General features: G+C 49.5%; 47 protein-coding genes, 1 pseudogene and 1 riboswitch (1 of these 49 running past the window's edge). Of the genes and pseudogenes, 20 read left to right on the top strand and 28 right to left on the bottom strand.

Annotated features, from left to right (window positions below; all coding sequences use genetic code 11):
- Nucleotides 1-245 carry the final stretch of a peptide ABC transporter ATP-binding protein gene (locus tag BZG81_RS12855; RefSeq protein ID WP_077677565.1) on the top strand. It extends 763 nt beyond the left edge of the window, so only the last 245 of its 1,008 coding nucleotides appear in the window; its start codon lies off the left edge, out of view; it ends in the stop codon at nucleotides 243-245.
- 97 nt (nucleotides 246-342) lie between these two features.
- A pseudogene (locus BZG81_RS12850) lies at nucleotides 343-1,044 on the top strand (peptide ABC transporter ATP-binding protein); the annotation flags it as partial.
- A 159-nt stretch (nucleotides 1,045-1,203) separates the two neighbouring features.
- Here the strand turns inward: BZG81_RS12850 and pyrF are convergent.
- From pyrF to gyrA, 9 genes are all read right to left on the bottom strand, one after another.
- A complete protein-coding gene (pyrF, locus tag BZG81_RS12845; protein WP_077460211.1) occupies nucleotides 1,204-1,902 on the bottom strand; it encodes an orotidine-5'-phosphate decarboxylase in 699 nt (232 codons plus the stop codon).
- Nucleotides 1,903-1,989: 87 nt separating this feature from the next.
- On the bottom strand, nucleotides 1,990-3,159 hold the full coding sequence (lapB, locus tag BZG81_RS12840) for a lipopolysaccharide assembly protein LapB (RefSeq protein WP_021022388.1): 1,170 nt from the start codon (nucleotides 3,157-3,159) through the stop codon (nucleotides 1,990-1,992).
- 3 nt (nucleotides 3,160-3,162) lie between these two features.
- The gene (locus tag BZG81_RS12835; protein ID WP_021022389.1) at nucleotides 3,163-3,450 is read right to left on the bottom strand and encodes a LapA family protein; all 288 of its coding nucleotides are present in this window, start codon (nucleotides 3,448-3,450) and stop codon (nucleotides 3,163-3,165) included.
- A 299-nt stretch (nucleotides 3,451-3,749) separates the two neighbouring features.
- The gene (ihfB, locus tag BZG81_RS12830; RefSeq protein ID WP_021022390.1) at nucleotides 3,750-4,034 is read right to left on the bottom strand and encodes an integration host factor subunit beta; all 285 of its coding nucleotides are present in this window, start codon (nucleotides 4,032-4,034) and stop codon (nucleotides 3,750-3,752) included.
- A 72-nt stretch (nucleotides 4,035-4,106) separates the two neighbouring features.
- Nucleotides 4,107-5,777, bottom strand: coding sequence for a 30S ribosomal protein S1 (gene rpsA / locus BZG81_RS12825; protein WP_021022391.1), 1,671 nt, complete (start codon nucleotides 5,775-5,777; stop codon nucleotides 4,107-4,109).
- 103 nt (nucleotides 5,778-5,880) lie between these two features.
- Complete coding sequence (gene cmk, locus BZG81_RS12820; RefSeq protein ID WP_077460208.1) at nucleotides 5,881-6,564, bottom strand: (d)CMP kinase; 684 nt, start codon at nucleotides 6,562-6,564, stop codon at nucleotides 5,881-5,883.
- A 221-nt stretch (nucleotides 6,565-6,785) separates the two neighbouring features.
- Nucleotides 6,786-8,069 (bottom strand): 3-phosphoshikimate 1-carboxyvinyltransferase, encoded by a 1,284-nt coding sequence (gene aroA / locus BZG81_RS12815; RefSeq protein ID WP_077677564.1) that lies wholly within the window; start codon nucleotides 8,067-8,069, stop codon nucleotides 6,786-6,788.
- A 158-nt stretch (nucleotides 8,070-8,227) separates the two neighbouring features.
- Nucleotides 8,228-9,310, bottom strand: a complete 1,083-nt coding sequence (serC, locus tag BZG81_RS12810; protein ID WP_077575840.1) for a 3-phosphoserine/phosphohydroxythreonine transaminase — start codon at nucleotides 9,308-9,310, stop codon at nucleotides 8,228-8,230.
- Nucleotides 9,311-9,574: 264 nt separating this feature from the next.
- Nucleotides 9,575-12,253, bottom strand: a complete 2,679-nt coding sequence (gene gyrA / locus BZG81_RS12805) for a DNA topoisomerase (ATP-hydrolyzing) subunit A (protein WP_077677563.1) — start codon at nucleotides 12,251-12,253, stop codon at nucleotides 9,575-9,577.
- Between the two features lie 310 nt (nucleotides 12,254-12,563).
- On the opposite strand from gyrA, the gene ubiG reads away from it, so the two are divergent.
- The 5 genes from ubiG to yfaE all read left to right on the top strand — a co-directional run bounded on the left by ubiG (nucleotide 12,564) and on the right by yfaE (nucleotide 18,114).
- Entirely contained in the window at nucleotides 12,564-13,274 is a 711-nt protein-coding gene (ubiG, locus tag BZG81_RS12800) for a bifunctional 2-polyprenyl-6-hydroxyphenol methylase/3-demethylubiquinol 3-O-methyltransferase UbiG (protein ID WP_021022396.1), read from the top strand.
- A gap of 25 nt (nucleotides 13,275-13,299) precedes the next feature.
- Entirely contained in the window at nucleotides 13,300-13,956 is a 657-nt protein-coding gene (gph, locus tag BZG81_RS12795) for a phosphoglycolate phosphatase (protein WP_077677562.1), read from the top strand.
- A 395-nt stretch (nucleotides 13,957-14,351) separates the two neighbouring features.
- A complete protein-coding gene (gene nrdA, locus BZG81_RS12790) occupies nucleotides 14,352-16,640 on the top strand; it encodes a class 1a ribonucleoside-diphosphate reductase subunit alpha (RefSeq protein WP_077460203.1) in 2,289 nt (762 codons plus the stop codon).
- Between the two features lie 53 nt (nucleotides 16,641-16,693).
- Nucleotides 16,694-17,827, top strand: a complete 1,134-nt coding sequence (gene nrdB, locus BZG81_RS12785) for a class Ia ribonucleoside-diphosphate reductase subunit beta (protein ID WP_021022399.1) — start codon at nucleotides 16,694-16,696, stop codon at nucleotides 17,825-17,827.
- On the top strand, nucleotides 17,824-18,114 hold the full coding sequence (gene yfaE / locus BZG81_RS12780; protein ID WP_021022400.1) for a class I ribonucleotide reductase maintenance protein YfaE: 291 nt from the start codon (nucleotides 17,824-17,826) through the stop codon (nucleotides 18,112-18,114). The genes nrdB and yfaE overlap by 4 nt, the downstream gene beginning before the upstream one ends.
- A 47-nt stretch (nucleotides 18,115-18,161) precedes the next feature.
- Here yfaE and BZG81_RS12775 read toward each other — a convergent pair whose 3' ends face one another.
- Nucleotides 18,162-19,415 carry a CinA family nicotinamide mononucleotide deamidase-related protein gene (locus BZG81_RS12775; protein WP_236719548.1) on the bottom strand — a complete coding sequence of 418 codons (1,254 nt, stop codon included), beginning with the start codon at nucleotides 19,413-19,415 and terminating at the stop codon, nucleotides 18,162-18,164.
- A gap of 537 nt (nucleotides 19,416-19,952) precedes the next feature.
- Here BZG81_RS12775 and tyrP point away from each other — a divergent pair.
- Nucleotides 19,953-21,125: a tyrosine transporter TyrP gene (tyrP, locus tag BZG81_RS12770; RefSeq protein ID WP_021022402.1), complete on the top strand. Its 1,173-nt coding sequence runs from the start codon at nucleotides 19,953-19,955 to the stop codon at nucleotides 21,123-21,125.
- A gap of 62 nt (nucleotides 21,126-21,187) precedes the next feature.
- Here tyrP and BZG81_RS12765 read toward each other — a convergent pair whose 3' ends face one another.
- The 3 genes from BZG81_RS12765 to cysB all read right to left on the bottom strand — a co-directional run bounded on the left by BZG81_RS12765 (nucleotide 21,188) and on the right by cysB (nucleotide 24,359).
- Nucleotides 21,188-21,913, bottom strand: a complete 726-nt coding sequence (locus BZG81_RS12765; protein WP_077460202.1) for a sulfite exporter TauE/SafE family protein — start codon at nucleotides 21,911-21,913, stop codon at nucleotides 21,188-21,190.
- Nucleotides 21,914-22,037: 124 nt separating this feature from the next.
- The gene (locus BZG81_RS12760) at nucleotides 22,038-23,312 is read right to left on the bottom strand and encodes a methyltransferase (RefSeq protein WP_158011848.1); all 1,275 of its coding nucleotides are present in this window, start codon (nucleotides 23,310-23,312) and stop codon (nucleotides 22,038-22,040) included.
- Between the two features lie 72 nt (nucleotides 23,313-23,384).
- Nucleotides 23,385-24,359: an HTH-type transcriptional regulator CysB gene (gene cysB, locus BZG81_RS12755; protein ID WP_021022404.1), complete on the bottom strand. Its 975-nt coding sequence runs from the start codon at nucleotides 24,357-24,359 to the stop codon at nucleotides 23,385-23,387.
- Between the two features lie 366 nt (nucleotides 24,360-24,725).
- Between cysB and BZG81_RS12750 the strand changes: the two genes are divergently transcribed.
- The gene (locus BZG81_RS12750; RefSeq protein WP_021022405.1) at nucleotides 24,726-25,484 is read left to right on the top strand and encodes a hypothetical protein; all 759 of its coding nucleotides are present in this window, start codon (nucleotides 24,726-24,728) and stop codon (nucleotides 25,482-25,484) included.
- An 89-nt stretch (nucleotides 25,485-25,573) separates the two neighbouring features.
- Here the strand turns inward: BZG81_RS12750 and BZG81_RS12745 are convergent, their stop codons facing one another.
- A complete protein-coding gene (locus tag BZG81_RS12745) occupies nucleotides 25,574-26,062 on the bottom strand; it encodes a low molecular weight protein-tyrosine-phosphatase (protein ID WP_077677560.1) in 489 nt (162 codons plus the stop codon).
- 154 nt (nucleotides 26,063-26,216) lie between these two features.
- On the opposite strand from BZG81_RS12745, the gene cobO reads away from it, so the two are divergent.
- Entirely contained in the window at nucleotides 26,217-26,807 is a 591-nt protein-coding gene (cobO, locus tag BZG81_RS12740; protein ID WP_077677559.1) for a cob(I)yrinic acid a,c-diamide adenosyltransferase, read from the top strand.
- A gap of 57 nt (nucleotides 26,808-26,864) precedes the next feature.
- Here the strand turns inward: cobO and BZG81_RS12735 are convergent, their stop codons facing one another.
- The 5 genes from BZG81_RS12735 to apbC all read right to left on the bottom strand — a co-directional run bounded on the left by BZG81_RS12735 (nucleotide 26,865) and on the right by apbC (nucleotide 32,904).
- Complete coding sequence (locus BZG81_RS12735) at nucleotides 26,865-27,926, bottom strand: metal-dependent hydrolase (protein WP_077460198.1); 1,062 nt, start codon at nucleotides 27,924-27,926, stop codon at nucleotides 26,865-26,867.
- Nucleotides 27,927-27,979: 53 nt separating this feature from the next.
- Complete coding sequence (locus BZG81_RS12730; protein WP_077677558.1) at nucleotides 27,980-30,148, bottom strand: AsmA family protein; 2,169 nt, start codon at nucleotides 30,146-30,148, stop codon at nucleotides 27,980-27,982.
- Between the two features lie 99 nt (nucleotides 30,149-30,247).
- Nucleotides 30,248-30,835, bottom strand: coding sequence for a dCTP deaminase (gene dcd / locus BZG81_RS12725; protein WP_021022410.1), 588 nt, complete (start codon nucleotides 30,833-30,835; stop codon nucleotides 30,248-30,250).
- Nucleotides 30,836-31,005: 170 nt separating this feature from the next.
- Entirely contained in the window at nucleotides 31,006-31,650 is a 645-nt protein-coding gene (gene udk / locus BZG81_RS12720; RefSeq protein WP_077460248.1) for a uridine kinase, read from the bottom strand.
- 141 nt (nucleotides 31,651-31,791) lie between these two features.
- On the bottom strand, nucleotides 31,792-32,904 hold the full coding sequence (gene apbC / locus BZG81_RS12715; protein WP_077668832.1) for an iron-sulfur cluster carrier protein ApbC: 1,113 nt from the start codon (nucleotides 32,902-32,904) through the stop codon (nucleotides 31,792-31,794).
- 158 nt (nucleotides 32,905-33,062) lie between these two features.
- On the opposite strand from apbC, the gene metG reads away from it, so the two are divergent.
- Both metG and BZG81_RS12705 read left to right on the top strand, forming a co-directional pair.
- The gene (gene metG / locus BZG81_RS12710) at nucleotides 33,063-35,099 is read left to right on the top strand and encodes a methionine--tRNA ligase (RefSeq protein WP_077677557.1); all 2,037 of its coding nucleotides are present in this window, start codon (nucleotides 33,063-33,065) and stop codon (nucleotides 35,097-35,099) included.
- Nucleotides 35,100-35,341: 242 nt separating this feature from the next.
- Complete coding sequence (locus tag BZG81_RS12705; protein ID WP_077575853.1) at nucleotides 35,342-36,196, top strand: hypothetical protein; 855 nt, start codon at nucleotides 35,342-35,344, stop codon at nucleotides 36,194-36,196.
- A gap of 97 nt (nucleotides 36,197-36,293) precedes the next feature.
- On the opposite strand, the gene serS is transcribed toward BZG81_RS12705, so the two are convergent.
- The 5 genes from serS to lrp form a co-directional block, all read right to left on the bottom strand.
- Nucleotides 36,294-37,580 carry a serine--tRNA ligase gene (gene serS, locus BZG81_RS12700; RefSeq protein WP_077460193.1) on the bottom strand — a complete coding sequence of 429 codons (1,287 nt, stop codon included), beginning with the start codon at nucleotides 37,578-37,580 and terminating at the stop codon, nucleotides 36,294-36,296.
- A 187-nt stretch (nucleotides 37,581-37,767) separates the two neighbouring features.
- Complete coding sequence (locus BZG81_RS12695; RefSeq protein WP_077677575.1) at nucleotides 37,768-39,030, bottom strand: replication-associated recombination protein A; 1,263 nt, start codon at nucleotides 39,028-39,030, stop codon at nucleotides 37,768-37,770.
- Nucleotides 39,031-39,101: 71 nt separating this feature from the next.
- Complete coding sequence (gene lolA, locus BZG81_RS12690; protein ID WP_021022417.1) at nucleotides 39,102-39,731, bottom strand: outer membrane lipoprotein chaperone LolA; 630 nt, start codon at nucleotides 39,729-39,731, stop codon at nucleotides 39,102-39,104.
- A gap of 16 nt (nucleotides 39,732-39,747) precedes the next feature.
- Entirely contained in the window at nucleotides 39,748-42,606 is a 2,859-nt protein-coding gene (locus BZG81_RS12685; protein WP_077677574.1) for a DNA translocase FtsK, read from the bottom strand.
- A 224-nt stretch (nucleotides 42,607-42,830) separates the two neighbouring features.
- The gene (lrp, locus tag BZG81_RS12680; RefSeq protein ID WP_077460192.1) at nucleotides 42,831-43,325 is read right to left on the bottom strand and encodes a leucine-responsive transcriptional regulator Lrp; all 495 of its coding nucleotides are present in this window, start codon (nucleotides 43,323-43,325) and stop codon (nucleotides 42,831-42,833) included.
- Nucleotides 43,326-43,491: 166 nt separating this feature from the next.
- Here lrp and ald point away from each other — a divergent pair, with 166 nt between their 5' ends.
- The 7 genes from ald to infA all read left to right on the top strand — a co-directional run bounded on the left by ald (nucleotide 43,492) and on the right by infA (nucleotide 51,052).
- A complete protein-coding gene (ald, locus tag BZG81_RS12675; RefSeq protein ID WP_077677556.1) occupies nucleotides 43,492-44,616 on the top strand; it encodes an alanine dehydrogenase in 1,125 nt (374 codons plus the stop codon).
- Nucleotides 44,617-44,735: 119 nt separating this feature from the next.
- Nucleotides 44,736-45,695, top strand: a complete 960-nt coding sequence (gene trxB, locus BZG81_RS12670) for a thioredoxin-disulfide reductase (protein WP_077677555.1) — start codon at nucleotides 44,736-44,738, stop codon at nucleotides 45,693-45,695.
- A gap of 77 nt (nucleotides 45,696-45,772) precedes the next feature.
- Complete coding sequence (cydD, locus tag BZG81_RS12665; RefSeq protein WP_077677554.1) at nucleotides 45,773-47,542, top strand: heme ABC transporter permease/ATP-binding protein CydD; 1,770 nt, start codon at nucleotides 45,773-45,775, stop codon at nucleotides 47,540-47,542.
- Nucleotides 47,535-49,253, top strand: coding sequence for a heme ABC transporter ATP-binding protein/permease CydC (cydC, locus tag BZG81_RS12660; RefSeq protein ID WP_077668834.1), 1,719 nt, complete (start codon nucleotides 47,535-47,537; stop codon nucleotides 49,251-49,253). The genes cydD and cydC overlap by 8 nt, the downstream gene beginning before the upstream one ends.
- A 15-nt stretch (nucleotides 49,254-49,268) precedes the next feature.
- Nucleotides 49,269-49,982, top strand: coding sequence for a leucyl/phenylalanyl-tRNA--protein transferase (aat, locus tag BZG81_RS12655; RefSeq protein WP_077677553.1), 714 nt, complete (start codon nucleotides 49,269-49,271; stop codon nucleotides 49,980-49,982).
- Nucleotides 49,979-50,704: an arginyltransferase gene (locus BZG81_RS12650; protein WP_077575858.1), complete on the top strand. Its 726-nt coding sequence runs from the start codon at nucleotides 49,979-49,981 to the stop codon at nucleotides 50,702-50,704. Before aat ends, BZG81_RS12650 begins: the two co-directional genes overlap by 4 nt.
- A 129-nt stretch (nucleotides 50,705-50,833) precedes the next feature.
- Nucleotides 50,834-51,052, top strand: a complete 219-nt coding sequence (infA, locus tag BZG81_RS12645; RefSeq protein ID WP_021022425.1) for a translation initiation factor IF-1 — start codon at nucleotides 50,834-50,836, stop codon at nucleotides 51,050-51,052.
- A 93-nt stretch (nucleotides 51,053-51,145) separates the two neighbouring features.
- Here the strand turns inward: infA and clpA are convergent, their stop codons facing one another.
- Nucleotides 51,146-53,401 (bottom strand): ATP-dependent Clp protease ATP-binding subunit ClpA, encoded by a 2,256-nt coding sequence (gene clpA, locus BZG81_RS12640; RefSeq protein WP_077575859.1) that lies wholly within the window; start codon nucleotides 53,399-53,401, stop codon nucleotides 51,146-51,148.
- A gap of 45 nt (nucleotides 53,402-53,446) precedes the next feature.
- Nucleotides 53,447-53,767, bottom strand: coding sequence for an ATP-dependent Clp protease adapter ClpS (clpS, locus tag BZG81_RS12635; protein ID WP_021022427.1), 321 nt, complete (start codon nucleotides 53,765-53,767; stop codon nucleotides 53,447-53,449).
- Between the two features lie 826 nt (nucleotides 53,768-54,593).
- Between clpS and cspD the strand changes: the two genes are divergently transcribed.
- Entirely contained in the window at nucleotides 54,594-54,815 is a 222-nt protein-coding gene (gene cspD / locus BZG81_RS12625; RefSeq protein WP_021022429.1) for a cold shock domain-containing protein CspD, read from the top strand.
- A gap of 87 nt (nucleotides 54,816-54,902) precedes the next feature.
- Here the strand turns inward: cspD and BZG81_RS12620 are convergent, their stop codons facing one another.
- Nucleotides 54,903-55,484, bottom strand: coding sequence for a thymidine kinase (locus BZG81_RS12620; RefSeq protein ID WP_077460184.1), 582 nt, complete (start codon nucleotides 55,482-55,484; stop codon nucleotides 54,903-54,905).
- Between the two features lie 110 nt (nucleotides 55,485-55,594).
- A complete protein-coding gene (locus tag BZG81_RS12615) occupies nucleotides 55,595-57,178 on the bottom strand; it encodes a Na+/H+ antiporter NhaC family protein (RefSeq protein ID WP_077677551.1) in 1,584 nt (527 codons plus the stop codon).
- 88 nt (nucleotides 57,179-57,266) lie between these two features.
- Nucleotides 57,267-57,448: riboswitch (Lysine riboswitch) on the bottom strand.
- Nucleotides 57,449-57,671: the final 223 nt, after the last annotated feature.

The following is a 57,671-nucleotide window of genomic DNA, read 5'->3' as shown; positions in this document are numbered from 1 at the left end:
CAGACGCATTATTACGGACCATGCCGGATTTTAGCCGCGAGATCCCGCATAAAAGCAAACTAGAAACTCTGCCTGGCTCAATACCGCCATTACAACATTTACCTATTGGTTGCCGACTTGGCCCGCGCTGCCCTTATGCGCAGCGTAAATGCGTAGAAGTACCGCGAACCGAGAAAGTGAAAAACCATAAATTTGCCTGTCATTTCCCGCTCAACATGGAGAACAAGCATGGCCGCTCTTCTTGAAATTGATGGGCTATCGAAAGACTATCATCACCGGTCTGGTTGGCTAAAAAAGCGCGTCACCCATGCGGTGAAGCCGGTGTCCTTTTCATTGGATGTCGGCGAGACAATTGCATTTGTCGGGGAAAATGGCTCAGGTAAGTCAACCTTAGCACGAATGATTGCTGGCGTGATTGAACCGACCGCGGGACAAATCCGCGTTAATGGCGATCCGCTCCGCTATAAAGATTATCAAACACGCTGCAAGCTCATACGGATGATCTTTCAAGACCCGAATACCTCGCTGAACCCACGCAACCAAATTGGACAAATATTGGAAGGGCCTTTGCGTCGAAATACCAATATGACACCCCAAGAGCGTGGGAAACGGATTAAAGACACCTTATTACGGGTCGGGCTAATCCCGGAACACGCTTATTTTTATCCGCAAATGCTTGCTACCGGTCAAAAGCAACGTGTTTCGCTTGCAAGGGCGTTAATTTTGCAACCCAGTGTGATTGTTGCCGATGAGGCATTAAATGGCTTGGATATGTCAATGCGATCGCAGATCATCAACCTGCTGCTCGAGCTACAAGAAGAAATGGGGTTATCTTATGTTTATGTGTCGCAACACATGGGCGTGATTAAACATGTGACGGATAAGTTGATGGTGATGCAAAAAGGCGAAGTGGTTGAATCGGGCGATACCGCCTCACTGTTTGCTAACCCACAGCATAGCCTCACCCAAAGGCTTATCGATAGCCACTTTACCGCTCCGGTATTAGACAGGCGCTCTCGCAAATCCTCAGGTGCACGACCGTAATACAAGCATGAGCGGCCGGCTCTGTCCGCCGCTCATGCTTTCCTTGCTTGATGCTTCTCTGTTAGTGCTTTCTCTTTGAATGCTTTCTCTGTTGGTGCTTTATCTGTTAGTGCGTTATCTGTTAGTGCCTTCTCTAGTAAGACTTAGATAGCTGGCACATCAAGTGCGTAGGGATTGATTAATCGTATGTAACACAGCGGCTGGATCGGCAGCTTGGGTGACAGGTCGACCAATGACAAGGTAATTCGAACCTGCATTTACCGCTTCTTCTGGCGTCATAATTCGGCGCTGATCGCCTGCGGCACTGCCAGCCGGACGGATCCCTGGAGTCACCAACTTAAAGGTGTCACCACACTGCGCTTTAAGCAAACTGGCTTCTTGTGCTGAACACACCACACCATCCAAACCCGACTGTTGCGTCAGCTTGGCAAGATGCTGCACCTGCGCTTGTGGTGAGCGTTGTACCCCAATTTGGCGTAAATCCGCATCCGTCATGCTGGTCAACACGGTGACACCGATAAGCAATGGGCGGTTGCCTCCATATGGTTCAAGCGCCTCGCGTGCTGCACTCATCATGCGCTCGCCTCCTGATGCATGCACATTGACCATCCACACGCCTAGCTCTGCCGCAGCCGCTACAGCACGGGCACAGGTATTGGGGATATCATGAAACTTGAGGTCGAGAAAGACGTCGTGTCCGCCTGCATGAAGCTGTTTGACAAGCGCTGGGCCAAACAAGGTAAACATTTCCTTGCCCACTTTTAAACGGCATGAACCTGGCTCGATTTTATCCGCAAAGGCTAACGCTTGGTTCATATCTGCATAATCAAGTGCCACGATGACTTTTGGGTCGTGCATGTTGTTTCCTCGTTCCTCGTTGAATGCTTATAAACGGCATAATGCCGCACTAACCGATAAAAAAACGGCGATGCCTAAGCATCGCCATTACTCCCCATCAAGCCCTCGAATTGGCTTGATAGCGCCCCAGCTTTTGCAAGATGGGCATTGCCAATAAAGCGCATGCGTGGAAAAACCACATTTACGACATCGGTAATGAGGCTTCACTTTCATTTGTTCAGCGACCAAGCCTTTTAAGGTGTTCAAGCTTGCTTTTGCTCGCCCTTCCTCGGCTTGCTCAACATGGTATTCCATTAACTTATAAAAGCCGCGCATGGTCGGATTACGCGTAAGTTGGCGCGTAAGAAAACTCTGCGCCATAGCGATATTCTCGTTGCTGCCAATCACTTCAGAGAGCATTAGCTCGGCGCTGACGCCTGCATTCTTTTCAATACATTCTTTTAAAAAACGCACCAACTGCATCTCTCGTCCCAAGGCGCGATAGCTTTCTGCAAGCAAAGGTAGCGCTTCACTGACAAAATCAGCATCCTGCTCTAAGATGTTCTCGAGCTGTTTGAGCGCCCCTTTGTAATCTTCATGCTGAATGTCGAGTCTTGCCAATTTTAAGCTCGCTCGGACACAGCTTTTATCGTAAGACAAAGCACGACGTAACAATTGCCGTGCCTTGTGCTCATCACCCTCAGCGAGTTGCTGCATCGCAAGCTCACAGTGGAAATGTGCGATATCTTTACGCAGCTTATGTTTGCCCATTTTGACCAGCTTCGCTGCGGTATCGATTGCTTGCTCCCATTCTCGCGTTTGTTGCGAAATAGCAAGTAATTGCTGCAGGGCAAATTCGCGATAATCGGGCTCATCAACCAGCTCTGCAAAGATTTTCTCGGCGCGATCAAAAAAGCCGGCAACCATATAATCTTTAGCGAGCTGCTGCATCGCGAGGTTGCGCTGATCTAAGGTGAGATTGGGCCGAGCGATTAGGTTTTGATGAATTCGGATTGCCCGGTCGACTTCACCCCGAGAGCGAAAAAGGTTGCCCAACGCCAGGTGAGTATCAATGGTTTCGTTATCGACCTGCAAAAGCTCGATAAATAAGTCGACCGCTTTATCTGATTGCTCAGACAGCAGCAAATTGAGCCCCGCCACATATTGGCGAGACAAATGATGGGACTGTTCTTGCCGTCGATGACGAGCATTCCTGTTACCCATGTACCAGCCGTAACCGGCGGCAATCGGGAGTAACAGAAACAACAGCTCTAGCATGAATTATTGTTCCTTAAGCGGGTCCGTACGCAACTTATCAAGTTCTTTGCGTTGCTTTTCCACCTGTTTACGTAGTCCTCGAGCCGTCATTCGGGCTTTGAGATATAGTGCGCCGCAAACGAGCCAGCCAATGCCAAACCCGATGACAAAGACAATACCCAAGATGACGGATAAACGAAACTCACCCTGAGCGATTAAATAGTTAAAATTGACCACAGCTTGGTTTTGCGCTCCTAGCGCCAAGGCGATCAAAAAGCATAATACCAGAAACAGAATGCCGAGTATTTTCACAAGTATTCCCTCATTGCGAAAGGCCGAATGCCCGATCAGTTATGGTAGATAGACAAAGTGCGAGGCACCTGCCATTGTGAACATTGACGCTTGATTTCAATACCAAACGTCGTCGTTACCCTTCCCCTAGCTTACGCTTTATTCAGGCTAAGGTTAATCCGAATAACAACGTGTCGTCGTAGGTATAAGATCTTACACAGGAGGTATGATTATGCAGGAAATTCGTCACGCAAGCTATGATCAGCGGACATAAAAAAACGGCATACTTGCAGCATGCCGTTTTTTTCAGCGTCTATCGATTAACCATAAATGTTAACGCGATCACGAAGTTCCTTACCAGGTTTAAAGTGAGGGACGTACTTGCCGTCTAACTCGACCTTTTCGCCTGTTTTAGGATTACGCCCCACACGAGGCGCGCGATAATGTAGTGAGAAACTACCAAAACCACGGATTTCGATACGATCACCGCTTTCTAGTGTGCTTGCCATATGCTCAAGGATTTCCTTGATGGCATCCTCTACCTGCTTCGCAGATAGATGGGTTTGTTGACTACAGAGTCTTTCAATCAACTCAGATTTGGTCATAAACACCCCGCTTTAGTATGTTTCTCAACAGTATAAGTGCAGAGGGGGAAAATTTCCCCCTCAACGTATACATTATTCGCTTTTCGCTGCTTTAAACGCGTCAGCCATAGCGTTGCCGATAGAACCTTCTTCGGTTTTGTTCAGGCTCGCTACTGCTTCTTGCTCGTCAGCTTCGTCTTTCAGACGGACAGACAGGTTAAGAACGCGGTTCTTACGGTCAACACCGGTGAACTTCGCTTCAACACTGTCGCCAACTGAAAGCACTTGCGTCGCGTCTTCAACACGGTCACGCGATGCTTCAGAAGCACGCAGATAACCTTCAACACCTTCTGCTAGCTCAACCGTTGCGCCTTTCGCGTCAACAGCAGTTACCGTACCATTAACGATAGCACCTTTTTTGTTGGCTGCCAGGTAGTTGTTGAATGGGTCTTCTTCCATCTGCTTGATGCCGAGTGAGATGCGCTCACGCTCTGCGTCAACCTGAAGAACCACTGCTGAGATCTCGTCGCCTTTCTTGTATTCGCGAACGGCTTCTTCGCCTGTTGCGTTCCAAGAAATGTCAGACAAGTGAACCAGACCGTCGATGCCGCCGTCTAGACCGATGAAGATACCGAAGTCAGTGATTGACTTGATCTTACCAGTAACGCGGTCGCCTTTGTTCTGAGTTTCAGCGAATTGCTGCCATGGGTTGGCTTTACACTGTTTCAGACCTAGGCTGATACGACGACGCTCTTCGTCGATGTCCAGAACCATAACTTCAACTTCGTCACCCACGTTAACCACTTTAGATGGGTGGATGTTTTTGTTGGTCCAGTCCATTTCAGACACGTGTACCAAACCTTCAACGCCTTCTTCGATTTCAACGAAGCAGCCGTAGTCAGTTAGGTTAGTTACACGACCAGTCAGCTTGTGACCTTCTGGGTAACGGTTAGCAATGGCTACCCATGGATCTTCACCCAGTTGTTTCAGACCAAGTGATACACGAGTACGCTCACGATCAAACTTCAGAACTTTAACGTTGATTTCGTCACCAACATTAACGATTTCTGATGGGTGCTTAACGCGCTTCCACGCCATATCAGTGATGTGAAGCAGGCCATCAACGCCGCCCAGATCAACGAACGCACCGTAGTCAGTCAGGTTCTTAACGATACCTTTAACTTCCATGCCTTCTTGCAGAGAAGCTAGCAGCTCGTCACGCTCAACGCTGTTTTCTGACTCGATAACCGCACGACGAGAAACAACAACGTTGTTGCGCTTCTGGTCAAGCTTGATTACTTTGAACTCGAGCTCTTTGCCTTCCAGGTGAGAAGTGTCACGTACTGGACGAACGTCAACCAGTGAACCCGGTAGGAACGCACGGATGCCGTTCAGTTCTACGGTGAAACCACCTTTCACTTTACCGTTAATAACACCGTTAACGGTTTCAGCTTCTTCGTACGCTTTTTCTAGCTGGATCCAAGCTTCGTGACGCTTAGCTTTCTCACGAGAAAGCTGAGTTTCACCGAAACCATCTTCCACTGCGTCCAGGGCTACATCGACTTCACCGCCTACTTCAATTTCAAGTTCGCCAGCAGCGTTCTTGAATTGGTCAGCCGGAATGGACGATTCAGATTTCAGGCCTGCGTCAACCAGAACGAAACCGTTCTCGATAGCAACAACAGTACCCTTAACAATAGAACCTGGGCGAGTTTCGATTTCTTTTAGAGACTCTTCAAAGAGTTGAGCAAAAGATTCAGTCATTATATTTAAAATCTTCAATTTGATAAACGTCCACGGGTATCCTACCGCATGGGGTTGTAAAATATGTCAGCTATCATCCTTGCAGCTAACGGTTATAGACTGCTTATGCAGCCGATAATTTGCTTTCAATAAACGCTAACGCCTGCTCGATCACCTCGTCAATCGATAACGAGGTAGAATCTAGCTCTAAGGCGTCAGACGCAGGGCGCAATGGTGCCACCGCTCGGTTGCGATCGCGATCATCACGCTCTTGAATTTCACTTAAAAGTTGCTCAAAGGTAACATTAACCCCTTTACCTTGCAACTGGTGCTGACGGCGACGCGCGCGTTCTTCTGCACTGGCATCCAAAAAGATTTTAGCCGCCGCTTTCGGGAACACGACCGTTCCCATATCACGTCCGTCAGCAATCAACCCCGGCTCACCAACAAAGGCGCGCTGGCGGCGTAATAATGCTTCACGAACCCGGGGTAACGCAGCCACTTTTGAGGCTTGGTTGCCTACCTGCTCGGTCCGCAAGGTCCCGGACACATCTTCGCCTTCCAGGATCACTTTCACCAAGTCTCCTTCGGCCAAAAACTGCACGTCTAAGTTGGCGGCCAGTGGCACCAGTGCTTCTTCAGATTCGGTATCAACGTCATGATGAATCGCTGCGAGAGCCAGTACCCGATAGATAGCTCCTGAGTCGAGCAGGTGCCAACCGAGCTTTTCAGCCAGTCGCATACATAGGGTTCCTTTTCCTGCACCGCTTGGTCCATCTACTGTAATGACAGGCGCCTGTATCGGCATAAATCTCTCCACGTTGGTCTCGATCGCTCAACGCGCCCGTTTTGTCGCATCATGCTTGTTAGTCACATGATGCTTGTTAGTCGCATCAGGCTTTGCTTGCATCACGCTTTAACGAAAACGGGCGGTTGTATAATTCGGTGCACATTATAGAAGAAATGGACAAGGAAATCATTGCTGCTGACTCAATATCAGCAGCAATAAAAAACCCTCACGCTTTATCATCAGTCAGCGCTGATCGCCGCTAGCTTGTCGAAGTAATCAGGAAAGGTTTTTGAGGTGCAACCCGGGTCATTGATGGTAACGGGCGTATCACTGAGTGCCACCAGCGAAAAACACATCGCCATGCGATGATCGTCATACGTGTCGATTGCCGCATGCTTAAGTTGCTTAGGTGGCTCAACATACAGATAATCGTCACCTTCTTCGACCACGGCGCCGAGTTTTTTCAACTCCGTTGCCATGGCATAAAGTCGATCGGTTTCTTTGACTCGCCAATTATACACGTTACGAATGCGCGTCGGTCCGTTTGCGAATAACGCCGCAACACCAATGGTCATCGCGGCATCGGGAATATGGTTAAAATCCATATCCACGCCTTGTAGCGTATTGCGGCGCGCTAACACGTAATCGTCGCCCCACTCTATGTCCGCGCCCATTGCGGCTAGCGCATCGGCAAACTGGATATCACCTTGCACACTTTTCCGTCCAATGCCTGTGACCTTAACTTCACCGCCTTTGATTGCCGCGGCCGCAAGAAAATAAGAGGCAGACGATGCATCGCCTTCAACCATAAAATGTCCAGGCGAGCGATAGTGCTGACCAGCCGGCACGACAAAGCGCTGATAGTTGTCGTTTTGCACCTCGACGCCAAATTGCGCCATGATAGCAAGGGTAATATCAATGTAAGGCTTAGAGACCAAATCGCCTTTGATAGTAATACGCGTTTCTTGGCGCGCAAACGGAGCAGCCATCAGCAGCGCGGTCAGAAATTGGCTGGAGATACTGCCATCGATGTTGACATCACCGCCAGCTAACCCTGTGCCTTTGATGCGCAATGGCGGGTAACCTTCGGCCTCGAGATAACGGACATCGGCGCCGATCGCATTGAGCGCGTCGACCAAGTGACCAATCGGGCGTTCTTTCATTCTTGGTTCGCCAGTCAAGGTCACCTCGCCTTTACCCAGGCACAGTGCCGCAGTTAAAGGCCGCATCGCTGTGCCGGCATTGCCCAAAAATAGCTCAAGCGGGGTGTCGACCTGAAAAGCTTGTCCCAGCCCTTCTACCACACATTCGGTGCGATCCGAAGACAGTTGATACGACACACCTAACGCGGTAAATGCATTAAGCATATGCCGAATGTCATCACTATCGAGTAGGTTGGTCAATCGTGTGGTGCCTGACGCTAACGCGGCAAGCAGCAAGGCGCGATTAGWCACGCTTTTCGAGCCAGGTAGGTTAATTTGACCATTAACATGAGAGATGGGGGAAAGTGTCAGTTGCTCCATTCTGGTTTATATCCGTGATGCTTAGTGTCTCCAGAGTAACCAAAATACAAGCGGTCTCACAATTATTATTTTTATCAAAGTGTCGAGAAGGGAAATAAAAAGACCGCTTTCACGACAAAAGCGGTCTTTTTCGATAAATCTTACCTGGACACGGTGAATCAGCCGTGCGTTTTCTCAAACTCATGCATAAAGTCCACGAGGGCTTGCACCCCTTCTAGTGGCATCGCGTTATAAATAGACGCTCGCATCCCACCCACGTCACGGTGGCCTTTGAGTGCATGTAGGCCTTGCGCTGTCGCTTCCGCGAGGAAGGTTTCATCCAGCTCACTATTGGCCAGTTGAAACGGCACATTCATCAATGATCGGTTGTCAGGATGAATCTGGTTCCGGTACAAGCTTGACTGGTCTATGGCATCGTATAGCAACGCCGCTTTTTGTTGGTTACGCGCGTACACCGCTTCAATACCACCTTGTTGTTTTAACCACTTAAACACTTCAGCCGCAAGATACCAGCCAAAGGTCGGTGGTGTGTTAAACATGGAGTCTTTATCGGCCAATACTTTGTAATTGAGCACACTTGGCAATACATCTTTTGCCAAGCCCAGTAAGTCATCACGCACGATAACCAATGTGAGTCCAGCAGGGCCAATATTCTTCTGTGCACCCGCATAAATAACACCATATTGAGACACGTCGATCGGACGTGATAAAATGGTCGATGACATGTCGGCGACAATCGGCTTATGGGTGTCGGGCAGATCGTTAATTTCAATGCCATCAATGGTTTCATTCGGGCAAAAATGCACATACGCAGCGTCACTACTGAGCAACCAATCTTTGGCTGGCGAGATAGCTCGCTTACCGTCACGCTCGCGTCGAACGTTAATCACATTCGGGGTGCAATAGCGCTTTGCTTCTTTGACGGCACTCTCGGCCCAATAACCACCATCAACGTAATCAGCAATGGTATGGTTGCCCATGAGGTTCATGGGTACTGCGGCAAATTGCGCACGTGCGCCACCTTGGCAAAATAGAATGTGATAATTCTCTGGAATAACCAGCAGTTCTCGCAGATCCTGCTCAGACTGGCGAGCTAAAGATAAAAATGCCTCACTGCGATGCGAAACTTCCATTACTGACGTGCCAAGGCCTTGCCAGTTCATGAATTCTTTTTGGGCTTTAAGCATGACCTCACGCGGCAGCATCGCCGGGCCAGCTGAAAAGTTATAGACGTTATCCATGTTGGGGAGGGGCTCCTGCTTTTTGTCATCTCCCGCGTCCGTTGGACGGCAAGACTACTCGTTGTTTTAAAAAGACGTTTTAAGCCGTTCGTTTTAAAAGGCGTGTGATTGATTTAACACGTTTCACGCACATTTTGAAAGCACCAAGGCACATTCCACCCTGATTTCTTGGCACGCCTGGATATTTTTAGCGCTACCCAATCAATAGGCAATAAAAAAGGGCGCAGTTCACTGCACCCTTTTTAATCTTACACCGAGTCACGATTAGGTGTTTGAATCCTCATCCGACGCTGGCGCGTCGTCTTGATCATCATTCACCGTAGGTGAAACATCCTCGTCCGACGTGTCGACACCCTCTGATTTATGGGTCGCAGCAGCTTCATTCGCCAGCGCTTCCATTTCTTCTTCATCAGGCTCTTCAATGCGCTGTAGGCCAACTACTTTCTCGTCATCGCTGACGCGGATCAGACGAACACCTTGGGTATTTCGACCCACTTGGCTCACTTCTTCGGCGCGAGTACGTACTAGTGTGCCCGCATTGGTGATCATCATCAGCTCGTCGCCTTCACACACCTGAATGGCACTAACGACATCACCGTTACGCTCGGAGACTTTGATCGATACCACCCCTTTGGTTGCACGACTCTTGGTCGGATATTCATCCAAAGCAGTGCGTTTACCAAAGCCGTTTTCGGTGACGGTTAGGATCTCAGCGCCGGCTTGCGGGATAATCAGCGAGACAACTTGGTCATTCTCGGCCAATCGAATACCTCGCACCCCTGCAGCGGTACGACCCATTGCACGCACGGTGTCATTTGAGGCGACAAACCGCACGACTTTACCGAATTGCGAGAACAACATGACTTCGCTGCTATCGTCGGTGAGCTGCGCGCCAATCAGACTATCGTTGTCACGTAAGTTCACCGCAATAATACCGGCGCTACGTGGACGACTAAAGTCAGTCAACGGCGTTTTCTTCACCGTGCCGTGTGCGGTTGCCATAAAGACATACTTGTCTTCCTCGTACTCACGCACCGGTAGAATAGCGGTAATTCGCTCACCGTCTTCAAGCGGGAGTAGGTTAACAATCGGCTTACCACGGGCATTACGTGACGCATGCGGCAATTGATACACTTTCAGCCAGTACATGCGGCCACGGGTGGAGAAGCATAAGATGGTGTCGTGGGTGTTTGCCACCAATAGACGCTCGATGAAGTCTTCATCTTTCATGCGCGTCGCCGATTTGCCTTTACCACCACGACGTTGCGCGTCATAGTCACTCAACGCTTGGTACTTGACGTACCCGTCGTGTGACCACGTCACTACCACATCTTCTTGGTTGATCAGATCTTCGATATCAATGTCGGCACTTGCCGCAGTGATCTCAGTTAGACGTTTATCACCATAGCTATCACGCACCGCTTCCAGCTCTTCACGGATGACCTCCATCAAGCGCTCAGTGCTCGCTAAGATGTGTAATAGCTCCGCGATTTGCTCTAGAAGCCCTTTGTACTCGTCTAAGATCTTTTCGTGCTCAAGCCCAGTAAGCTTGTGCAAACGCAGATCCAAGATCGCTTGCGCTTGTTGCTCAGTGAGATAGTAAGACCCATCGTTGCGGGCACCAAATTCTGCCGCGAGCCACTCTGGACGGGCATTTTCGCCCCCAACCGCTTCAAGCATTGCCGATACGCCACCGAGTTTCCAACCTTGGTCTTGTAACTCTTGCTTGGCAACAGCAGGTGTTGGTGCTTGACGAATCAGTTCAATCACTTCATCGATGTTGGCAAGCGCGACCGCGAGCCCTTCCAAGATATGGGCACGATCGCGCGCTTTACGTAATTCGTAAACCGTTCGACGTGTGACCACTTCGCGGCGGTGATTGACAAAGCATTTCAACATTTCTTTCAAGTTGAAAAGCTTCGGCTGGTTGTTGTCCAGCGCCACCATGTTGATACCGAACGATGTCTGCAATTGCGTTTGCGCGTAAAGGTTGTTTAGAACCACTTCCGCAACCGCATCGCGGCGACATTCGATGACAATCCGCATGCCATCTTTATCCGACTCATCACGCAGTGCAGAAATACCATCGATTTTTTTGTCTTTTACCAACTCGGCGATTTTTTCAATCAAACGCGCTTTGTTGACTTGGTAAGGGATCTCGTTAACAACGATGGTCTCTTTACCATTTTTTTCTGTTTCGATATCCGCTTTGGCACGTAAGTAAACTTTACCACGGCCCGTTTTGTAAGCGTCTTCAATCCCTTTACGGCCATTGATCATTGCCGCGGTTGGAAAGTCAGGGCCTGGGATATAGTCCATCAACTCGTCGATGGTAATATCTTCGTTATCGATGTAAGCCAGACAACCATTAACCACTTCGGTTAAGTTGTGAGGTGGGATGTTGGTTGCCATCCCGACCGCAATCCCTGATCCACCGTTGACGAGCAGGTTAGGTACGCGTGTTGGCAACACATCCGGGATTTGTTCAGTGCCATCGTAGTTTGGCACATAATCCACGGTTTCTTTATCAAGATCGGCGAGCAGTTCATGGGCAATTTTTGCCATGCGCACTTCGGTGTAACGCATCGCCGCCGCAGAATCGCCGTCAATAGAACCGAAGTTACCTTGACCATCTACCAACCTGTAGCGTAGCGAGAATGACTGCGCCATTCGCACAATGGTGTCGTAAACCGCACTATCACCGTGTGGGTGATACTTACCGATCACATCACCGACCACACGGGCCGATTTCTTATATGGCTTGTTCCAGTCGTTGCCTAGTACGTTCATCGCGAATAATACGCGGCGGTGTACTGGCTTTAGGCCATCACGCACGTCAGGAAGAGCTCGGCCAACAATGACGGACATTGCATAGTCGAGGTATGAGCTTTTCAGCTCCTCTTCGATATTGACTGGCGTGATCTCTTTAGCAAGATCGCTCATGGAGCCAACATCCCTCAAAATAATGTTTGCGTATTCAAATACGTGACTACGGAGAATAACACAAAGCCTTCTACGAGACACGTGAATATGGCCAAGATGTATCACGGATCTCGTTAGTAGACGCTCTGAATGCGTCTATACGGATAAAAACCCACCACTTCCGTATCTGGCTATGCATTTTTAAGAATATAAGCCCACAAGGTGTCTGAGCGCGCTGGCCTGATGTATCACGTCGCGCTGATAGATAGGCTTCTTTTTATCGTGTTGGATTTCGCTATAATGCAGCAAAACCGATAAGGAAGCTGTAGTTATGACTCAGGTATCAAATGTCGATCCGGCAGAAATTCAAAAGTTTGAAGACATGGCATCACGTTGGTGGGATTTAGAGGGTGAGTTTAAGCCTCTACACCAAATCAATCCTCTGCGTCTTGACTATGTGATGGCCAAAGCCGGTGGACTATTTGGTAAGAAGGTGCTCGATGTCGGCTGCGGTGGCGGGATCCTTGCAGAAAGCATGGCGCAAGAAGGCGCCGACGTCACCGGCTTAGATATGGGTAAAGAGCCACTCACCGTTGCCCGACTCCACGCGCTTGAAGCGGGCGTCGATGTTCAATACATCCAATCAACAGCCGAAGAACACGCCAGTAGCTTTGTCCAGCAATACGATGTAGTGACATGTATGGAGATGCTAGAGCATGTCCCTGAGCCCGCCTCTGTCATTCACGCCTGTGCCCAAATGGTTAAACCGGGTGGCCATGTCTTTTTCTCAACCTTAAATCGCAATACAAAATCCTGGCTATTTGCAATTGTCGGTGCCGAGCACATTCTGAAGTTAGTCCCGAAAGGCACCCACGAGCATCATAAATTTATTCGGCCCTCAGAGCTGATGACAATGATTGATAACACCTCGCTTAATGCCCAAGATATGACTGGGTTGCACTATAATCCGTTTTTCGACACCTATAAGCTGTCGAATACCAATGTCGATGTGAATTATCTCGTTCATACTCAGGCCCCCTAACCGACTGAAAAGGAAGCAAGCTGGCATGACTCCGTCGACCATCCTCTTTGATCTTGATGGCACCCTGCTCGATACTGCGCCCGATATGGGTGAAGCTGCGAATCGTGTTTTAGCCGAATTTGATCTGCCGCCTTTGACCGCGGAGCAAATATACACCCACACCAGTTTTGGGGCGCGAGGGCTGCTCACGGCCGGATTTGGCGAGCAAGCAAAACATCAAGATCCTATCGCCTTACGTGCGCGCTTTCTTTATCATTATCGCCAAGCGATTTGCCAAGGGACGCAGGTGTATCCAGGTATTGATGCACTGCTGGATAAGTTGGCGCATTTAGCGATGCGTTGGGGCATTGTGACCAATAAGCCTGAAGGGCTCACTCATCAGTTACTCGACCACTTTCCGCGTCTGCAAGCGGCACAAGTGATTGTGGGTGCCGATACTTATGCGCACGCTAAGCCGCATCCATTACCTCTTTTAGAAGCGGCCAAAACGCTTGATTGTGCGCCAGAGTGCTGCTTCTACGTCGGAGATATCGAAAATGATACTCGGGCGGCTCATGCAGCGAATATGAAGTCGATTGTTGCTGGCTGGGGATATGTGGGTGATCCGGCGCTAATTAGCAATTGGGAAGCAGATCATATTTTTACCACACCAACACAGCTTAGCGCCTTTCTTGGATCCTAGTCACACCCCACATTTTGTGGGGTTTGCTGACTTTTCAATCAGTTAAAACCGATCACTGATCATGACTAAGATCAACCAAAATAAATTTTTTTTATTGCTAATTTTTGCCTTTCAGTGATTGAAATTTTCATTAATCTTGGCGGCCTTGAGCCAGTAGGTTGGTAGTTACTAACTTTAAGGATAACATCCCCAAGATATCCACACCCTAAGGCCGTCAGATTGGCTTGCAAAAGTGCGCCTATATCACTATCTTGTAACCGACTTACACGCCGACCCCTATATATAGTGTATGAACGACGCAACGTCCGCATAGAGGCCGACCAAAAAATCATCAGCATTTTATAAGAACTTGCAAAAAGAGCAGTTTGGCAAGGAAATATTGGGAAAGCATACAAATGAACCAAGAAATTACCGTATTAAAGCGTGATGGACGCAAAGAAAACTTAAACCTCGACAAAATCCATCGCGTTGTGACTTGGGCTGCCGAAGGCCTCTCAAACGTTTCCGTTTCTCTGGTTGAGATGCGCTCTCACATCCAGTTTTACGATGGCATGCGCACTGAAGATATCCACGAGACAATCATCAAAGCCGCTGCCGACCTTATCTCTGAAGAAAGCCCGGATTATCAATATCTCGCGGCGCGTTTGGCTGTCTTCCATTTACGTAAAAAAGCCTATGGCCAATTCGAGCCACCTAAGCTGGTTGATCATGTAAAAGGCATGGTTGAGAAAGGCAAATACGATAAACACATTTTGGAAGACTACAGCCTCGAAGAGCTCGAGACCCTGGATGGCTATCTCGATCACTGGCGTGATATGAACTTCTCGTATGCGGCCGTCAAACAGCTGGAAGGTAAATACCTGGTACAAAACCGTGTCACCGGTGAGATTTACGAGAGCGCGCAGTTCTTGTACATGATGGTCGCTGCCTGTTTGTTTGCCTCTTATCCCAAAGAAACGCGTCTTGACTATATTCGCCGCTTCTACAATGCCGCGTCGCAGTTTAAAATTTCGCTGCCAACGCCGATTATGTCAGGCGTACGGACACCAACACGCCAGTTTAGCTCTTGCGTGCTGATTGAGTGTGACGACAGCTTGGATTCAATCAATGCGACGTCCAGTGCCATTGTTCGCTACGTGTCACAGCGCGCAGGGATTGGCATTAACGCAGGCCGCATTCGTGCACTGGGTAGCCCTATTCGTGGCGGTGAAGCTTTCCACACCGGCTGTATCCCTTTTTATAAGTATTTCCAAACCGCGGTGAAATGTTGCTCACAAGGTGGCGTACGTGGTGGTGCAGCGACTTTGTTCTACCCGATGTGGCACCGTGAAGTTGAATCGCTGCTGGTATTGAAAAATAACCGAGGCGTCGAAGAGAACCGTGTCCGCCATATGGACTACGGGGTACAAATTAACAAGCTGATGTACACCCGTTTGCTTAAAGGTGGCAACATTTCGTTGTTCTCACCATCAGATGTGCCAGGGCTCTATGACGCATTCTTTGAAAACCAAGAAGAATTTGAGCGTCTGTATACCCAGTACGAAGCAGATGAATCAATCCAGCGTGAAACCGTTAAAGCCGTGGATTTGTTCTCACTGATGATGCAAGAGCGTGCGTCAACAGGCCGTATTTACATTCAAAATGTGGATCATTGCAATACGCATAGCCCGTTTGATCCATCTGTTGCGCCGATTCGTCAGTCGAACCTGTGTCTGGAGATTGCCCTCCCCACTAAGCCACTGAATAATGTTGAAGACGAGAACGGTGAAATTGCACTGTGTACCCTCTCGGCCTTTAACCTGGGTGCGCTTGAATCACTCGATGAGTTGGGTGAGCTGGCTGAATTGACCATTCGTGCACTGGATGCGTTGTTGGATTACCAAGACTATCCATTGCCCGCCGCACGTAAAGCGACTATGAACCGTCGTACGCTCGGTGTGGGTGTCATTAACTTCGCATACCACCTGGCTAAACATGGCGTGCGTTATTCGGATGGCAGTGCGAATGGCCTCACGCATCGTACCTTTGAAGCCATCCAATACCACTTATTGCGTGCATCGGTAGAGCTGGCGAAAGAGAAAGGCGCATGTCCAGCCTTTAATGAAACCACCTATGCACAGGGCATTCTCCCTATTGATACGTATAAAAAAGATTTGGACGCGATTTGCGACGAACCGCTTCATCTGGATTGGGAAACCCTACGTAAGGATATTCAAACCCATGGTTTGCGTAACTCGACCCTGACAGCGCTGATGCCGTCTGAGACGTCTTCGCAAATCTCAAATGCCACCAATGGCATTGAGCCACCGCGTGGTTTTGTCTCGGTCAAAGCATCAAAAGATGGCATCTTGAAGCAGGTGGTACCGGAGTATGATAAATATAAAAATAACTACGAACTGCTCTGGAACATTGGTAGCAATGAGGGTTACTTACAGTTAGTGGGGATCATGCAAAAATTCGTTGACCAAGCGATTTCTGCCAACACCAATTATGATCCGAGCCGACATGCAAGCGGTAAAGTTCCTATGAACCAACTGCTTAAAGATCTGCTCACAGCTTATAAATTAGGGGTAAAAACCCTGTATTATCACAACACCCGTGATGGCGCGACGGACGGTCAATCCGACTCAAGCGCGGCACAAGCTGCCGATGATGATTGTGCCGGCGGCGCATGTAAGATCTAACACAATATGCGAAGGGCCCCACCCGGGCCCTTTTCTAGAGGTTAATAAGATTCATGGCTTACAGTACGTTTTCTAAAATTAACAACGATCCGCTTAAAGAACCGATGTTCTTGGGCCAATCGGTCAACGTTGCCCGTTATGACCAGCAAAAATATGAGATTTTTGAAAAGCTGATCGAAAAGCAGCTGTCTTTCTTTTGGCGCCCAGAAGAAGTCGATGTATCAAGCGACCGTATTGACTACAACAAGCTACCTGAACATGAAAAACATATTTTCATCAGTAACTTGAAGTATCAAACATTATTGGATTCTATCCAAGGTCGTAGCCCAAATGTGGCACTGCTTCCATTGGTGTCCATTCCGGAGCTAGAGACCTGGATTGAAACGTGGAGTTTCTCAGAAACCATTCATTCGCGCTCTTACACACATATCATTCGTAATATTGTCGCTGATCCAGCGGTTGTCTTTGACGACATTGTGATGAATGAACACATTCAAAAGCGCGCCGAAGATATTGCGCAGTATTACGACGATCTTATTCAACTAAGCAACTACTATCATCAGCTTGGTGAAGGCACACACACCATTAACGGTCATACCGTCACCGTGAGCTTGCGTGCCCTAAAACGTCAGTTGTATTTGTGTTTAATGTCAGTGAATGCACTTGAAGCGATTCGTTTCTACGTCAGCTTTGCCTGTTCGTTTGCGTTTGCCGAGCGCGAATTAATGGAAGGTAACGCCAAGATCATTAAATTTATCGCGCGTGACGAAGCGCTGCACCTGACCGGCACACAACATATGCTCAATATTCTGCGGAGCGGTCAGGACGATCCTGAAATGGCTGAGATCGCAAAAGAATGCGAGCAAGAATGCTTTGATCTGTTTAAAAAAGCCGCCGAGCAAGAGAAGGATTGGGCCGAGTATCTATTCCGTGATGGCTCCATGATTGGGTTGAACAAAGACATCTTGTGTCAATACGTGGAATACATTACCAACCTGCGTATGTCCGCTGTTGGCCTCGCTCCCGCGTACGACGATGCAACCCAAAACCCCATTCCTTGGATTAATGCATGGTTGTCATCGGATAACGTGCAAGTTGCCCCACAAGAAGCGGAGATTAGCTCCTACTTGGTTGGACAGATCGACAATGAAGTCAGCGTTGAAGACTTCGGTGATTTTGAACTATGACCCGTATCACTATCGATGTGAATGGCGTGGAGGTGGGTGGCAACACCCACCAAAACTTGCTTGAACAACTCGAAAATGCTGGCATTCAGCCTGAATATCAGTGCCGAAGTGGTCTGTGTGGTGCGTGTCGCTGTAAACTTAATCAAGGTTCGGTCACTCAACACGATGCCATGGCTTTCGTGATGCCCGGGGAAATCCTTGCCTGTCAAAGTGCTCCACAAACTAACGTCTCAATTGTCTTTGACTACCAACCGGCATGCATTAAAAAACAAGTGAACGAGGCGTGACCGACAGTCACTGCCTCGTGGCGTGTTCTTCTTTTCTGTAACTTTCTCTACGCTAGTGTCTGTGCATCGATAAAAATGTCGTCGTGGCGAGTTAAGGATGCATAATCCGCAATAACGGCTTCTCCACTAAGATAACGCCGTAGCATGTCTAATAAGACCGTCGCCATGTAACAACGTGCATCGTCATTTGAAAGGTGTCGCTTAAAACTAAGCCGCTGCCCCCATTCACCTTCTGGGGTAGAAATCGCCACACATATCTGGCCGTGAAGCTCAGGTCCGCAAGCAAGTCCGATTTGACGCTGTCCTGGCGACGTCGTCGCACTTGCCATCGCTAATGACGCGGCTAAGGGATTAGCGACCGCTTGCTCTGGCACATGCGCATTCGACATTACCCACCCCTGCTCAACCAGATGTGCCGCCTGACCGTTTAAAGTGCTCGCCAGCCAACCACCAGTGAATTGTTCCGCAACTTTTAACACCACACCGTGATGATTGATATCCGCAGCTAATGCCGCCGTCATCGGCTCAGAAAAGGACACGACATAGTCCGCAAGACGATGCCGTAACGCGTCCAGAACCGCATCTTTTTCAACATGATCCGCCTCGATGAATAACTTAACTTCAATAAACGGCAAGCTGGAGCGATACCCGAGTGTTGCACTATTGGGAAGCACTAACGATGCCATCACATCGCTTATCCCCGACTCTGACAGCCCAAATGTAAATAAACGGTAACACGATCGCGCTTTGGCTGGGTAATTGTGTAACAACTCAGGAAGAATTTGCTGTTCAACCATTGAGAAAAACTCAGAAGGCACTCCGGGCGTAAAGTAAAAGTGACATCCGTTGAGCTCACAGTGAAAGCCACAAGCAGTGCCTTTGGGGTTATCAATTAACCTTGCGCCTTCTGGCAGCATCGCCTGCTTGAGGTTACTTTGGGCCATCGGCCGGCCTCGACGCTCAAACCGCTGTTTTAACTCGTCTAACCACGCTTCATTGAGGGTTAACTCTACCCCCATCGCAGCAGCCATGGCCGCCGTGGTTAAATCATCCGTGGTCGGTCCTAATCCGCCATTTACGATCACGACCTCTTCCGTTTGTGACAGGCGTACAAGCTCAATCGCCATATCATCAAGTTCATCGCCGATAGTCACACGACGAGACATCGCCAGCCCGTTTTCAAATAATACTCTTGAAAGCCAGGCGGCGTTGGTATCGGTAATATCACCCAGCAATACCTCTTCACCTGTCGAGAGCATTGCGATCCGTGGCAATGGGGTTTCATGTTGTTGTTTGTCCACCTTGCCGCTCCTTGTTGTCGCGATCATCCGACCTTGATTATGACATTAGACGGCACAATGCACTACCCCACCCTTATCGTACACTTTATTTTACAACACCGTACCTGTAACATTACACAAAGCCGTTTTTTTATCTGTCTAGACGATGCACAATACGAATAAATTCAGGTTATCTTTTGTGCGAACACAACAATTAACTATTTATTAACATTGGTTAAACATNGGTATCGGTAATATCACCCAGCAATACCTCTTCACCTGTCGAGGGCATTGCGATCCGTGGCAATGGGGTTTCATGTTGTTGTTTGTCCACCTTGCCGCTCCTTGTTGTCGCGATCATCCGACCTTGATTATGACATTAGACGGCACAATGCACTACCCCACCCTTATCGTACACTTTATTTTACAACACCGTACCTGTAACATTACACAAAGCCGTTTTTTATCTGTCTAGACGATGCACAATACGAATAAATTCAGGTTATCTTTTGTGCGAACACAACAATTAACTATTTATTAACATTGGTTAAACATAATATGAATAAAGTACTCGGAAGTTCGCTCATTATTGCGGGCACAACCATTGGCGCCGGTATGCTGGCGTTGCCTCTTGCCTCTGCCGGCATCGGGTTTGGCGCATCGATGGCACTCATGGGTGCGATGTGGGCCTTAATGACCTATACCGCCTTACTGATGTTAGAAGTGCATCAGTTCGCAGAGGCCGACGCGACATTGCACAGTTTAGCGAAACAGTTTTTGGGGAATAAAGGAAAATGGCTGGCGTCGTTTGCGATGCTCTTTTTATTCTACTCACTTTGTGCCGCATATATTGCAGGTGGGGGCAGCCAATTAAATGAAAAGCTGGCGCAATGGTCGGCCATTGAGCTACCACCTGCGGCAGGCGCCGTTTTATTTACGCTGGTTTTCGGTCTTGTGGTGACATTGGGCACCAGTAAAGTGGATTTAATTAACCGCGGGTTATTCACCATTAAGTTATTATTCTTAATCTTGGCCTTAACCCTACTGACGCCTCATGTCTCTAGCATTAACTTAGTCGAAATGCCCGTTGAACGAGGTTTGCTGGTTGCCGCGTTACCGGTCATTTTCACGTCTTTTGGCTTCCACGGCAGTATTCCTTCTATTGTGCGATACGTCGGGATCGACTTACCCTCGCTAAGAAAGGTCATGATTGTTGGCTCTACCCTTCCGTTGGCCTTGTATATCTTTTGGCAAGTAGCCAGTCTCGGGACGGTGGCACAGTCTACCTTGGTACAAAACGGTGAACTGTCCCAGTTTGTGGCAATTATCCAATCAGTGGTTCAACAAGACTATATCGCTTCAAGCATCTCACTGTTCGCCGATTTAGCACTAGCTACGTCTTTTCTCGGCGTCAGTTTAGGCTTGTTTGACTTTATCTCCGACAGCTTTAACCGCCAAGATAGCGTGCGCGGGCGCTTACAAACAGCGGCTATTACCTACCTCCCACCGTTGGTCTTTGCGCTGTATTATCCGCAGGGTTTTATCACAGCGTTAGGATACGCTGCGATCGCACTCGTCATTCTTGCCGTGGTACTCCCGGTTTTGATGGTGCGCAAGGCACGCCAGACGGTCTCAACTGACGAGCACTATCAAGTCATTGGCGGTAATCTTGGATTGAGCCTGGCAATGGTCGGCGGTATCACGGTTGTCGCGGCGCAATTTATCGGATAACACACCGAGGGCCGACCTTGATTCACACCATCGGTCGCCCCCACGCTAATGGGGTGCGACCTTTAAGCACCGATAAGTCCGCGCGCCAATGTACTTATCCCCGCCAATGTACAGAGTATTAGCATCGCTCGGCGAACAAATTGCGGTTTAACACGTGGCGCAATACGGTAAGCCAACCAGGTCGCCAGCAATACGGCAGGAACGGCAAATGCCGCTTGTTTGACATGCCACCAGGTTAGATAATCGGTCGCGCTCAAGGCGATTAAAGACAAAATGCAGCTCACAACAAAGTAGCCTGCCAAACAGGCGCGCATTTTATTCACCTCTGCATGCTGTAACACAAGCGCCATCGGTGGACCACCGATACTGGTCGTTGTTCCCATGACTCCCGACGTAAACCCAGCGATAAAAAAGTTACGCCGGTTGGGGGCAATATTAAAGCGCATCACACTGGCAAACACAGCGAGCAAGACGGCAGCACCTATAATAATTTCAAGCATTTGTGTTGTGACTACCAACATGATCCCGCCCGCAACCGCGGTGCCTGGCACTCGGCCGAAGTACGCCCAACTCAAATCACGAAAAGACAACTGATGACGATATTGCCAAGCGTTAATACTGGCTAATGTCAGCCCCACCATCGAAATTGTCGTTGGTACCAATTTCGGATCAATCATCAATAAAAGCGGCGCCGCTACGATCGCCATTCCAAAGCCAATCAAACTCTGCACAAAGCACCCTAACCCTAAGATCAGAGCCACCGCAATCGACACACCAATATCTGGCATAATAAAGTTTCTTCACATTAAACTATTTACCGCCAGTGTACCCATTTTCAGTCGCGGCAGCGAGTACCATCCGGCTTTGGCGCGCTAGATATTGTCAACTAGGCGTAACACGTTATACACGTGCTTAATTGTTATTACGTCGTTTCTTTTTTAAGTGAATATGGTCGCCATGAATATGGTCGCCATGAACATGGTCGCCATGAGTACGCTCTGCATGAATAAGGAGGTTTCTTGGCGTGAGTTCGCGTTCACAAAACTGGGTTAGCGTGACACGGTATCCATGTTGTTGAAGATATAAAACACGATCAAGCACTAGCCACAGCTCCATGGCGCGCCGAAATGCACTTTTAATTAGATTGATTTTCTCCAGCACGAGAAACCTTGCTTCGCCTCGAGCCAAGTAGTGAGTCTGATCAAAGTCGCCGGGGAATGTGAGCCCTTTTTGCGCGGCCCCCCAGCGGCAAAAGGCAGCGAACCCTTGGGTAAGCTGTGACTTTTTGAGTGCGGGTAGCGGTAAATAGTGCTCAGATTGTTGATAGTCACGTTGCCATTCATCAAAGCCCAACCGATAAGTGACCTCCTGCTCGCGTTGACGGCGCACCCGCTGCCCGCCAGTGACGGACTCTTGAACCGCGAGCTTTAAATCTGCTTTTGAAAGCGTCAGGGCGGCTTCCTGCGCCTGTGCGGATAAAGGTTGATACCTATCTCCGCGAATTAAATGATAACAACAAGGTGAAACCGTTAGTGCACGCATACCCGTTGCGACCGCCTTTTGAAGAAGCTTTACGTGTAAGTCGCCACACGCGTGCAACGCCAGCCCGTGCTCACAACCGGCAATGACGACTGTTGCCGCCTCACTCATTGCATCTAACGAGTAAAACTGCATCGGGAGCGCCTTTTGATCCGCGAAAGTTTGTCCCTGTTCGCACAGTTCCGATTGCCATTCTACGCTTTCTACTGGTTTACCTGTGATCGCCGCGACACCGCGTCCTAAGTATCCTTTTCCAGCGCACCACTCTAAATAACACGCCGTCTTATCTGTTTGCGGCATCGCGCCTAAATACGCCTGTATTTGCGCCCATTTGCGTCCCGGCACACCAACATTCAAGCGCGAATCAATTTCAATATCAGTATGTTGCGCCATCGGTACTGAGACTAACGCAGGTAACTGGTTTAACGCTGGCCACCAGGTCGCGAGTTTTTTTATCACAGCGTCTGGATCCGCGTTTAACGCCGCGAGTTGCGTATTATCCAACGTGGCGAGCCATTGGCAAAGCGGCCCGCCGTCTTGCCAAGGAAGCTGAGTATGCGCCATCGGCATCGGTCGCCACAGATTTTGGTGCTGTATCAACAGATTGGTTAACTGATTAAATTGGTCGCTGAACGATAAAGATGACATGATTAGCATGAAGGTATTGATGAGTGCGTGATCAAAAAAGGCTGCCTCAGCAGCCTCGTCGTTTTAAACAGTTTATCGAACCGGAAGCGGAATGTCCTTGAACATAGCATCAATTTCTTCATTGGTACGCAGTGCTACCGCTTGGTCAATCACATTTCGGGTCAAATGCGGCGCAAAACGCTCAATAAAGTCATACATATAACTACGAAGAAAGGTTCCTTTACGGAAGCCTATCTTGGTGGTGCTCGCACCGAAAATATGACTCGCATCGATGGCAACCAAATCTGCATCAGCATGACTATCCATGGCCATGCTCGCGATCACGCCCACACCTAGGCCTAACTTCACATAGGTTTTAATCACATCCGCATCAGTTGCTGTGAATACAATTTTCGGTGTGCGGTTAGCGCGATGGAAGGCTTCATCCAGCTCAGATCGCCCTGTAAACCCAAACACATACGTTACGAGCGGATAGGCCGCGAGATCCTCAATACTGAGATCCGTTTTTTGTGCTAAAGGATGATCGGGCGTGACAATGATCGAGCGGTTCCAGTGATAACAAGGCAGCATCACCAAATCTTCGTAGAGATGAAATGCTTCGGTTGCAATGGCAAAGTCAGACGTCCCCTTTGCCACTGAACTGGATATTTGCGTCGGCGTCCCCTGGTGCATATGCAAGGAAACTTTCGGGTACCGCTTGGTAAAGGCTTTGATCACGTCGGGTAATGCATAACGCGCTTGCGTATGGGTGGTCGATATATTGAGGTTCCCCATTTCAGGATGAGTATGCTCACTAGCGACCGCTTTGATGCTTTCTACTCGTGATAAAATGCTTTGTGAGATCTCGACAATCGCCTCACCGGCTGGTGTTACTTGCGTTAAATGCTTACCACTTCGTTCGAATATTTGTACGCCTAGCTCATCTTCCAACAGCCTGACTTGTTTGCTAATCCCAGGTTGAGAGGTATACAAACTTTCCGCCGTCGCAGATACGTTAAGGTTGTGGTTAACGACTTCAACGATATATCTAAGCTGTTGTAATTTCATAGTGCAGACGCGTCAGCCTCGTGGGTTAAGTGGCAGCATGGTTTTATATCACTCATTTATATACCCAAATTCGACTATTTAATAGGCTTTGGTTATATAAACGTTAGCGATTGCACATTCACTAAGCAATTTACCCTGTCATTCTAACCGACTCGATCGCAAATAGTATTTTATTGCAACAACTTTATCGCAGATCGCGAGATCATGGGCCACACTCATAAAGGCGCATTCGACGAGGCCGCAACGCTCAGAGTTAGAGGCGGATCACTCATGCAGCTTTCACCTCTCGATTGATGCTATCTCTGTCAGTCGAGATGGTGTATCTTAACCAGTTGAGTTTATTGCAAGGAACATCGACGCTAAATTATGAATATTGCCTTGATAGCTGGCCTTTGTGTCATATTGCTCGGCCTGATTGTCGGCTACAACATATTGGCTCAACAACGAAAGCAAATCGAGTCTCACAAGCGCCAAGAAATGGCGAAGCACATTGCCGTCATCGATGCGACAGAAGAGCTGATTGGCAATGCGCATAACCTACCCTATAGCGGGACGTTACTGGCGTGCTTGAACAAAAAGATCTTGGATTCCTTGAAAGCCATGTACGAGGTCGATCCATCGGATAAGTCAATTAAGCAACGAATTAGTGCGACCCAGGCTCAAATCGATCAGGTCAAACAAAGCTACTCCAACCGGGACTCGACATCGTTTAAAGTGCCTAATAACGACCGAGAGGCAATATCGATGCTCAAACTCGTCAAGCGCTTGCGCTCAGTGGTTAAAGCCGAGCATTCGAAAGGCCGCTTGGCAACGCAAGCTTTTGTGTCGGAAAACGCGCGACTAGAGCAAATGCAGCTCAAGATAAATATTGAGAACGTGATTAAACGTGCCAACGATGCGAAAAATAAAGGTCAAATGGGCACGGCGCAGCAATTACTGAAAAAAGCGATCGATGTCGTCAGTCCAAAGACCGATGAATACTCGTCAGAGATGAAACAGCATCTTGAAAAAATGCACAGCGACATCACTCATACGCTAAACAGTGGTCATGAGAAATTGCAGTCCGAGCAAGAAGAAGAAAAAAGCGAATTGGACGAGCTGTTTGCCCCCAAGAAAAAATGGTAGCGTCTCTCATCACAAACCCAAAAGGCGCTTGATGACAGCGCCTTTTTTCATGCCCTGCGTGTCTTAACTGGCTGTGGTCTTAACTGCTTCTATTGCGCGTTGGTCTTTGCAACAATATGGTCTAGCACACCGTCTGCTGCTTGCTCCAATAAGTCCAGTACGTGCTCAAATCCATCGTCGCCGCCGTAATAAGGATCAGGGATCGCACCCTCCGTCTGCTCTCCCCAACTGAGAAACAGAGACAGTTTGTTTTGGTAATCAGCCGGACATTGTGCATGCAGGTCGGCCAAGTTATTTTCATCGGCCGCTAAGATCATATCGAAATCCGCAAAATCTTCCTGCCGTACTTGACGGGCTCGAATACCGGCAAACGAGTACCCTCTCGCTTGACCTGCCTGTTGGCTCCGCTTATCTGGCGGATTACCTTGGTGATAACCTGCTGTCCCCGCAGAATCAATGTTCACCATGATCCCTCTCGTCTGGGCACGGGCGCGTAATACCGCTTCTGCCGTCGGTGAACGACAAATATTGCCTAAGCAAACCACCAATAGACTCGGCACATTTTTTTGGGTTGTCATCGATAGAGTCTCCTTATTGGTAAAGTTTTACTCTATCAAGTCGACACTCAGATGCCTAGTCGCTTCAATCTGCTCGCCTTTGCGTTGTTATGGGTAGCATGAAGCATGACGTCGCTTTACTATGGTGTAACGTTTATTTGGGGTTAGAAATCGTATGTCAGAACAAGGACACAAGCATCGTCAGCAAAAGTTAAAAGAAAAAGTTGATGCTCGAATTGAAGCCGCGCAACAAGAAAAAGGGCTCCTCCTGATCATAACAGGCAATGGTAAAGGTAAATCGACGTCCGCGTTTGGCACAGTGGCGCGGGCCGCCGGCCATGGGCTAAAGTGTGGCGTAGCTCAGTACATCAAGGGCACGTGGGCTTGTGGAGAGCGGGATTTACTGAGCCAACATGGTGTCGACTTTCACGTGATGAGTACCGGTTTTACCTGGGATACGCAGGACAAAACCGCAGACACCCAAGCCGCTCAGCAAATATGGGCAGCGTGTCAGGCGATGCTTGCGGATGACCGCTACGATTTAGTGGTACTGGATGAGATCACCTACATGATCACGTACGACTATATCAGCCTCGATGAAGTCATTGATGCCCTGCAACAACGCCCTAGCGAACAATCCGTTATCATCACTGGGCGTGGCGCACACCGCCGCTTAGTTGAGATAGCAGATACCGTCTCGGAAGTCAGAAACGTTAAGCATGCCTTCGACGCCGGCGTGAAAGCGCGCCAAGGCATTGACTGGTAAGCTACCGAGTAAAAACAAAGAAAGCCGTGGCTGACGTTAACCTGAGCGCCGCTTTTCTCAGGGCTTCGCGTTTAACGATATCGACTGCGTCTTGTCCACGGCATCCTCTTGGCAAGACTGGCGACACAAACGCGCATCAATCGATTGATCACCCAGCAATCGCTGCCAGAGGGTTGGCAAGGCGCTGTCTCGTAGCGGCCCTGGCTCAAGCTGCTTAGGCATAACTGGCTGCCACTGCCCTTCGGCGTCTTGCTCGGCAAGCAAAAACTGAAAGGGTTGATAGTTTGCTACGCCAAAACGTAAGTCGGTCACCACCTGCTGCCCATTCCGATTTTCAAAGCGAATAAAATCACGCGAAAACGTGCGAAGTGCCATTAATGTTTCCGAGCCCGCTAGTGGCCATTGTCCGCGAGGACGCGTGATCCATTGAATATGCTTATCTTTGTCTAAGCGTGACGCGAGTCCTTCCCAGTAGTGGTCGTCGCCGATAATCACCACTCGCCACAGCAGCGTGTTAAACGGGGTGGGCATAATAATATGCGGCCGCCCTGCCAAGTCGGTTCCTTGGGTTTGGGTTGCAACACGTACTTCAATCTTTTCAAGCTGATAGACCGAACTGGCCAGGTAGAGCGTAGAGACTGCCAACCCGATACCACATGCTTTGGCGCCCCGATGTCGCCAAATACACGCGGCGATAACACTGACCAATAAGGGCACCGTATAAAGTGGGTCAATAATAAACAGGCTGGCGACTGCTACCGAAGGCACGTCTAACGGCCAAAAAAGCTTGGTACCATAAACCGTCATCGCATCCAACAACGGGTGTGTCACGAGCACCGCGATCACCAGCGTCATGACTTGCCACAGCGGCCATTGACGACGCCATCGCCACCCGCACCATCCGATGATTGCACCAACCCAAGGCAGCACAAATAATGAGTGACTGAATCCACGGTGGTTGACCGTATTCGCCACCGGATCGCCATAATCAATCAGCACATCTAAGTCAGGTAAGGTGCCCAATGCAGCACCGGCCAAAAGCACTTTTGGAGAACAGCGCTTGCCCGAGACTAACCCAGCAACCGCCGCGCCCAGTGCCGCCTGGGTAATAGAATCCATCGCTTATCCTTTAACAAGGTTTTGATTTATTAGCGTAAAAAGTTGTAAACCGATCACTGGAATAAATTAAGCAGTTTATCGGTTGCCTCTTTTACCTTGTCATCATCCGCTTTATCACCCAGTAACTTTTTAATCCCACGCTGTGCTTCTTTGCGTGCCTTTTCTTCCAAGACTTTGTTGCTGCTGAGTAGCTGCTTGATATCTAATTGATAACTCGGCGATTGCCAGGTACCGGCCACCGTCACTGGGATGGTCACATCACGAAGTTCATCAATATCTTTGCCGCCTTGACCCTTGCTGGTTTCAACCACAGACGTGAACACATCAAAATCTAACGTTTCTTTCAGCAAATCAGTTTGCCCCTCACTTCTGACTCGCAGCGCTGGGGCTTCTAGTAGCAAATCGTTGGTACGTGCCATGCCATTTCCGATGGTAAAACTGGCGGTGAGCGCACTAAAGTCGGTTTTGCGCACATCGTTGGCAGCGTTGCTGGTCGCTTCTCCTTTCAACGTCGCTTTTGCTTCTCTCAGCATTTGTGCCAAGTTAATGCCGTTGATCGCGCCATCCTCAAAGAAAATCGCGGCACTGCCCTGAATCGCCTGACGGAGAGCATAAGGCGATAAACCTTGACCTTGGAGGTTAATATCCACATTGCCTTTGCCTTCAAGCAGATCAACCTGTGCGACATCCTCCAATAACGGCAAGATGGCAATGTTGCGTGCTTTTTTACTCACTTGATAGCGCGCGGGGGTTTGAGTGGTATCTAACATCCCTTGCACAACTACCCTGCCTTCATAGGCTTGCGTGATCAGCTCGGACACGTCGACTTTGCCACGGTTGATAGCAACCGTGGCGCGTGTTTGTCCTAAGGTAACGTTACTCACGGTAAGCCCTTTCATCGCCAGTGAGCCGGCAATATCCAGCGTCTTCAACACTCTCAGATCAGGCTCTTCTTGGCTAAGTGACCCAGTTTGCGTACTGGGGCTGGATTCATCATTGGACCCAGACTGACTTTCGTTTGCAGATTGACGAGGCGCTGCATTGTCTGTCGGTAACAAGGTATCGAGATCGATGTGATTGGTATTGAGTGCAAAACGAATTTGCGGGATATCTGCCAGCTTGATGGCCACTTTACCGTCTATGACCACCTCGTCAGTATTAAGACGGCTGGTCATCTCAGTGATATCTAACGTTTGCTGCTTGGCATCGAAGACGATATCTGCCGCCAGCTCTTGAGTCAGCGACTCGCCGGGTAATGCGTCACCCGAGAGCTGAGTGAGCATGTCCAACCCCTGCACTGTGACCTTGTCTTGGCTTTCTGCAACAGTAACTTGTGCGTTTCCAGAGGTTTCAACCTTTAGCTCTGACGTCTGCGCATTGATATTAAAGCCGAGCTGAGCCGCTTGACCCAAGGCGGCACGGTCGAGGGTAATATTGGCTTCATTGATGGTCATCTCGCCTTGTTGTGCCGAAACATTTAGCGCAAGTTCTCGTAACTGACTTTGTTGTGGATCCGCGGCAAGCTTCAGTTCACCCTGCCCTTGCGCGCTGAAGGTCGCACCATCCTGTTCGCCACGCAGTGATACGGTCAGTGGCGTCCATATATCGGTTGCTATATTGCCCACTTGGAGATCAACATCTCGTAAGGCCGTTTGCGTACCCACCTGATCATCTTTAATCACGACACTGGCATTGGTGACGCGTAGACCTTGTAAAGAAACTTGCCACGTCCCACTCACTGTATCTTGCTGGCTAGCCGGCTCTGACGACGTCGAACTTGTCTGTCGCTCTGCCGACGCGCCAACGTTTTTTGGTTGAGTTGGCGTCACTGTTTGAGTTGGCGTCACATTGCTATCGCCGTTCGCCAACGTTTGGATAAATACATGCGGGTCTTGTAAGACAATTTCACCCACTTGTAATGTCTGAGACATCAATGGCAACACATCAACGGATAATTGCGCGCGGGACAAACGGAGTAAATCAGGCTCATCAAAACCAGGTCGGTTTTTGATCGCCACCTCAGCAATGGAAAAGCCCAAACTCGGCCAGAACTGCCACTCGATGTCGCCACCGATAACGACCTCATAGCCCGTTTGCTCTGCGACTTGTTCCACCAGCAAGGGTTTAAATTGATTGGGGTTTACCGTGGCAATTAAAGTCGCGACGGCGCCAATCAACACCACGACAAATGCTGCGAGAATAAGGACGATTTTTTTTATCATTGCAAGATGCTCCTTGTGTGTCAGACGCGTTATCGACCACGATTTAACCGTCGAGTTCCTGGTGAGAAAAAAAATGCGCCCTCAGGCGCATTTCACTCATTAAGCCTTGTCTTGGCTAATACGAGAGGCGACTGCCCCTTGCTGATTTTTGTACTTGGCATTGTCCCGTTTATTATAAGGCTGGTCCGCTGACCCTGACATGGGCTCAAAGCTTAAGGCGCCGATCGGCATGCCGGGACGTAGCGCTAACGGTAGACGCCCATTATTATAAAACTCTAGAACAATTCGCCCTGACCAGCCCGGATCTATTCGGTGTGCCGTGACATGGACCATCAAACCCAACCGCGCCAACGATGAACGGCCATCGAGCCAACCGACAATATTATCGGGTAATGTCACAGCCTCATGCGTGACTGCCAAGGCCAATTGACCCGGATGAAGATAAAAAGGGTCGCCGTCAGCGATTTCTATTTCATCACTCATGACACGCTCAAGTTGGGCGTTCACTTCTTGTTTCGGCCCCGATAAATCAATATAAGCGGCCCCATGATCGTTAAACACACGGAACTGGTTACCCAGAGTCACATCCGCAGTCACGCCCGAAATCGCGTCTGCGGCAGGACGGGGATCAATTTTGATGCGGCCATCATCAAGGTGTTCTTTGATATGCCTGTCGCACAGTCGCATCTAACATTCCTCACGGTTATTTACTCACGCGGTGTCTTGCTTTGTGCACCGCACTCATTCGATATATTCGCGCACACATTCGATATATTCGCGCACACATTGTGGATTAAACCACGACTGATTACCTAGAGAGACAGTCATTGACCCATTATGTGATGGGAGATCATGCCTTACGCTTTAAGTAAACGCGCGATATGCGCTTTTAGTACATCAATCGCAATGCGGTTTTTACCCCCGCGCGGGACAATGATATCGGCATATTGCTTCGACGGCTCAATAAACTGCATAAACATAGGGCGGACCGTCTTTTGATACTGCTCCATCACCGAATCCATGGTACGACCGCGCTCGGCAACGTCACGTTTCATCCGACGCAGTAAACAAATATCAAGTGGCGTGTCCATAAAGACGCTGGCGTGGATCAAATTGCGAAGACGGGGATCGGTGAGAAGCAGAATACCTTCGAGGATGATCACTTTTTTGGGCGTCATCGTCGTGGTTTCTCCCATACGGGTATGCTCGGAGTAACTATAAACCGGCACATCAGCCGGCTGACCGGCGACCAATGCTTCAAGATGCTCACACAAAAGATCGTGATCCAGTGCCTGAGGGTGGTCATAATTGGTTTTTACGCGCTCTTCCATGCTGAGGTGGCTCTGATCACGATAATATCTATCTTCTGTAATCACGCCGATTTGATGATCACCGACTTTTTCCTTTAATTCCTTATAAATGGTGCTGGCGATCAGGCTTTTACCGGAAGCAGAGGCACCTGCAATACCGATAATAACGCAGTGGTGGTTGTTGTCACTCATAATATGAATACCCAGGGGAAGCTTGGCGGAATCAACATAAACCGCCTGATTATAGGGAGTTGAAGCAGCTGGCGCCAGAGAAAATCGCGCTTGTCTGTGCATCCGGCCGCTTTAGCCGATAAATCACGGCCGGTTGCGCAATCAGGGCGACACAGTTTGTACGCTAATCTGTTCAGGACGTGTTTCACCTTGCCAGTAGAGCTGACTGGCGACCGTCGCTGCCATCTGTCGATAAACCGCCGCATGCTCACTGTTAGGGCGCGCGACCATGCTTGGAACACCAGCATCAATATCTTCCCGAATCGCGACATGAAGCGGTACCTGTGCAAGCACTGGCGTCCCCTGCTCTTGCGCCATTTTATCGGCGCCCCCTGAGCCAAAAATGGCTTCATGATGGCCGCATTGCGAGCAAATGTGATAACTCATGTTTTCTACCACGCCCAACACGGGAACGTGAACTTTTTCAAACATCGCCACCCCTTTCACCGCATCGGCCAATGCCAAATCTTGTGGCGTTGTCACCACAATCGCGCCTGTCACCGGAAACTGTTGCGCCAAACTCAGTTGGATGTCACCGGTACCAGGCGGCATATCGACGACTAAATAGTCCAGCTCGGGCCACCGTGTTTCGTTGATCAGCTGTGCAAACGCTTTTGAGGCCATAGGACCTCGCCAAACAGTCGCGTTATCTGCGGGCACCAGATAACCGATCGAATTTGAGGCGATACCATGGCGCGTCACAGGTTCCATTAACTTGCCATCATGGGTTTGTGGCTCACTATCTTTGGCGCCCAACATGATAGGTAAAGACGGCCCATACACATCCGCATCAACAATGCCGACTGCAGCGCCCTCCGCGTGCAACGCAAGCGCTAGGTTTACAGCGGTGGTCGATTTACCGACGCCACCTTTCGCTGAGCTCACAACAATCAGGTTTTTCACCCCTTTCACCGGCGTTTTTTCGCCCGTTTTTAACGGTGCTACCCGTTGCATCAGTTCAAATTGGTTGGCAAGGGCATCAGACTGCGCACTGAGCCAATCTTTAAGCGCTTCAGCGATAGAGTGCGCCGCAAAGGGGAACGTGACCCTAAAGCCATGATCTGCGGTTCTCACCCACCCCGTTTGGCTTGCCCACTGCTCGACCAACTGCGGGTGTGAGAATTGATTAAGTAACGCGATCGCATCATCAAGGTTTGAGAGCGAAGCAGCTGTGTCTTCTTTTTTTGTTTTTTTCTTTTTGGACCCAAAAAACATCCAGCACCATCCCGTTGATTGAAATATGTTAGCCGCTCGTGTGCGTCTTTAACGGATAAACGCGCGAGGACCCGGCCTTACACTAGGCAAGGCATATCGTATCAGGTAAGATTTCCGCAATCATTCCATTCATATCATAAGAGCGAATAAACAAGATTATGGCTGCAAACCCACGGAAAATTCTGGTGACCTGTGCGCTGCCTTATGCGAACGGCTCGATTCATTTGGGCCACATGCTCGAGCATATTCAGGCAGATGTATGGGTTCGCTATCAACGCCTGCGTGGCAACACCACTCACTTTATTTGTGCTGACGATGCTCACGGCACACCTATCATGTTAAAAGCGCAGCAAATGGGTGTCGAGCCAGAAGCCATGATCGCCGGCGTGCAACAAGAGCACCAGGCAGATTTTGATGGCTTTGATATCAGCTTCGATAATTACCACAGCACCCACAGTGATGAAAACCGCGAATTAGCGTCATTCATTTATACGCAACTTCGTGATAAAGGTTATATCACCAGCCGCACGATATCTCAGCTGTTTGATCCGGAAAAAGAAATGTTCTTGCCGGATCGCTTTGTCAAAGGCGAATGTCCGAAGTGTCACGCCGACGATCAATACGGCGATAACTGTGATAACTGTGGTGAAACCTATACGCCGGCTGAATTGATCAATCCTCGTTCCGCAGTCAGCGGTGCCACGCCGGTGATGCGTGATTCAGAGCACTTTTTCTTCGATTTACCACAGTTCGAGCAAATGCTTAACGAGTGGATCAAGTCTGGTTCGCTGCAAAGCGAAATCGCTAACAAGATGAATGAGTGGTTCGAAACCGGTCTTCAGCAGTGGGATATCTCCCGCGATGCGCCCTACTTTGGTTTTGAAATCCCCGACCAACCCGGCAAGTTTTTCTACGTTTGGCTCGATGCACCGATCGGCTATATGGGGTCGTTTAAAAACTATTGTGACAAACGCGGTGATATCGACTTTGATGAATACTGGAAGGCTAATAGCGACACCGAGCTATACCATTTCATCGGCAAAGATATTGTTTATTTCCATAGTCTGTTCTGGCCTGCCATGCTGGACGGTGCTGGCTTCCGTAAGCCTAACAACGTCTTCGTGCACGGCTATGTCACGGTCAATGGCGCGAAAATGTCCAAGTCAAAAGGGACATTTATCAAAGCCAGTACCTATTTGAACCATCTTGATCCAGAATGCCTGCGGTATTATTACGCGGCCAAGCTAAATAGCCGCATTGATGATCTGGATTTAAGCCTGGATGATTTTATTCAACGTGTGAACACGGATGTTGTCAACAAGGTCGTCAACCTGGCATCACGTAACGCTGGCTTTATCACTAAGCGCTTTGATGGTCAGCTCTCTGATACGTGCGCCGAACCCGAGCTTTATCAATCGTTCATCGACAAAGCTGAATACATTGGTGAGCTTTACGAAGCCCGAGAGTTTAACCGCGCCATCCGCGAAATTATTGGCTTGGCCGACAAAGCCAACCAATACGTGGACGAAAAGGCGCCATGGGTGATCGCTAAAGAAGAAGGAAAAGACGCCGAACTACAAGCGATTTGCTCTGTGGGGATTAACCTATTCCGTGTGCTGATGACGTACCTCAAACCTGTGATGCCTAAGCTGGCAGAGCGCACGGAAGGCTTTTTGAATGATACCTTGACGTGGGAAAGCATTGCGACGCCACTGATCGGCCATCGCATTAGCAAGTTCAAGGCACTGTTTAACCGTATCGATCCGAAAGCCGTCGACGCCATGATCGCCGCGAGCAAGGAAGATGCAGCCGCTGAACAAGCAGAAAAGGCCAAAGCACAAGGGCCGTTAGCGGACGAGCCGATTGCCGATGAAATCGAATTTGGTGACTTTGCTAAGGTCGATCTGCGTGTCGCTAAAATTGTTGAGTGTGAGACGGTGCCAAAAGCGGACAAACTGCTGAAGTTTAAGCTCGATATTGGCGGTGAAACGCGTCAGGTGTTCTCTGGGATCAAATCGGCCTACAAGCCGGAAGATCTCGTGGGTAAGCACACCGTCATGGTCGCCAACTTAAAGCCTCGCAAGATGAAATTCGGCATGTCAGAGGGCATGATCCTCGCGGCGGGTCCGGGTGGCAAAGAAATCTGGATTTTAGAGCCGCATGAAGGGGCTCAACCTGGCATGCGCGTCATGTAAAACAGCGCGATAGCTAAAACATCAAAGGGCCCAACAAGGGCTCTTTTTTTTGTCTGCGCCTCTCTTAGTTTACAGCGTTTGATAGTTTGCACCGTTTGAGTGCGCTCAAGCGCTATCATAGTGCGTTTTTATCTGATCTTGATGCCCTTAACGCCGCTTTCATAGGATGTGACCCGCTTCTCATCTTTGGCACAGTTCATGCTGAGTTTGATGACGGAGAGTCGCGATCGCAAGGAGAACATATGGGATGGTTAGTCATGGTAGGCGCACTGGCGCTCGGAATAGCGGTCGTCGTCGCCGTCGTACTTTACCGTCAACGCCCAGATTGGCCGTTACATCAGCTACATGAATTACGTGCGCTGCTGCAGCACGCACGTGAGCTGGCCGCTCAAACACATATTGCTTCCAGTGACTACCAACATTTACTCAGTCAAATTCGTCAATTGCACCACTTAGCGCCTCAGGCACAAAAACCGATGTATCGGCTTTTATTTCATCATTTACATGCGCTACCGCAATACGATGAAGTCACACAAGCACGGATGAAAAACCGCGCGTTACAACATATTATTTATCTTGTTGACGAGGCGGTGCCACCCTTCCTGATAGCCCACAATGACGAAGCCAGCTTGTCGCATTATCAACACGTGTGGTATGCCGTTTTAGAATTATTACAAGCACGTCAGCGATATTCTTACGCCAGTATTCAGTTACACAAAGCGACGCCAAACGCGAGCCAGTCATTAAACCTGCAACAGCAAATTTTAGTGAAACGCTTATGCCAGCTCCAGCACCTTAACCTAGAGGATTCGCTAAACACAGAGATTGATCGCCTTACTTCCCAGCTCAGCACCGACGCTGAGCGGGCCTTAGCGACTGAGGCACCGTTAGCAACTGAGAAATCGTTGGCAACTGAGAAACCGTTAGCTGATAAGACACCACTGGCCAGTCGCCTCGCACTATCTCAGCGCGTCAATGCAGTGATACTCACCGTGCTCGATAATTGTCTTGCCGACCTATTAGCAGGCTTTCCTGCACCACAGGACGATATTTTTAATACCTTATCGCCCTTGCATGAGCCGCGAAATAGCGCTTAACAGATAGCGCTTAACCGATAATCCCCACGTTTATGCAAGCATAAAAAAAGCCGACAATCGTGCCGGCTTCATGGTTATTAAGCACACGGTGAGCCCATTAGCCTATATGCGTTTGTCCACCCATATACGGACGTAATACCTCAGGGATTTCGATACGACCATCCGCTTGCTGATAGTTTTCCAAAATGGCCACCAAGGTACGACCCACAGCTAAGCCAGACCCATTGAGCGTGTGCAACAGCTCAGGCTTCTTCTCACCTTTACGGCGGAAACGCGCCTGCATACGACGCGCTTGGAAGTCCAAGGTATTTGAGCATGATGAAATTTCACGATAGGTATCTTGCGCAGGCAACCAAACTTCTAGGTCATAGGTTTTGGCCGCGCCAAAGCCCATATCACCGGTGCATAACAGTACTTTTCGATAAGGCAGGTTCAGCAACTGCAATACTTTTTCGGCATCGGCGGTAAGTGATTCGAGTGCTGCCATAGAATCTTCAGGCTTCACCACTTTCACCAGCTCGACTTTATCAAACTGATGCATACGAATCAGTCCACGCGTATCACGTCCGTAGGAGCCGGCTTCTGAACGGAAACACGGTGTGTGTGCGGTCATGCACAGCGGCAGATCCGCTTCATCGATGATCTCATCGCGCACCATGTTAGTCAGAGGTACTTCCGCGGTTGGGATTAACGACATGCCGATCCCTTCTTCGGTGGCCGGCTTGGTGTTAAACAAATCGTCACCAAACTTAGGCAATTGGCCGGTGCCATAGAGGCTGTCGGCATTGACTAAGTACGGCACATACATTTCGGTATAGCCGTGTTCGTTGGTATGTAAATCGAGCATAAACTGGGTTAAAGCACGATGCATGCGCGCCATCTGCCCTTTCATCACGATAAAGCGAGAGCCAGATAGTTTTACCGCACTGGCAAAGTCGAGACCACCGGACAGCTCACCTAAATCAACATGATCTTTGACCTCAAAATCAAACTGACGCGGTTCACCCCAGCGCATGATCTCCTGGTTCTCAGACTCATCTTTACCACTTGGGACGTCTTCCGCCGGTAAGTTAGGCACGCTCATCACCACGTCGTTGACTTTTTGCTGCAGCGCCGCGAGCTCTGTTTTCGCTGCGTCCAACTCATCACCAAGGTTTGACACTTCTTCTAGCAATGGCGCAATGTCTTCACCCTTTGCTTTAGCCTGGCCAATGGACTTCGATCGGGAATTACGCTCTGCTTGCAGTTGTTCGGTGCGAATTTGCAGCGCCTTACGTTGTTCCTCGAGTTCACGCATAGCGTCAACGTCAAGCGTAAAGCCACGACGAGCGAGTTGTTGAGCGGTTTCTTCCAGCTCAGTTCGAAGTAATTTGGAATCCAGCATGCTAATCCTGTGCTTTTCGGGTTGATTAGTTGGTTATCACTTGTCATCACGTTTGAAAACAAGCGTCGATACTGCGTATTGTATTACGCGATTGGTAAAGGGTGACGGTGGATGTCACCACGACGAGGAGACTGCGTCTTCATGGCGTCGCTGCACTCTAAACCTTACCCAAAAAGGGTAAACTTGCCTAGCGCTTTTGCGGGCTTTTTGCATCCTGCTCGGCCAGAAAGGCGAGCTTTTCGGCGATTTTAATTTCTAGCCCACGATTAACGGGCTGATAATAGCGAGTATCGCCAAGTTCGGATGGTAGATAGCGCTCTCCTGCCGCATAAGCATTGGGCTCATCATGGGCATATCGATAGCCCTTCCCATGCCCCATATTTTCCATCAATGCGGTCGGCGCATTGCGCAAGTGCATGGGAACAGGCGCGTTGGCGGTTTCTTTAGCGTCTCGCAACGCTTGTTTCCATGCGGTGTAAACAGCATTGCTTTTGGGCGCGCTGGCTAAATATACAGCGGCTTGAGCAATCGCACGCTCGCCTTCTGCCGGCCCTACGCGAGTAAAGCAATCCCACGCATTCAATGCCACCTGCATGGCACGTGGATCCGCATTGCCAATATCCTCCGAGGCGATAGCTAATAAGCGGCGCGCCACATAAAGGGGATCGCCACCGGCACTGACAATGCGTGCGTACCAATACAGGGCGCCATCAGGACTCGAGCCACGGACGGATTTATGAAACGCAGAAATCAAATCGTACCAAGCATCCCCTTGCTTATCGAATTGCGCCACTTTTTCACCGGCAACGTCTTTAAGCATCGACAGCGTCACTTGGCCATCGGCCATATCTGCCAGCATTTCCAGAAGATTCAACGCCATGCGCGCATCGCCACTGCACGCCGCGGTTAACGCCGCTTTAACGCCTTTATCGAAAGTGAGTGCCTGCTCGCCTAACCCGCGTTGCGAGTCGGCAAGTGCTTGATCAATCACGGCTTCAAGATCGCGATCATCCAGGCTTGTCAGTCGGTAGACGCGGGCGCGCGATAGTAAGGCATTGTTAAGCTCAAACGATGGATTTTCCGTCGTGGCGCCAATAAAGGTGACGGTCCCCGACTCGACATGAGGCAGAAAAGCGTCTTGCTGACTTTTGTTAAAGCGATGTACCTCATCAACGAATAAGACAGTGCGTACACCCGCTTGCTTGTTTTGCTCTGCACGTCCAATCGCTTCTCGGATCTCTTTCACACCGGAGGTCACCGCAGAAATTTGCTCCAGCTCGGCATTAGCTTGACGCGCAGCAATATCGGCCAGTGTGGTCTTGCCTGTGCCCGGTGGTCCCCAAAAAATCATGGAATGAAGCGTCCCCGACTCAATGGCACGGCGTAGCGGTTTGCCTTCGCCAAGCAGATGGCGCTGGCCAATATATTGGTCCAAGGTGACGGGCCGCATACGCGCGGCCAGTGGGCGAAAGTCCTCAGCGAAATCGAGCGGCAAGGTAGGCAAGGCATCCTCCGATGCGGTTAACGTGACTGGCGTTGATCGTCGACCATGACCGACTCAGGCGGAGTAAACGAAAACAAGTCCGCGTCTGGCGTTTGTCGGCTAAATTGGCTCAGTGCGAACTGACTCTGTTGCCCATCTTGCTCAACGACTCTAAAGCCAGTCAAGGTACCATCGGGCTTGACCGTGACATCAAACTGACCAATGGTGCCAGTGGTTTTTGGCGTGAGCGTGAAGGTATTGCCTTCCTGGGTGATTTGATAATCCTGCCAATCACTCGGTTGGTTACGGGTCAATAGCACGAAGGGCGTTTGTGCTGTTGCCTCTTCTAACCACATGGCAGTTACTTGTTCAACAAAGGGGCTGTAGTACCACAAGGTTTCACCATCAGAAATCATGATGGTTTCGTCCGGCGACGTGGTGGTCCAGTTAAACAAATTAGGGCGTTGGATAGCCAAGGTCCCTTTCGCTTGATGAATCTCGTCACCCTCTGGGCTTTGGACCTTTTGTTCAAACTGTGCGCTGAACGCATCAACCTTATTCAGTCTTTCGATTAAATGTTGTTGCGCCTCTGTTTGCGCTTGCGCGCTGACAACAACCAAGAGAGATATCACCGCCAACAGGTGGCGGACAGCAGCAAATCGAGTCATTGAACCTTCCATTCGATCAATCTTTCGGTGGCGGCGGTGCGATTACTTCGCGATTACCGTTATGGCCTGGTGAACTTACGACACCGTGTGCTTCGAGTTGTTCCACAATACGCGCCGCACGGTTATAACCAATTTTAAATCGACGCTGGACACCAGACACGGAACCACGACGACTTTCGGTCACAAATTCAACTACTTGATCAAACAACTGGTCCAGCTCTTCGCCATCGCCGCCGGTCGGCGCTTCACCAGGTAATAAGCTATCTGCACCTTGATCGCCTTGGGTGATTTCATCGATATATTGCGGCTTGCCTCGCGCTTTCCAATTATTAACCACCCGATGCACTTCTTCATCACTGACAAAGGCACCATGCACGCGGATCGGATGGTTGGAACCATTCGGCATAAAGAGCATATCCCCCATTCCCAGCAACGACTCAGCGCCGCCTTGGTCAAGGATGGTGCGCGAGTCTGTTTTGGTCGAGACAGTAAACGCCATACGCGTTGGAATATTGGCTTTAATCAGCCCCGTAATCACATCAACAGAAGGACGTTGGGTGGCTAACACAAGGTGAATACCCGCGGCCCGTGCTTTTTGTGCTAATCGTGCGATCAACTCTTCGACTTTTTTACCAACCACCATCATGAGATCGGAAAATTCATCTACCACCACCACGATATAGGGCAGTTTTTCCAGTTTAGGCGCCGATTCATCCATACTATCGCCCGATTTCCATAGTGGGTCAGGGATCGGATTATTCGCGGCTTCTGCCGCTTTCACCTTTTCGTTAAAACCTTTAAGGTTGCGCACGCCAAGGGCTGACATCAGCTTGTAACGTCGTTCCATCTCACCCACACACCAACGCAGCGCATTCCCCGCATCCTTCATATCGGTGACAACTTCTGACAACAAATGCGGAATGCCCTCATAGACCGATAACTCCAGCATTTTAGGGTCAATCATGATAAAGCGCACATCTTCAGGAGACGCCTTATAGAGCATACTAACCAGCATCACGTTCACGCCCACAGATTTACCCGACCCTGTCGTCCCTGCCACCAGCATATGCGGTGCTTTGCCAAGATCGGTAATAATGGCTTCGCCGGCAATGTCATTTCCTAACACTACGGAGATCGGCGATTGGCTGTTTTTAAATCGCTCACTGCCAATCACTTCTGACATAAACACCGTTTCGCGATGCTCGTTCGGCAGTTCAAGGCCAATATAAGGTTTACCTGGGATCACCTCGACTACGCGCACCGCGGTGGTTGATAGCGCACGCGCTAAGTCTTTAGATAAACCTGAAATTCGTGAGACCTTAACGCCCGGCGCCAAATCAAGCTCAAAACGCGTGATCACCGGCCCTGGATACACGCCCACCACGCGTGCTTGCACTTTAAAATCCTCCAAGCGCGCCTCAACCAAGCGCGCAATTTGCTCTAGCTCTTCGCGCGTGGCTTGTTGCGCTGTATGGCGCGCAGGATCCAACAGATCGAGGGTTGGGAAAGGTTCTGCCGGTTTAGGCAAATTGGGCTCATCTTTCACTAGAAAAGGATGGTCGAGCCCGGCCGCTTGCTGTTGGGATTTTTGTGCTTGGCGAATCGTTTCTTGGAAAGGATCCTCGTCATCATCGGCCAACTTGCTTGCCTGCTCCGCGCGCTCTAGCTCCGAGAGTCCATCTTGATTGCCATAGGTGGTATCAGCGTACTCTGAGTGCTTTGTTTCTGAGAGCTTTGTCTCTAAGTGCTCTGGCTCTGAATGCTTTGTCTCTGAGAGCTTTGTCTCTGAATGCTCTGAATCTGTCGACACGTAAGTTGCGACCGACTCACGACCATGCTGAGTCGGTGTTTGGGCTTGCGGGTCTGAGTCGGTGTCTGCGCTGAATACCGACGCAGAGGGCTCATCATCAGCAACAGCGGTTTGCCATTGTCCCAATGCCGGTTCATCCGCACTCTCTGACAGGGAGGATTCGGATTGCGTCGAACCGGCTTGCTCAGCGGTGGCATGTCCACCAAAGATGATCGACCTTTCACTCTCATGCGCGCTGTGCTCAACGGTTTCCTTTTCCGTCGCTGTCGTTTTTTCAGCGACCGATTTTTTCTCAGAAACGGACGCTTTCTCAGGCGATGTCGGCGTCAATCGACGTAAATCACTCAGCTCCATCGGTTCACAAGTCTCACGCGATTGCGTCACGTCTGTGTGCTCGGGGGCCGATGAGCCAGGCGCACCAAGTTGTGTCGGGGTATCGCCACGCACGCGATTAACCAGCCAGGTGATACCATTTAGCGTCACCGCGCCGAGGTGATCCACGATCGTGAGCCATGAAATTCCCGTGAATAAGGTGAAACCGGCCGCCCAGCCAAACAACATGACCAAGGTGGTCCCTAAGACATTAAACAAGGGCAAAGCAAGGCTATTGGTGACATCTCCCATCACGCCACCCGATGAAAAATGCCAAAAGTCATCAAAATTGAGATCAGCCAACGAACAACTGGTCAGGAAAAGGACCAGAAGCCCCAATAGACGTGCGCCAATAATGGTGTAATTAATGGGTTCATTATCACCACGCCGCCGCAAAAAAACCCAACCGCCAAGAATAGCAGCAGGGGGTAATGGATACGCCAAGATCCCAAACGAGAAGAAAAAGCTGTCTGCTATCCATGCACCCATCGCGCCAGCCGCATTATGAACGTCACCATGCCACGCGGTTTGCGACCACGAAGGATCAGCCGGATTAAAAGATAACAATGCCACCATGGTAAACACAGCAGCGGCGAGGACCAAGATGAATCCACACTCTTTTAAACGTTGACCGCCATCTAAACGCGCTTTCGGCTGAGCCGTTTTCGGCTCTCGACGTAAAGAAAACTCCATCATTACCTGTTTAATATTATTCGTTAATCGCATTCCTCACCCTGAATGGAGGCTTGCTCTGATTGCCCTGACTTTATCACATTCATGCCGTGACGGCAGGCATGATGCGTGTTTACGTTCAATCTTTACCGAGATATCACATTCTTTAAATCATGGCGTACAAAAAATAAGCCGAGCGCAATGCCCGGCTTTAGTTATGTTTTGCTTCACCCTATGGCCAACACTTAACGCGTGTGGATCACCAGGTGATTACTTTGTTTTACCTCTTCCATTACCACGTAAGTGCGTGTGTCATTCACGCCGGGCAAACGTAGCAAGGTTTCACCCAATAACTTGCGATAAGCCGACATGTCAGCTACTCGTGTCTTTAGTAGGTAATCAAAATCACCGGACACTAACGAACATTCTTGGATGTCTTCTAGTGTCTGCACCGCTTTATTAAATTGCTCAAACACGTCAGGTGCGCCACGATTTAGTGTGATTTCCACAAAAACGAGCAGTGATGCATCTAAATACTGGGGATTAAGCTGTGCCGTGTAGCCAAGAATATAGCCCTGACGCTCTAAACGTCGCACACGTTCTAGGCAGGGGGTTGGAGAGAGACCGACACGTTTTGATAACTCAACGTTGGAGACTCGCCCATCCTTTTGGAGCTCATTTAGGATGTTGCGGTCAATACGGTCCAATTCCTTGGAGGGCTTGTTTTTGGTATCTACCATTTTTTATTCCACCTTGTTACTTCCTTGCAAAAAGATATACCAAATTAAATAACATCTAAACAATCTTTAGCATCAAATGCTGGTTTATTGCCTTTATACTAGCCTGAAAATTGACAATTTCAATAACAAGCCAGCCGATAACACTAAATAAACAAGAGGTGACAGCATGATCATTGGCGTTCCAAAAGAAATCAAGAACCATGAGTACCGCGTGGGTATGGTTCCAGCAAGTGTCCGTGAGCTTATTTCTCACGGCCACTCGGTCTATGTTGAAACCAATGCAGGTAACGGTATTGGTTTCTCTGACGATGACTATAAAGCCGCTGGGGCATCCATTCTCCCTGCCGCCGCTGACGTATTTGCGAAAGCAGACATGATCGTCAAGGTCAAAGAACCGCAAGCTGTCGAGCGTGCCATGCTGCGCGAAGGACAGATTTTGTTCACCTATTTGCATCTTGCACCAGATTTTCCGCAAACAGAAGACTTAATTAAAAGTAAAGCTATCTGCATTGCCTATGAAACGGTAACAGATTCTAAAGGTCGATTGCCACTATTAGCGCCAATGTCTGAAGTCGCCGGCCGTATGTCTATTCAAGCAGGTGCACAAGCGTTAGAAAAATCACACGGCGGTTCGGGCATGCTGCTCAGTGGTGTTCCTGGTGTCGAACCCGCTAAAATCGTCGTACTTGGCGGTGGCGTGGTTGGCTCAAACGCCGCGCGCATGGCGGTTGGCCTCCGAGCTGACGTCACTATTTTGGATAAAAATGTCGATACATTGCGTCGCTTGGACGAAGAATTCCAAGGCCGCGCCAAAGTCGTCTACTCAACCGAGGAAACATTAGACCAGCACGTACTTAACGCTGATTTGGTTATCGGTGCTGTCCTTATCCCAGGTGCTGCTGCACCGAAACTGGTCAACGAAGACCATATCAAGCGAATGAAACCAGGCGCTGCGGTTGTCGATGTCGCTATCGACCAAGGTGGCTGTTTCGCGACCTCACATGCAACGACCCACGCTGACCCAACCTACATCGTTGATGATGTTGTCCACTACTGTGTGGCAAACATGCCTGGCGCTGTCGCGCGCACCTCGACGGTTGCCTTAAATAACGCAACACTGCCCTACATTGTGAAGCTGGCGAACAAGGGATATCGCGATGCTTTAGTTCAAGATGAGCACTTGCGTAACGGTCTTAACGTGATCAGTGGCCAAGTTACCATCAAAGAAGTGGCCGAAGGCTTTGATCTTCCATACGTTGATGCCCTGGATGCGCTGAAGTCAGCCCATTAATCGGCAATATCAATGATAGAAATAGAGGGCACCATCACGGTGCCCTTTCTTTAGCCTTCCAATTTACCTACAATCACTCCATTCAAAAAAACGAACCTCTTTCCTGCTCGGAGACGTGAATGAGTAACATTAAGCATGCGAACCTATTGATTCTTGGTTCAGGCCCAGCGGGCTACACCGCGGCTGTTTACGCGGCTCGTGCCAATTTAAACCCTGTTATGGTAACAGGCATGCAACAAGGGGGTCAGCTGACCACCACCACGGATGTTGAAAACTGGCCTGGCGATCCGGAAGGACTAACCGGTCCCGCATTAATGGATCGCATGAAAGCCCACGCAGAAAAATTCGATACCGAGATTATTTTTGATCACATCAATGACGTGGATTTATCCTCACGCCCTTTCCGCCTAAAAGGCGACAACGGCGAGTTCACTTGCGATGCCTTGATTATTTCGACGGGGGCATCTGCGCAATACCTTGGCTTACCGTCTGAAGACGCGTTCAAGGGACGTGGTGTATCCGCCTGTGCGACCTGTGATGGCTTTTTCTATCGCAACCAAAAAGTGGCGGTAATTGGTGGCGGTAATACAGCAGTCGAAGAGGCGTTATACCTTTCTAACATCGCCTCTGAAGTGCATGTTGTCCATCGTCGCGATACCTTCCGTGCTGAGAAAATTTTGGTCGATCGTATGATGGACAAAGTGAAGAACGGTAATATTGTCCTGCACACTAACCGGGTATTGGATGAAGTGTTGGGCGATGAAATGGGCGTGACACAAGCGCGCTTAAAAGACACACAAAGCGATGAGACCGAAACCCTTGATGTGATGGGTGTTTTTGTTGCGGTTGGCCATAAACCTAACACAGACATCTTTGCTGACCAGCTGAAAATGGAAAACGGCTATATCCAGGTTGAATCAGGCCTAAGTGGCAATGCAACCCAGACAAGCGTCGAAGGCGTATTTGCGGCTGGTGATGTCATGGACCACGTATACCGTCAAGCGATTACCTCTGCAGGGACCGGCTGTATGGCGGCTCTAGATGCCGAGCGTTATCTCGACGCACTCGCGAATCAGTAATTTCTCGCGCTCATGCAGGCTATCATTCGATGGCCTGCCCAGCCTGTTGGCAGGCTTTGATAGAATAATAAGATGATATGGATAAATCTAAACAGCGGGCGCTAACCCAATGGCTCAAGTCGCAGAGCACGTTAGCCAAACCCTGGTTAGTTGCGACGATTAGCATTGCACTCCTCTCTGGTGTGCTTTTGATTGCCCAAGCAGCACTTCTTGCCCACCTGCTGCATCAACTGATTATTGAGCAAACCGATAAATACGCCTTACTGCCAAGTTTTCTCACATTGGTCGGCGTTGTTTTAGCCCGTGCTGGGTGTAGTTGGGCCAAAGAACAAACTGGCTATCGCTGTGGTGAGGTCATTCGGCAACACATTCGCCAGTTAATACTCAACCGACTTCATGCGCTTGGACCTGTGAGTATTCAAGGGCGACCCGCGGGGAGCTGGGCAAGCCTGATCCTTGAGCAGGTTGAGGAGTTACAGGACTTTTTCGCTCGTTACTTACCCCAAATGGCGATCGCAGTCTTGATCCCCTTAGTGATTTTAGTCGTCGTGTTTCCAATCAATTGGGCATCTGGGCTGATCTTTTTAATCACAGCACCGCTGGTTCCCCTGTTTATGGCACTGGTCGGGATGAAAGCTGCCGATGCTAACCGCAAGAATTTTAAAGCACTGCAGCGTTTATCCGGCTATTTTTACGATCGTTTGCGTGGCCTACCCACACTAAAACTATTTAATCGCGTTGATGCCGAAGCCGATCAGTTACACCTGGCGTCACATACGTTCCGTCAACGAACGATGGAAGTATTACGTCTCGCGTTCCTATCTTCTGCGGTGCTTGAGTTTTTTACGGCGATTTCGATTGCGGTTGTGGCGGTGTATTTTGGTTTTAGTTTTATCGGTGAGCTTGACTTTGGTCATTATGGTGCGCCTATTTCGCTCTTTACCGGCTTGTTTGTGCTGGTGCTGGCACCGGAGTTTTACCAACCGCTTCGCGATCTCGGTACCTTTTATCATGCCAAAGCGCAAGCGATTGGGGCTGCTGAATCGATTGTCACATTTTTAAACGCTGAGCCTGATACAGGCACGCAAGGAGAAGCAACTCCTGACCTGTCCACGGTCACCATCACTGCCGAGGATCTCGAAGTGCTCAGCCCTGATGGCCAGGTACTCGCCGGTCCCATGAATTTTCATATTAAGCCCGGTGAACATATCGCACTGGTTGGCGTGAGTGGCGCCGGAAAATCTAGCTTACTCAATGCGTTACTCGGCTTTCTTCCCTACCGAGGTAGCTTGACCATTAATGGCTGTGAACGCAGTGAGCTGGCACTTTCGCATTGGCGACAAGCCATTAGCTGGGTGGGACAAAATCCACAACTGTTCCATGGCAGTATTCGCGATAATATCGCGCTCGCCAACCCCGATGCGAGTCCAGAAACGATTAACCAGGTGATGACACAAGCCTATGTGGATGAATTCGTGATGCGGTTAAAAAATGGCCTTGCGCACGCCGTCGGTGATCGCAATGGCGGCTTATCCGTCGGCCAAGCGCAGCGTGTCGCTGTCGCACGCGCCTTGTTGCAAGACGGTGCGTTATGGGTGCTAGATGAACCGACTGCGAGCCTGGATGCACACAGTGAAAAGCTGGTCATTGAAAGCTTACATGCTGCCACTCAAGCTAAAACCTGCATCCAGGTCTCTCACCGTCTAGATGCACTGGCTAACAGTGATCAAGTCTGGTTGATGGCCGACGGAAAGCTGGTTCAACAAGGCCAGTATCATCAATTAGCGCACACAGGGCCGCTGGCAGAGATGCTGGCTTCAGCCGATAGGAGAAATCTTGATGCGTGAACTCCTGCCGTATCTACGCTTGTATAAACGTCATTGGTTTGGCTTAAGTTTGGGCATTGTCCTCGCGTTTGCCACTTTATTTGCCGCCATTGGCTTGCTCACTCTCTCTGGCTGGTTCATTGCCGCAGCGGCAGTGGCCGGTATCGCAGGCATCGCCACCTTTAACTATATGTTGCCAGCCGCGGGCGTGCGTGGGTTTTCTATTGGGCGCACCTTTGGTCGTTGGGCGGAACGTGTGGTCAGCCATAACGCTACTTTCAAGTTGCTTGCTGATCTCCGCGTGTCGTTTTTCCGTAAATTGGCGCCGTTAGTCCCCGACCATCGTCTGAATATGCGTGATGGTGATTTGCTTAACCGCATGGTGGCGGATGTCGACGCCATGGATCATGTTTATCTACGCCTTATTAGCCCCATGATTGTGGGTGTACTGGGCGTATTAGCCGTGAGCTTATTCTTGGGCTGGTTTGATCCGACGCTTGGTATTGCCTTGGGTCTGAGTTTGCTGGTACTGCTTGTCAGTCTACCTATCGTTTTCTATCGTCTGGGCAAGGATCAGGGCCGAGATCAACTAGAACAAAATGCCGCAACCCGCGTTGCCCTGCTAGATTGGCTGCAAGGCCATGCAGAATTAGCCTTATTTGGCGCTCGTGAGCGATATCGTGCGCGCATTGACGACAGCGAACAAGCGATGCTCAACGCGCAAGCGAATATGGCCCGTATCACAGGATGGGCTAACGCCGTGCTAATCGCAGCCACCGGACTCACGTTAGTCTTGATGATTTGGCTGGCAGCTGATGGCGTTGGCGATCGTGCACCAGGCCCCCTCATCGCCATGGTAGCGTTTACGACCATGGCAAGCTTTGAGCTGATGATGCCGATTACGGCAGCTTTCCAGTATTTAGGCAAAACGCTCACAGCCGCAAAACGGCTCAACGCCATCACAGAACGCCCACCCAGTGTTCCTTTCCCTCTCGATGGCCACAAAGGACCGGTAACAGGTTCAATTGGCTTGAATAAGGTGAGCTATCAATACCCTGGGGCGGCACAAGAGGCGGTATCAAGGGTCTCGCTGGACATCACAGCAGGGCAAACCGTCGCGCTATTAGGTCGTACAGGTTGTGGTAAGTCGACCCTTATGAGCTTGCTGACGCGTGCATGGGATCCGACTCAGGGGCAAATTACACTCGATGGTGTTCCGTTGAGCGAGTGGGATGAGTCTAGGTTACGTGATGCTATGTCTGTGGTGACGCAACGGGTTGATCTCTTTAACGGCTCACTCCGCGATAATCTCATTCTCGCCCGTCCAAATGCCTCAGACTCGGCATTATCTCACGCATTGACGCAGGTCGGGTTAGCGCGTCTATTAGAAGGGCAAGGCTTAGACACCTGGCTAGGCGATGGTGGACGCCAGTTATCAGGCGGTGAGCGCCGTCGTTTAGGTATCGCGCGTGGTTTATTGCATTCGGCCCCGATTATGCTCTTAGATGAACCGACAGAAGGCTTAGATGTGCAAACTGAAGCCGAAATCCTGTCTTTATTGAAAACCCATTGCCAAGATAAAACAGTGGTGATCATTACCCATCGTCTTGTTGGCTTGGAGCAGGTGGACACTGTCTGCTTAATGGATGCCGGTCAGATTATTGAACAAGGCACGCATCAGTCATTGATCGATGCCAATGGACGCTATGCACAATTGATGCATCGGCTGTAAATCAGAGAGCACACGATGACCCTCTATTTGCCTCCTTTAGCGCAAGATGACGTTCGTTTTCCTCCCGTCACCGAGGCGCTGGATCATCCCGATGGCTTGCTTGCCATCGGGGGGGATCTTAGCCCTGCTCGGCTAATGTCTGCGTATCGCAATGGGATTTTCCCGTGGTTTGGTGAAGATGACCCGCTGTTATGGTGGTCACCCAGTGAGCGGGCCATCATTCAGCCAACCGAGTTTCACGCCAGCAGAAGCTTACAAAAAGCAGCGAGAAAGTCCGGAATGACGGTTACCTTGAATCAGGCCTTTGAGCGCGTTATTGCTATCTGTGCCGAGATTCGAGGGCCGGAGCAAACTTGGATCACGCACGAAATGCAAGCGGCCTATTGCCAGCTTCATCATCAAGGTGATGCCCACAGCGTGGAAGTATGGCAAGGCAATACATTAGTCGGCGGATTATACGGTGTGTCGGTGGGGGCCATTTTCTGCGGTGAGTCCATGTTTTCAAGCACAACGAATGGGTCTAAATTCGCGCTGTGGCAATTCAGCCAATATTTTGCTCACCAAGGAGGGCAATATATTGATTGCCAAATGATGACACCGCATTTAGCGTCATTAGGTGCGCAACCTTGGTCACGTCATACGTTTATCGACACGCTTCACGCACATCGTGACCGCCCTATTGCTGATGGCTACCCACCGCAACGTCTTGCCGATTGGAGAATAACATGAGTGTTGGAATCCAAGTTGGAGTCACACCAGGCGCTGATTGCCAGTATCTTACTGATCAAACTGAGCAACTCGCGGTGGTGATGTCTCCAGAATACCATCAACGCGAACGTTATGGCGCGCTGTTAGCGGCAGGCTTTCGGCGAAGCGGTCATCTCATCTACCGTCCTCATTGCCCTTCTTGTCAGGCTTGCCAAGCGTTGAGAGTCGATGTCGACCATTACCGCCCATCAAAAAGTCAAAAGCGGCATCGCAGCCAGCTCAAGCGTCTCACTATGCACGTCAGTGACCAGTTAGATGACCACTGGTTCGAGTTGTATGACCGCTATATTACCGCCCGTCACTCAGAGGGCAACATGTACCCGGCCAAACGGCAAGACTTCTTAGATTTTATCCATAGTGATTGGCTAACCCCGCGCTTTATTCATCTGTATCAAAATGAAGAACAGCGTTCACGCTTGATCGCCGTGGCAGTGATCGATGTGGTGGATGACGGCCTTAGTGCCTTATATACGTTTTTTGACCCCCAGCACCGATTTTCATTAGGACGTGTGAGTATTCAAGCGCAACTCCAGCTAGCAAAATCGATGCAGTTACCTTGGCTGTATTTGGGCTACCAAATCGATGCCTGCGCCGCGATGCGCTATAAAGCGGACTATTATCCCCACCAACGCTTTATTAATCAGCAGTGGCGGGCCTTTTCCTGGCCAGTTATTCCACAATAGTCGCTATTTTTTCTAGCAAGGTGCGCCCCAACAGGGTAAAATTCGCACCCGAACTTTACAGACTTTCAGAATAGAGGCATTATCTGTCGGTCAAAAAATTGGCTATCAGAATAAGCCTAAGAGGATTCAATGGCAAAAGAAGACGTAATTGAAATGCAAGGCACCGTATTGGATACGCTGCCTAACACTATGTTCCGCGTAGAACTAGAAAACGGTCACGTGGTGACTGCCCACATTTCAGGCAAGATGCGTAAGCACTACATCCGCATCCTGACCGGCGACAAAGTCACTGTTGAAATGACCCCTTACGATTTGTCGAAAGGTCGCATCGTTTTCCGTTCGCGTTAATCCTCCGAACGCGGTCAAAAAAACCCGGCTCTCAGGCCGGGTTTTGCTTTGGTGAACGCTTACTTTAATGAACACTTACGTGAGCAACTGCCGTTACGCTGGCTCCATTTGATCACTGAACTGGAAGTCCAAGCGGTTGTTTTTCAATACCACTCGAACCGTTCCTCCATTGACCAAACAACCAAAGAGCAGTTCGTTCGCTAATGGTTTTTTCAGATTATCTTGAATCACACGCCCCATCGGTCGCGCACCCATCGACTTATCGTAGCCCTCTTCTGCCAACCACTGTTTGGCTTCCGATGTCACTTCGAGTGAAACACCTTTAGCATCCAGTTGCGCTTGCAGCTCAACAATAAATTTATCCACCACTTGCAAGATGACCTGCTCATCCAAGTGATTGAACCAGATGATATTGTCGAGACGATTACGGAACTCAGGTGAAAATACCTTTTTAATTTCCGACATTGCATCATGGCTGTGATCCTGCTGAATCAAACCGATGGACTTACGTACCGTTTCCGCCACCCCGGCGTTGGTTGTCATCACCAAGATAACATTACGGAAATCGGCTTTGCGGCCATTGTTGTCAGTCAGTGTGCCATTATCCATGACTTGGAGTAACAAATTAAACACGTCAGGATGCGCTTTCTCGATCTCATCAAGCAGCACCACACTGTAAGGATGCTTAATCACCGCATCCGTCAGCAGGCCGCCTTGATCGTAGCCAACATAACCTGGTGGTGCACCAATCAAGCGGCTGACGGTGTGACGCTCCATGTATTCGGACATATCAAAACGTTGGAGTTCAATGCCCATGGCACGCGCAAGCTGCACGGTCACCTCTGTTTTGCCCACACCTGTTGGCCCAGCAAACAAGAACGACCCCACGGGTTTGTTATCATCACCCAAGCCGGCACGACTGAGTTTAATCGCCTCTGACAATGCCGTTATCGCAGTATCTTGCCCAAACACCAACATCTTAAGTTTGTCGTCTAGCGACTGCAGCACATCTTTATCGGAAGAAGATATCGACTTCTCCGGGATCCGTGCCATTTTTGCAATCATGGTTTCAACATCAGGCACGTTGACGGTTTTTTTACGCTTACTCGCAGGTGCCATTCGGCATCGCGCGCCCGCTTCATCAATCACGTCAATCGCCTTGTCAGGAAGGTGGCGCTCATTGATGTATTTTGCCGACAACTCAACCGCCGCACGAATCGCTTTGTTGGTATACCGCACTTCATGATGCGCTTCGTATTTCGGTTTCAAGCCCATCAAGATCTTGGTGGTATCGTCGATAGACGGCTCCAACACATCAATTTTTTGGAAGCGACGCGCCAATGCACGCTCTTTCTCAAAGATAGAGCCGTACTCTTGGTAGGTTGTCGAACCAATACAACGTAACTTACCGCTGCTCAGTAGCGGCTTGATCAAGTTTGCAGCATCGACTTGGCCGCCACTTGCCGCACCCGCGCCAATGATAGTGTGGATCTCATCAATGAAAAGTACGGCATGATCTTCTTTCTCAAGCTGCTTTAAAATTGATTTAAAGCGTTTCTCGAAATCACCGCGATACTTGGTCCCCGCCAAGAGCGAGCCAATATCTAGCGAATAGATGACGCAGTCTTTAATGACATCGGGCACTTGGCCTTCGACAATGCGCCACGCCAGCCCTTCGGCAATCGCTGTTTTACCCACGCCGGCTTCCCCCACCAGCAATGGATTGTTCTTGCGACGACGGCACAGCACCTGAATGGTTCGCTCAAGCTCTTTGTCACGACCAATCAAGGGATCTATGCCACCGACGCGCGCCAACTGGTTTAGGTTGGTAGCAAAGTTTTCTAAGCGATCTTCACCTGGGTCGGCGCCCGCTTCTTCTGTCCCCATATCACTACTGGGAAGATCTTCACTGTCGTCTTTGGTGGTGCCGTGGGAGATATAGTTCACCACGTCTAAGCGGCTGACATCATTTTTCTTCAATAAATAAGCCGCATGCGACTCTTGCTCACTGAAGATAGCGACAAGCACGTTCGCACCACTGACTTCGCTGCGCCCCGATGACTGAACATGGAACACGGCCCGTTGCAAGACGCGCTGGAAGCTCAACGTGGGTTGTGTTTCTCGCGACTCATCATCCGCCGGGATCAGCGGTGTGGTTTGTTCAATAAACGCGTCGAGTTCTTTGCGTAGCGCCTCCAGATCAGCTCGGCATGCCACCAGCGCTTCATGCGCCGCCGCATTTTCGATTAACGCGAGAAGCAGGTGCTCCACCGTCATAAATTCGTGGCGTTTTTCACGCGCACGTGCAAACGCGCCGTTCAAACTTGCTTCAAGTTCTTTGTTAAGCATAAAGGCACCTCCCTCAAAAACCGCGCTAAAGCGTGATGAAGCAGCTTACGCTTTCTCCATCGTGCACAGTAGCGGATGGCCATGCTCTTTGGCATACATCATTACCTGTGCCACTTTCGTTTCAGCGACCTCGGCAGTAAACACACCGCAGACCGCTTTTCCTTCATAGTGCACCGCCAGCATGACTTGTGTCGCTTTGTCCACATCCATGGCAAAAAACGTCTGGAGCACTTCGATAACAAACTCCATGGGAGTGTAGTCATCATTGTTGAGCACCACCTTGTACATCGATGGCGGTTGTAACTTAGTTTTTTCTGACGCCTCAAGCTCTGCGTCAGGCAAACCCCATTGATTCCAATTACTCATAACCACTTCAATGCATTGTTAGGGTATCAAGGCTCATTGTGTGGCGGGGCAGCACTGCCATCCACGAATCCCGTCCACCTGTCTTTAAAGTTAAGCTACAGATTGTATTCCAGCAACCTTTTCAATGCGAACATCGTTTGTCTGAGCAATTGTTAATCATGGTAGTGCTTTATCGTTGCACATATATATAGGGTGAAACACGCAAATTCGTTCACTGACTATGCCAAAGCCCATGAAAATGTGTTACCAACCGGGTGCCTGTATGCGTGCACAAAAAAAAAGGCAGACATACACCTACCCGATGGGCTATCACCACGCAAGCAGGATCATATGTTCGCTTATCCTGTGTTCTTTCTTCTTACAATTATTCAATAAACCTTCATGTTTACGCATTTGGCGCTAACACGCCTTCGTAAACTCGATACCGCGCCGGCAAACAACGTCAAATCACAACAAAAAACAAAATTCTCAAACAAAATATTATTAAACAATGTGTTATATAAAACAAACCATAAAAACAACACTTATCACGAGCGAAAAAGCATCGATAACAGTCCGACATTCATGCAAATGACATGTCTGTTCTTTAATGAATTATCGTCACTCCCTCACACTTTTTCGATTTATTATTACATTCTTGTTATATGTTATAGCCAGCGCTTGACTGCCTAAAAGTATCTACTAAAGTGGATTGTGTGGTAGGTAAATGACCAAGCTGGCTTCGGTCAGTCTGCGCCAGGGGGAATCCCAAGCTCAAGGCTAACCAGAAGGTGACAAGGCGTTTATCACGAGGTATGCAAAGTTTGATGCAAGAAGGATGTGTCGCATGGAAACTGGTACAGTAAAATGGTTTAACAATGCAAAAGGATTTGGCTTTATTTGTCCAGGAGAAGGGGAAGGAGACGTATTCGCTCACTACTCTACGATTCAAATGGATGGATATAAGACATTAAAAGCGGGGCAAACCGTCAGCTACGAAGTCGAGGAAGGACCCAAAGGCTACCATGCCAGCCAAATTGTGCCAGTCGATCAAGAGGCAGTGAAATAGCACTGACCCCGATCGGCCAAATTGAAGAAAAGGCGAGCTGTTGCTCGCCTTTTTTGTCTTTTCAGTGTGTCACACAGGTTCCATTGCTCAGAGCAGTCCGAGCATCTGCTTGTAGTGGCGACGACAAACAGACACATAACGTTCATTGCCCCCAATCACAACCTGATCGCCATCTGCAATCGCGTTGCCTTCAGTGTCTTGCCGAATGACACGACTGGCTTTACGCCCACAATGACACACAGTTTTAAGCTCCACCAATTTGTCAGCCCACGCGAGTAAGTACTGTGACCCTTCAAACAATTCACCACGAAAATCGGTACGCAAACCATAACATAGGACAGGGATCCGCAATTTATCCACGACATCGGTCAGTTCCAGTACTTGCTGCTTAGTTAAAAACTGGCTCTCGTCAATTAACAAACAGTCGACTTTGTCCTGAGATAAAATGGCCGCCACATGCTCAAACAGCGACGTTTGGTTGTCATACAGATGTGCATCCGCGTCCAGGCCTATACGTGAACTTATTTTACCTTGCCCATAGCGATTATCGATCGCGGCGGTGAACAGTAAAGGCTGCATCCCACGCTCTTGATAATTGAACGCAGATTGCAACAAGGTGGTCGATTTACCGGCATTCATTGCCGAATAGTAAAAATATAACTGGGCCATAACTGTCTCTACACGTAACGCCCTACTTCAGGGCCAACATCATTCAATACACCGGCATGCTACCGAACCCGCAGAAAAAGAAAAGCCCCGTTTATGCGGGGCTTGAACGACTATCCTTTCAATTGACAGGGCCGCTTTTTAAGCCAAAGTAACCCCGAGCACAAAAGAATGAACGCCAGCATCGACGCGGCTAATGACCATAACAAAGAGGCGGTAAAGCCAAGCACTAAAAAGCCAAATGTCGCAACGACTGCGCCCCCGATTGCATAAGGTAGCTGCGTGGCGACGTGGTCAATATGCCCACAGCGCGCCCCTGTTGAGGATAAAATGGTGGTATCTGAGATAGGAGAACAATGATCGCCAAATACAGCACCGGCTAATACCGCAGACAGCATCGGCAACATCAGCGCAATATCCGTCGCTGCCGCAAGATCCCCCGCAATCGGGAGCATAATACCAAATGTGCCCCACGACGTGCCCGTGGCGAATGCCATCACTGCCGCCAATAAAAATAAAACCACAGGTAACAATTGAGCAGGTAGGTTACCTTGTACTAACGAGGATAAATATTTACCCGTTTGTAAATCACCAATGATATGGCCAATCGACCAAGCAAATAGCAATATAAGAATCGCACCAAACATTGATTTAGCGCCGACCCATAACGTCTTCGCAATATCGGGCTTAGCAATGCCTTGTTTAACCGTCATCACTAGCGCAACAAACAGGCCGGCCAGTCCGCCCCACAGTAATGACATGCCGACGTCGGTATTCTCAAACGCTCCCAGGATAGAGAATGCATGATGATCAGCGGCTAAAGATTGCGCACCGGTGTAAAGCATGGCGCTAATCGTGGCGATCACTAGCACGACTATCGGAGCCACCAGATCCGCTACACTGCCATTTTCACTTTCTTCGATGCCTAAATCATCGCAAATATCAGCACAATGTTCGCTTTCATCACCTAATCGGCTGCCTTTTTTTGCTTGGTATTCAAATTGGCGCATGGGGCCAATATCAAGCTGAAACCAGACCACGGCAAACACTAACAGCAGCGCAAAAATGGCATAAAAGTTCATCGGAATCATGATGACAAACGCACCCAGTGCGGTGTAATCGGTAACACCATGCGCAACCAAGATAGAGCCAATAACGGTAATGATATAGGCACCCCAGCTGGAGGCCGGTGTAATCACACACATAGGCGCCGCTGTCGAGTCGAGAATATAGGCAAGTTTTGCCCGTGAAACATGAAAACGATCCGTGACTGGGCGAGAAACGGCCCCTACCGCTAAGCTATTAAAGTAATCATCAACAAAGATGAATACCCCAAGAAAAGCAGCCAGTAACTTCGCACCACGTTTACTCTTAATCCGGCTTTGTGCCCAATTCGCAAACGCGCGCGTCCCCCCCGATAAGGATAATAACGCGGTAATCATGCCCAATAATATTAAAAAGGCGAGGATACTCAAGTTCCAGCTGTTTAAACCGCCATCAGCGATAAATAAGCCAGTGATCACGTCCAGTAAATACTGACTAGCGGGCACAAGTGAAAAATCCGTCAGTAATACGGTGCCAAGGATTATCCCCATACCCAACGACAATAAGACACGTCGAGTTGCAATCGCGAGACCCAAGGCCAGCAACGGAGGAAGCAGTGATAAAGCGGATGAAGAAAAGTCTGTTAAGTTCATGATCTCAATATCAACCAGGTGGTTGGAGATCTACTGCAGAAACGAAGACGGTAAGGCGTGGTATTACACGGCAAACAACTTGCCTCCTACATACAGTAGCGCTCCATAGTGTGTTTCTAAGTACTATGGCAGTGCTGCTCCTATTCGGTAACAGCCCCAGCTCAATCGGTGTGATGACCTGATTGGCTTCGGCATTGTTTCCTTTTATGCGCCCTCATCGGTATCACCCTCTTGCGCACGACTCATAAACAACGCACCTCTACGTTAAGCGAAGTGCATTCTACACATCGTGCTCACTATCGCAACTGTTTATGTTTGAAAAATCATCGGCTCGTTGTCAGGCGTTCTATTCCTTTTCCATGCCAATGATAAACGACGCGCATTCTATTTTTTTAGACACAAGAATCAAAACGCCAATAAAACTATACGCTAGGATTGCGAATAACTTGCAAATAATGAACAATGTGGCGTATTAATATATGTAATATTGTAT

The sequence above is a fragment of the Salinivibrio sp. MA607 genome (assembly GCF_001996245.1).
GTDB lineage: Bacteria > Pseudomonadota > Gammaproteobacteria > Enterobacterales > Vibrionaceae > Salinivibrio > Salinivibrio costicola.
This window is presented reverse-complemented; position numbering and strand designations above follow the sequence as displayed.

Excerpts from the sequence above, each read along its gene's own strand:
- lapB (WP_021022388.1), bottom strand. The coding sequence starts at position 3,159 with ATGCTAGAGCTGTTGTTTCTGTTACTCCCGATTGCCGCCGGTTACGGC.
- BZG81_RS12650 (WP_077575858.1), top strand. The coding sequence starts at position 49,979 with ATGAGTGTTGGAATCCAAGTTGGAGTCACACCAGGCGCTGATTGCCAG.
- infA (WP_021022425.1), top strand. The coding sequence starts at position 50,834 with ATGGCAAAAGAAGACGTAATTGAAATGCAAGGCACCGTATTGGATACG.
- tyrP (WP_021022402.1), top strand. The coding sequence starts at position 19,953 with ATGAATAAAGTACTCGGAAGTTCGCTCATTATTGCGGGCACAACCATT.
- serC (WP_077575840.1), bottom strand. The coding sequence starts at position 9,310 with ATGGATAACGTCTATAACTTTTCAGCTGGCCCGGCGATGCTGCCGCGT.
- ubiG (WP_021022396.1), top strand. The coding sequence starts at position 12,564 with ATGACTCAGGTATCAAATGTCGATCCGGCAGAAATTCAAAAGTTTGAA.
- yfaE (WP_021022400.1), top strand. The coding sequence starts at position 17,824 with ATGACCCGTATCACTATCGATGTGAATGGCGTGGAGGTGGGTGGCAAC.
- pyrF (WP_077460211.1), bottom strand. The coding sequence starts at position 1,902 with ATGCACGACCCAAAAGTCATCGTGGCACTTGATTATGCAGATATGAAC.
- nrdA (WP_077460203.1), top strand. The coding sequence starts at position 14,352 with ATGAACCAAGAAATTACCGTATTAAAGCGTGATGGACGCAAAGAAAAC.
- serS (WP_077460193.1), bottom strand. The coding sequence starts at position 37,580 with ATGCTGGATTCCAAATTACTTCGAACTGAGCTGGAAGAAACCGCTCAA.
- aat (WP_077677553.1), top strand. The coding sequence starts at position 49,269 with ATGACCCTCTATTTGCCTCCTTTAGCGCAAGATGACGTTCGTTTTCCT.
- BZG81_RS12705 (WP_077575853.1), top strand. The coding sequence starts at position 35,342 with ATGGGATGGTTAGTCATGGTAGGCGCACTGGCGCTCGGAATAGCGGTC.
- BZG81_RS12730 (WP_077677558.1), bottom strand. The coding sequence starts at position 30,148 with ATGATAAAAAAAATCGTCCTTATTCTCGCAGCATTTGTCGTGGTGTTG.
- BZG81_RS12735 (WP_077460198.1), bottom strand. The coding sequence starts at position 27,926 with ATGGATTCTATTACCCAGGCGGCACTGGGCGCGGCGGTTGCTGGGTTA.
- BZG81_RS12760 (WP_158011848.1), bottom strand. The coding sequence starts at position 23,312 with ATGTCATCTTTATCGTTCAGCGACCAATTTAATCAGTTAACCAATCTG.
- udk (WP_077460248.1), bottom strand. The coding sequence starts at position 31,650 with ATGAGTGACAACAACCACCACTGCGTTATTATCGGTATTGCAGGTGCC.
- dcd (WP_021022410.1), bottom strand. The coding sequence starts at position 30,835 with ATGCGACTGTGCGACAGGCATATCAAAGAACACCTTGATGATGGCCGC.
- BZG81_RS12750 (WP_021022405.1), top strand. The coding sequence starts at position 24,726 with ATGAATATTGCCTTGATAGCTGGCCTTTGTGTCATATTGCTCGGCCTG.
- nrdB (WP_021022399.1), top strand. The coding sequence starts at position 16,694 with ATGGCTTACAGTACGTTTTCTAAAATTAACAACGATCCGCTTAAAGAA.
- metG (WP_077677557.1), top strand. The coding sequence starts at position 33,063 with ATGGCTGCAAACCCACGGAAAATTCTGGTGACCTGTGCGCTGCCTTAT.
- gph (WP_077677562.1), top strand. The coding sequence starts at position 13,300 with ATGACTCCGTCGACCATCCTCTTTGATCTTGATGGCACCCTGCTCGAT.
- BZG81_RS12685 (WP_077677574.1), bottom strand. The coding sequence starts at position 42,606 with ATGGAGTTTTCTTTACGTCGAGAGCCGAAAACGGCTCAGCCGAAAGCG.
- BZG81_RS12765 (WP_077460202.1), bottom strand. The coding sequence starts at position 21,913 with ATGCCAGATATTGGTGTGTCGATTGCGGTGGCTCTGATCTTAGGGTTA.
- BZG81_RS12695 (WP_077677575.1), bottom strand. The coding sequence starts at position 39,030 with ATGCGGCCCGTCACCTTGGACCAATATATTGGCCAGCGCCATCTGCTT.
- ald (WP_077677556.1), top strand. The coding sequence starts at position 43,492 with ATGATCATTGGCGTTCCAAAAGAAATCAAGAACCATGAGTACCGCGTG.
- BZG81_RS12620 (WP_077460184.1), bottom strand. The coding sequence starts at position 55,484 with ATGGCCCAGTTATATTTTTACTATTCGGCAATGAATGCCGGTAAATCG.
- cobO (WP_077677559.1), top strand. The coding sequence starts at position 26,217 with ATGTCAGAACAAGGACACAAGCATCGTCAGCAAAAGTTAAAAGAAAAA.
- cydD (WP_077677554.1), top strand. The coding sequence starts at position 45,773 with ATGGATAAATCTAAACAGCGGGCGCTAACCCAATGGCTCAAGTCGCAG.
- BZG81_RS12615 (WP_077677551.1), bottom strand. The coding sequence starts at position 57,178 with ATGAACTTAACAGACTTTTCTTCATCCGCTTTATCACTGCTTCCTCCG.
- lolA (WP_021022417.1), bottom strand. The coding sequence starts at position 39,731 with ATGACTCGATTTGCTGCTGTCCGCCACCTGTTGGCGGTGATATCTCTC.
- apbC (WP_077668832.1), bottom strand. The coding sequence starts at position 32,904 with ATGTTTTTTGGGTCCAAAAAGAAAAAAACAAAAAAAGAAGACACAGCT.
- lrp (WP_077460192.1), bottom strand. The coding sequence starts at position 43,325 with ATGGTAGATACCAAAAACAAGCCCTCCAAGGAATTGGACCGTATTGAC.
- cspD (WP_021022429.1), top strand. The coding sequence starts at position 54,594 with ATGGAAACTGGTACAGTAAAATGGTTTAACAATGCAAAAGGATTTGGC.
- ihfB (WP_021022390.1), bottom strand. The coding sequence starts at position 4,034 with ATGACCAAATCTGAGTTGATTGAAAGACTCTGTAGTCAACAAACCCAT.
- trxB (WP_077677555.1), top strand. The coding sequence starts at position 44,736 with ATGAGTAACATTAAGCATGCGAACCTATTGATTCTTGGTTCAGGCCCA.
- cysB (WP_021022404.1), bottom strand. The coding sequence starts at position 24,359 with ATGAAATTACAACAGCTTAGATATATCGTTGAAGTCGTTAACCACAAC.
- gyrA (WP_077677563.1), bottom strand. The coding sequence starts at position 12,253 with ATGAGCGATCTTGCTAAAGAGATCACGCCAGTCAATATCGAAGAGGAG.
- BZG81_RS12745 (WP_077677560.1), bottom strand. The coding sequence starts at position 26,062 with ATGACAACCCAAAAAAATGTGCCGAGTCTATTGGTGGTTTGCTTAGGC.
- clpS (WP_021022427.1), bottom strand. The coding sequence starts at position 53,767 with ATGAGTAATTGGAATCAATGGGGTTTGCCTGACGCAGAGCTTGAGGCG.
- clpA (WP_077575859.1), bottom strand. The coding sequence starts at position 53,401 with ATGCTTAACAAAGAACTTGAAGCAAGTTTGAACGGCGCGTTTGCACGT.
- cmk (WP_077460208.1), bottom strand. The coding sequence starts at position 6,564 with ATGCCGATACAGGCGCCTGTCATTACAGTAGATGGACCAAGCGGTGCA.
- cydC (WP_077668834.1), top strand. The coding sequence starts at position 47,535 with ATGCGTGAACTCCTGCCGTATCTACGCTTGTATAAACGTCATTGGTTT.
- rpsA (WP_021022391.1), bottom strand. The coding sequence starts at position 5,777 with ATGACTGAATCTTTTGCTCAACTCTTTGAAGAGTCTCTAAAAGAAATC.